The sequence below is a fragment of the Oceanobacter antarcticus genome, assembly GCF_044962685.1.
Taxonomy (GTDB): Bacteria; Pseudomonadota; Gammaproteobacteria; order Pseudomonadales; family Oceanobacteraceae; genus Oceanobacter; species Oceanobacter antarcticus.
Map to the genome: position 1 here is coordinate 1 of NZ_JBBKTX010000010.1, position 57,671 is coordinate 57,671.

The window sequence follows — 57,671 nt, forward strand, 5'->3', positions numbered from 1 at the left end:
ACGGAGAGTGTTTGCCCAGTTGCCGTTATGCGAAACCGTGGAAGACATCGAAAAACTGCTGCCTGAGAATATGAAAGCGGCCGTTATTTAAATCGGTAGATGGGGTTGTTTGAGCGTTTACCGCTAAATTTTAGATGTACCCTAAAATCAAAAAATATTTATCAATACAACCAAATAGCTTGAGATTACATTATGAGAATTGATATTGAAATATTAAGAATATTATCTGCGTTTGGAATTGTTTGGTTTCACTCCGGGATCTCTGCAGGTAAAGATTTTGCTTATTCAGGGCTGGCTTTTTTTATTATCACTTCCGTTTTTTTTGCAATCAAATCAATCAACAAAAAACTTATAAAGGATCGGTTTTATAGACTTTTAATTCCATATTTTATATGGTTCCTTATATATGGTTTTCTGGAGTATTTTTTCAAAGGGACTTTGTTTTTTGAAGATATAGATTTTTTGCAAATAATTTTGGCTGGATCTTCTATTCATTTGTGGTATTTGCCATTTATTTTTTTTGTTTTACTCTGTCTGGATAATGTTGATTCGAAGATTAAACTTAATCGATTTTTTCCTGTTTCTGTGTCCTTGATCTTTTTGTTTCTGGTCCTGACGTCTTCTTATTGGAGAGGTGTGCTTTTTTCGGTTCCTATTCCTCAATATGCCCAGGCTATTCCCATTGTATTGATAGGGGTTTCTGTTTCCTTATCTTGTGGAGTTTTAAATCAATTGGCGGTTTTTTTATTGATAATTTCTGGCTTGTTTTTTTTGGCATATCATGAATTTTGGAGTTTGTTTGAAAGTTATAGTATTGCATTCGCTTCAGCATGCTTGCTTTGCAGATCTTTTGAGTTTTCCGGATCGCGCTGGATTTTTTCAATATCAAATACAACAATGGGAGTTTACTTGGTTCATCCCTTATTTATATACCTTGTCAAAGCTATTGGGGTGGCAGGCTATATGATCCCAATTGTGGCTTTCTTGATTGCGTTGATTTTTGTTTGGGTTGGAATTAAACTCTCTCCTCCATCAATTTCTCGTTGGCTATTTGGTACGGCTAGTAATGTAAGTAATAACAAATATCAAAAGAAATCAGTCTGATTTAATTGCGAGTGTTGATTTTTCTGAATGAGAATTTTTGATGCACAGTTTCTATTGGAAGCTATGGTAATGGGTTCATCTATTTAATCAGTTCTTGATACACTCCCACACACGACTTCGGATAACAACGGTCACACGGTATGCAGCCAGGATTCTTCGACTTTGATGACTTGAACGACAAACTGGATCAGCACAACGACCCACTCGCCAAAATCAACGAACTCGTCGACTGGGCTGCCTTCAGGCCCGTTCTCAGCAAGATCCGCATGCCTCGTTCATCCAACAAGGGGCGTCCTCGTTCAGACACCTTGCTCATGTTCAAAATGATTTTCCTGCGACACTACTACAGGGTTCATCTATTTAATCAGTTCTTGATACACTCCCACACACGACTTCGGATAACAACGGTCACACGGTATGCAGCCAGGATTCTTCGACTTTGATGACTTGAACGACAAACTGGATCAGCACAACGACCCACTCGCCAAAATCAACGAACTCGTCGACTGGGCTGCCTTCAGGCCCGTTCTCAGCAAGATCCGCATGCCTCGTTCATCCAACAAGGGGCGTCCTCGTTCAGACACCTTGCTCATGTTCAAAATGATTTTCCTGCGACACTACTACAGCCTGTCGCTCAAGCAGGTTGAGTATCAAGTGTTAGACCGCTTGTCATTCCGCCGCTTCCTTGGCTTGTCGCTGGAAGATCCGGTGCCCGATGCCAATACCGTCTGGAAGTATGAAGAGTTACTCGTCCAGAAAAACCTCACTGATGAACTGTTTTACAGCTTGCTCTCGCAAATCGAAGCCCACGGTTATCGGCCTCAAGGCGGTCAAATTGTCGATGCTACCCTGGTTGAAGCACCCAAGCGAAAAACCGAAGAACAGCAGCAGGAAAAAGCCCGCAAAGCACAAGAAAAGTCCGACGGAGATGACGATGACCCGACACCGCCTGCCTCTTCAGAACGCACTCCGGCCCAGCAGCGCCAGGCCAGTCGTGATGCGGCCTGGACGAAGAAGCATGGCAAGAGTTACTTCGGCTATAAAAATCACACCAGCGTCGATAAACAGCACAAACTCATTCGCAGCTACGAAGCGACTGCGGCCAATAAACACGATGGGCACCAGCTCGAAGCCCTGATCGATGGCGACAACAGCAGCGCGGATGTCTGGGCAGATAGCGCTTATCGAAGCGAAGAAAATGAAAGCATGTTGAAAGACCGGGGCTACCGCTCCCACATCCACCGCAAGAAACCCCGAGGTAAAGACATGCCTGAGCGTAGCAAGCAGGCGAATCAAAAACGCTCTCAGGTTCGGGCACGTGTCGAACATGTTTATGCGGACATGAAACGCGACGGCAAAAAGTTCATGGTGCGCTGCATCGGTCAGGCCAGAGCGGAACTGAGAATCGGCTTGATGAACATGGTGTACAACGCTCGCCGCTGGAGTTTTCTATCCCACGTGGGATAGGTGCGTCTGAATGACGCGATTTGGGCTGGAAATAGTCCAAATCTCTACTGAATTGGCCGGAAATGGGCCGGATAGAGCAGCATTAGGATATTCCGAAGACATTGATGTGAATAATGTGCTGCAACGGTGGCTTTACGCGACTAAATAGATCTCCCCTAATAGCGAATAAGATAGCTTCTGTAGTAATTTTTTGGTGATTATAAAAATTTCTGCTGAAAGTATTCAGTATTTTGTTTTTGCTCGTAATTTTTTCTAATTAGCTTGGCTGGATTACCTGCTGCAATTGAATTGGACGCTATGTCCTTGGTTACAACAGATCCTGCACCAATAATGCAGGCGTCTCCAATGGTAACTCCGGGTAATATGGATGCGTTTGTACCAATCCAGACGCCTTTGCCAATGGTAACGGGTTTGATTGATACCCCGCCATCGGTTGACTCAATAACGCCTGCTGCTGTGCCAGAGTGAATGCGATTTTCTCCGGAAATAAATACGTTTTGACCGGTTCTGCTGTTGTCGCCAATGCTGACAGGGCCAATAATAACAGATCCTATGCCAATACCTACATTGCTACCGATTTCAAGGTTCCCATGCCAGCTATTGAGTACAACTCTGCTTTCAATAAATGCCTCGTCACCAATTGAGCATATAAATTTTTCATTTTTGTCGGGTTTTTTAATATCCAATCGAGTACTCAGGGATACCGAGCTTTTGTGTCCTCGTTGAATGTAAAATAGTCTGGCAGAGAGTTGAGTTTTGAATCTGAATATTTCTTTCAGTAAATCGCGCAGTGTCAATTTAAGATTGTGCATATCTGTCTCAGTTGCTTAGACAGAGAACTGAATAGCCAGCCCTCTATCGTTAATATTTTGGATTCTAACCTGCAATACGAGCCAGTTTGTATTGTCCGGACAATACGTTTTGCCACCAGTCTGTTTGGGTCAAGTACCATTGAACGGTCTTGCGGATTCCGCTTTCAAACGATTCTTCCGGTACCCAGCCCAATTCCTGCTTGATTTTGCTGGCGTCAATGGCATAACGCATATCGTGGCCAGGGCGGTCTTTTACAAAGGTAATCAGGTCGCGGTAGTGTTCAACGCCATCTGGCTTGCTGGGTGCCAGTTCTTCCAGCAGCGTACAAATCGTTTCAACAACACTGAGGTTGGTTTTTTCGTTGTGGCCACCAATATTGTAGGTTTCACCCACTTCACCTTCAGTGACGACCTTGTAAAGAGCCCGGGCGTGGTCTTCCACATACAGCCAGTCACGAATCTGGTTGCCCTGTCCATATACTGGCAATGTCTTGCCATGCAGAGCGTTGAGTATAACGTGTGGAATCAGTTTTTCCGGGAAATGATACGGGCCATAGTTATTGGAGCAATTGGTAACAATTACCGGTAAACCGTAGGTGCGGCCCCAGGCGCGTACCAAGTGGTCGGATGCGGCCTTACTGGCGGAGTAGGGGGAGCTGGGGGCATACGGCGTGGTTTCTGTAAATAAATCATTCGTACCTTCGAGGTCGCCGTAGACTTCATCGGTTGAAATATGGTGGAAGCGGAAGTTGTTTTTGCCGCTGTCATCCAGCCTGGCCCAGTAGCCTCGTGCGGCTTCGAGAAGGTTGAATGTACCAACTACGTTGGTTTGAATAAATTCTCCAGGGCCTTCAATGGATCGGTCTACATGGCTTTCTGCTGCCAGGTGCATAACGGCATCTGGCTTATGCTGGTTAAATACGGCAATCACGGCATCCTTGTTACACAGATCGACCTGTTCAAAGGCATAACGCTCCGATTGGTCTACATCTTTCAGTGATTCCGGGTTGCCTGCATAGGTCAGGCAGTCCAGATTGACAACTTCGTTGTGGGTGTTCTGAATAATGTGCCTGACCACTGCGCTGCCTATAAAACCCGCGCCTCCGGTTACCAGTAGCTTCATTCTGATCCTTGCTCCATAGCCATATTGTCTGAATGGCTTGTTACAGACTGTAAGTGTAATAGCGCCTATTATTGCCTCAGGCTGTAGGCAAATTCTACCCCAAGACCATGAACTTAAGGATTTAAGTACAAGAGATTTGCAATTGCTCAACACTGTTGCGGCGTGGCGACTTCTGCAGCGCATGCCATCCCTTGAATTTCTAACATTGAATTGTACCCCCTCTATTCGCGATCAAGGGCGGAGGGGGTGAGTGGCAGGAGTGGTTAATAAATCTATTCTTCCCAACCCTTGCAGAATATTTCTGTCAGGACGGTTGTTGTTGGCTGCCGCTCTGTAATGCTGTCGCTGTTCTGGAGTCAGCCAGGTTTTGTTGAGCATCAGTTGGTAGGTGAAATTGAAGAAACCAGGCTGGGTCTTTTCTTTCGGATCCGGCAGCGCTTGTTGCCCAGCGACCAGGGGGGCGTAGTAATCCAGGGCGGTCATAATGCTGCCTCCCTGTTCCCCATGATGATTCCACAGGGCCGGGTATTTGGCGCGTTCTGCGATGTCTGTGGCCATAACCAGTGCCCATAAACTGAAGTTGCCGTAAAAAAAACCTTTGTGTTGTGGGGTGCGTACGGGGTCGTCATAAATTTGTCCATCACGGCTGATAACGTTTTCAAGTTGGGTTTTCAGGCTCGACGGGTTCTTGTACAGACCTGAATACCCGTCGTCATAGGCTGTTCCTTCGTATACATAGTCCATTAGTGGTTTGTCATTCAACGCCAGTGCCGCAGCGGCAAGACCCGCTAGAGACCAGGATATGTGGTTGTCGTTGCGATAGCGTTCATAAGCTTTGGAGGTTGGGTGGGCATCGGCCCAGCGCGTCCAAGCATGCAGACCGGCATTCACTGCGGGCACCAGTTGCTTTTGTAGCCAGTCGTGAATCACGGTTATGTCTTCGGCGTGGCTGTTAGCCTGGTCGCTTTGTTTCAGGGTCAGGTACACCTGACTGAAGTTGATCAGTCCGTAAGCTTGCCAGATGCTGTCGAGCATCATGTTCCAGGAGTTGTTGCAAAAGCCTTGTTGTATACCGGGGAAGCTACCCAGCTCAGGAGACATACCGAGCTGGTAACCGTTAAAGAGAGTTGATTCTTTAGCCCAGGCTAGGGTGCGGTCAATGGCTTGCTGCAATCGTTGGTGATCTCCAGAGTACAAATAAAAGATGCTGTCATCGCGGGCGTAGGCGGATTCGTTTGTTAGTCGATTGGTCAGATCCTTGAGCGTTCGGTTATGGACCGGAGCCTTGCACCAGCCAAACTCAAATTTTTCACCGGCGGGTAGTTGAAAGGGATCTGGGCTGGTTGAGGTGGATTCTGCCAGGTCTTCCATGGCTTGTGAGGCTGATGAGGTCGGGTCTAAGAGGGTGTTTTTGATGCTTTTATAGGTATTGGCGTCAAGCATGATGCCTTTGGGTGGCGGTGTTTGGCAGGCAGTAATAAGACAGCACATAGCTGAGAGAGTGATGTTAGTCAGAACACGTTTTTTAGCGTAATACCGGTTGGTGGCTGGGAGGTACATGACTGGCTCCGTATTGGACTGTAATAGTGTGGGGTGTTGGTGAGCACCCCCTGGTATTTTGGACTGTGGTTGATGTGATTAGCTATGGTGTCTGTTTACTTGGGTGAGGGCAAACCGACCTGTCAGGTTTTTGACCGCCAGATTTTCCTGACAGTTGACGCACTGGCATACGAAAGCTTGGTTTTGTTGTTATGCATGTTAGTATCTATGCTCGCCTCGGAAACGATTTCTTGCCATGAACCGGATTCCGGCAATGGTTTCCTGCTTGCACTCAAGGAGATGCTCAATGGCAACAGTGATTGTGCCTGCCCATAATGAAGCAAATGTTATTCAGCGTTGTCTCGATAGTCTGGTTAATCAGCCAGATCTGGATCGTATTATTGTCGCCTGTAATGGCTGTACGGATAACACGGTTCAGATTGTTCAACAATGTTATCCGCAGGTGGTGTGCCTCGATCTGTCAATACCATCCAAGGTTCATGCCCTGAATGAAGCTGAGAAACACGTTGCTTCTTGGCCTGTTTTTTATATAGATGCTGATGTTGCTTTGTCAGATGATGCTGTAACACAGGTTTCTGCCGGTATGCGTGATCGGCAATTATTACTGGCGGCACCGCAGCCGGTAATTGATGTCAGCCACTCTCCTTGGCTTGTTCGTCAGTTTTATAAAACTTGGCTCAGGTTACCTTATATTCGTGAAGGGGTGGTTGCTACTTGTAGTTTTGTTATCAGTGAAGAGGGACGCAAGCGTTTTGATAAGTTCCCGGATGTGATTTCGGATGATGGCTTTGTGCGTTCGCATTTTTATGCTCATGAGCTTGGTAATATTGAAGCAGCCAGTGTTTTTGTTTCTGCCCCCCGCACGTTAAAGTCCCTGATTAAAATTAAATCACGTGCCCGTTTGGGGAATATGGAGCTAAAGGCCCGCCAACTTGGTTTTGATAAACCTGAACCGCAATATGCCAGTATTTTACCTTCGTTACTTTTTAGTCGGCATTGCATTTCAACCAGCATTTATATTTTTTTGGTTTTTTGGTTTCGTTTGCGTGCTCGGCAGCAGTTCCAGAACCTGGACAGCTATCAATGGGAAGTTGATCACTCTTCTCGTCAGTAGGTATGTTTTTCATTATATAAAATAGAGGATTCTATGTTGAATTATAAAGGAATTATATTGGCAGGCGGCTCTGGCTCTCGGTTGCATCCTATCACTCGTGGTGTATCCAAACAGCTGCTGCCAATTTATGACAAGCCGATGATCTATTATCCGATTTCGGTGTTGATGTTGGCAGGAATTCGCGAAATTCTGATTATTTCAACGCCTGAGGATATGCCATCTTTTCAACGTTTGCTGGGGGATGGTAGCCAGTTTGGTGTTGAACTTGCTTATGCGGTGCAACCGTCGCCAGATGGCCTCGCTCAAGCGTTTCTTATTGGAGAAGAGTTTTTGGCAGGCAGCCCTGCTGCTCTGGTATTGGGGGATAATATTTTCTATGGTCAGCACTTCAGTGAAAACCTTCTCAATGCAGTCAAACGCCAGGAGGGTGCGACTGTCTTTGGTTATCACGTAAGTGATCCTGAGCGGTTTGGCGTTGTAGAATTTGACAGTAGTGGCAAGGCTCTTTCGATTGAAGAAAAACCCACCAAGCCCAAGTCCAGTTATGCCGTTACCGGTTTGTATTTCTACGATAACAATATTGTCGATGTTGCTAAAGCCGTGAAGCCTTCTCCTCGTGGTGAGCTTGAGATTACCGATATAAATAACATGTATCTGGAAGCCGGCAAGCTGAATGTTGAAGTCTTGGGTCGAGGCTTTGCTTGGCTGGATACCGGAACTCATGACTCGTTGATTGACGCTGGTATGTTCGTTAATACCATTGAACAGCGTCAGGGGTTAAAAATAGCCTGCCTGGAGGAGATTGCTTTCCATAATGGTTGGATTACAGACGAGCAGCTTGAGTCTGAAGCGAATGCGCTGAAGAAGACTGGCTATGGTCAGTATCTGTTCAAAATTTTGCAGGAGGCACGCGTCTGATGAATGTCATTAAAACGTCAATTGATGGCGTTGTTATTATTGAACCTAAGGTTTTTGGGGATGAACGAGGCTTCTTTTTGGAGACATTCCAGGCAGACCGTTACCGGGATATGGCTGGTATTAACGAAACCTTTGTACAGGACAACCACTCTCGGTCCCGGAAAGGCGTGCTGCGGGGGCTTCACTTTCAGAAATCGAAACCACAAGGCAAGTTGGTACGGGTTATTCGTGGTTCCGTGTTTGATGTTGCGGTTGATATTCGTCATGGTTCTCCTACTTTTGGTCAGTGGGAGGGCTTTATATTAAGTGAAGAAAACAAGCGTCAGTTTTGGGTTCCACCAGGACTTGCCCACGGTTTTCTGGTGCTTTCAGAAGTTGCCGACTTTGAATACAAATGTACTGACTATTATGATCCTTCCGATGAAGGTAGCCTCATCTGGAACGATCCGGAGGTTGCAATCGAATGGCCTTTGAACGACTTGGGTGATGTGGAAGTCCAGCTTTCAGGTAAGGATGCTATTGCAGCTACGCTTGCGCAGTTAGCAGAGGCAAGGAGTGTTTGATGCGTTGGTTGATTACTGGAGCTAACGGTCAATTGGGGCGGAGTATGGCTCGTTTGTTGACCAGTTACGGTGAAGAATTTCGTGCCTTGTCATCCTCAGAGCTGGATATCTCGGATGAAGCGGCGGTCAATAATATTCTCAACTCGATAATGCCCGAAATCGTTGTTAATGCAGCTGCCTATACCGCAGTTGACAAAGCAGAGTCCGAGCATGATTTGGCCTACAAGGTTAATGAAACGGGCCCTTCTTTGTTGGCTTTATGGTGCGCAGGCAATGCTGCTCGTTTTGTGCATGTGTCTACCGACTACGTGTTTTCCGGCGAGGGCCGTATCGCATGGAAAGAGGATGATGATGTTAACCCTCAGTCTGTCTATGGTGCATCCAAGCTAGCGGGTGAGGGAGCGGTGCTTCAGGTGTGTCCCGAAGCCATAATTCTCAGAACTGCCTGGGTCTTCAGTGAGTACGGGAATAACTTTGTTAAAACCATGCTCAGGCTGGCCCAGCAAAGAGATCAATTATCGGTCGTGGCAGACCAGATAGGCTGTCCTACTTATGCGGGTGATATAGCACAGGCAATTTACTCGCTTATGCAACAAAGCGAGAGAGAGGGGGGTGAGGTGACAGGCATATATCATTTTGCCGGTGATGTGGCGGTGTCATGGTGGGCATTTGCCAGAGAAATTCACCAGCAGGCCCTGAAAGCCGGGCTGATTGGCAAATGTCCGGCTTTGGTGGCTATTCCTTCTTCCGAGTATCCTACCCCAGCTACTCGGCCGGTATTCTCCGTATTGGATTGCTCACGGATTGTAGCTACGGGAATCGCTCCTTCGGATTGGAAAGCTGCTTTGGAAACAGTGATTTTCAGTATTCAATCTGAAGGCCTGTAGCAGTAATGACTACTTGGCCCTGTTGATGCGACAAGTTGATTTGGTGAAGTTGATTATGGTTCACCAATACAGTACGGAGTGCATTGTCGTGCTTGTTGTTTTAGTTGAATCGGCACTTTAATGAAAATGATTCAGTTTTATATCAGCCCTCAAGCGTTGCTTCATAGGTCTGATCAGTGAGTTTTTTTCAGCGTGATGATGTTGATTGCCACGGTAATTGGTACTTCGAACCAGATAAAGGATATACAGCATGATACCTGTCATCATGGCCGGTGGTTCCGGCACTCGTTTGTGGCCACTGTCACGAACCGCCTACCCCAAACAGTTTTTAAAATTAAACGGACAGCTGACCATGCTGCAGCAAACCGCCGCTCGTCTGGATGGTTTGTCGAATCAAGACCCTGTGGTTATTTGTAATGAAGCACACCGCTTTTTGGTGGCAGAGCAAATGCTGCTGGGGGGTAAGAAAACGTCGATTATACTTGAGCCAGTAGGGCGTAATACCGCACCAGCGATTGCACTGGCTGCATTGCAGGTCATGAAAGATCTACCGGAAGGTGAAGCTGCACCTGCACCTGTGCTACTGATTCTGGCTGCCGATCATGTTATTCAAAATGTCAGTGCATTCCAGGCAGCGGCCAAACAGCTGTTACCGGCGGTGAAAGCAGGCAAGTTTGGTACATTGGGTATTGTGCCAACCGAAGCTGCAACGGGCTACGGCTATATTCAAGCAGGGTCAGACGCTGAAAATGACTGTCAGGTTGTGCAGACATTTGTTGAAAAACCGGATGCGGCAACCGCGCAGCAGTATCTGGATGCAGGAAACTATTTCTGGAACAGTGGCATGTTTATGGTGCGGGCTGATCGTTATCTGGAAGAATTGGAACGGTTCCGCCCGGATATTCATGCTGCTTGTGTTAAAGCGATGGCTGCAACTGTGGCCGATATGGACTTTGTTCGGGTCGATGCCGAAGCCTTTGCACAATGCCCGGATGAATCGATCGATTACGCCATTATGGAACCGCTGTCTGCTTTGGATGCTGGAGAGGCTCAGGTCGTGGTTGCGCCACTAGATGCTGGCTGGAGTGATGTTGGCAGCTGGTCTGCACTCTGGGATATTGCCGAAAAATGCGAGAACGGTAATGCCACACTGGGTGGTGGTGACGTTATTCTGGAAGATACCAGTAACAGCTTTGTGTATAGCGATACTCGCTTGGTAACAACGTTGGGCCTTGGTGGTATTGTGATTGTGGATACACCGGATGCCTTGCTGGTTGCCAGTAAAGACAAGGTGCAAGAAGTTAAGAAAATTGTTGCTCAAATCAAGCAGCAGGGACGCTCGGAGTACGAGCAACACCGGGAGGTATACCGTCCGTGGGGTAAGTACGATTCGGTAGACAGTGGTGATCGTTACCAGGTCAAATGCATCACAGTCAAACCGGGAGCTAAATTGTCAGTACAGATGCATCATCATCGTGCCGAACACTGGATCGTGGTGTCTGGCACTGCCAAGGTGACCAATGGTGAAGAGACTTACCTGGTGACGGAAAATGAATCGACCTACATTCCTATCGGTCAGGTGCATGCATTGGAAAACCCCGGTGTAATTGAACTTGAAATGATCGAAGTGCAGTCGGGTTCGTATCTTGGTGAAGACGATATTGTACGTTTCAAGGATTTGTACGGTCGGGCTTGATGAGTACAAGGCCAGGGCTAGCTGAATTAAGTTTGTAATGGAATAACCACGTGCCAGTGCTGGTTTAATATCACGACAATAAAGGGATGGATAATCTTCTATGGCGTTAACCTCCAAAGATATTTTGGCTAACAGTGGCATTCAGTTTGGCACCAGTGGCGCTCGTGGCTTGGTCGAGCAGTTTACCGATCAAGCGTGCGCTGCATTCACGCTGGCTTTTCTAAGTGTAATGAAGGAGGAATTCAGCATAGAACGCGTAGCGCTTGGCATTGATCGCCGTCCCAGTAGTCCGTCGATGGCTGCCGCTTGTGCCGCAGCCGCCGCAGATCTTGGCGTAACGGTGGATTATTACGGTGTGTTACCGACTCCGGCGGTGGCATTGCAGGCGATGCAGGATGGTATTCCAGCTATTGTGATTACCGGTAGTCATATTCCTTTTGATCGTAACGGCATCAAGTTTTATCGCCCGGATGGTGAAATCAGCAAAGCTGACGAACAGGCTATTCTGCAGGCGGAAGTAGAGGTTAAATCGGTTCAGTCAGTGTTACCTGACGAATCTGCGAGAGCGCGGCAATTGTATATGGAGCGGTATACGCAACTGTTTGCGCCAGACTTGTTGCAGGGCAAGCGTATCGGCCTGTACGAGCACTCGGCGGCTGGGCGTGAATTAAACGCTGAGGTACTGAAAAAATTAGGTGCTGAGGTGATTTCTTTGGGCCGCACAGATACCTTTGTGCCGATCGACACCGAGGCGGTATCGGAAGAAGATCAGCAGCAAGCGCTTGCCTGGTCGTCTGAGTATGAGTTGGACGCGATTTTTTCAACCGATGGTGATGGCGACAGACCCTTGGTTGCAGATGAACATGGCCAGTGGTTGCGCGGTGATATACTTGGGCTTTTATGTGCCCGTGCACTTGATATTCAGGCTTTGGCGGTGCCAGTGAGTTGTAATACCGCAATTGAAAAAAGTGACTTGTTCGCCGAGGTAAAACGCACCCGAATAGGGTCTCCTTATGTGATTGAGGGTATGGCGGTTCTGGCGGAACGTTTTGAACGGGTGGCCGGTTTTGAGGCGAATGGTGGGTTTTTATTACAGAGTGCTGTGTCAATGGGGGCTGCTATAATTACTCCGTTGCCAACTCGAGACGCTCTGTTGCCTGCACTGATGTTGTTGGCTGGTAGTGCCTTGCAGGGTAAGCCAATCAGTGCGTTGTTAGCTGAATTGCCGGAACGAATTACCGCCAGTGATCGTATCAAGGATGTACCGACCGACAAGAGCAAGGCATTGATTGTCAGTTGGGCTGAGAATCTCAACGCGATGCTTGAGTCGTTGCACTTGCCAAGTGAAGCTGTATCTGCAGACACAACTGATGGACTGCGGGTAACCTTGTCTTCTGGTGATATTGTGCACCTTCGGCCTTCCGGGAATGCGCCGGAATTACGCTGTTATGCCGAGGCTGGGAATTATCTGCAGGCTAAAGCACTGGTGAGTCATTGTCTGGAGCGCGTCAATAAGGTTATTAATACGTAAGTTGTGTTCGCGCTGCTGACGATGACAGGTTTGATTTTTTTATTTATTGTTTACGGATTAATGTTATGAAAATTGCTATTGCAGGCACGGGTTATGTCGGGTTGTCCAATGCCATGTTGTTGGCTCAGTACAATGAAGTTGTCGCGCTGGATGTGATTCCAGCAAAGGTGGAGATGCTGAACAACAAGCAGTCTCCCATTGTCGATGTGGAGATCGAGCACTATTTGGCAGAAAAGCCGCTGAATTTTCGGGCGACGCTCGATAAGCAAGACGCCTACGCTGATGCCTCTTATGTCGTTATTGCGACGCCGACCGATTACGATACTGCCACCAATTATTTCAATACGTCGACGGTGGAAAGTGTCGTTCGTGATGTGATGGCTATCAATCCTGATGCGGTGATGGTTATTAAATCCACGGTGCCAGTAGGTTTTACCGAGCGGTTGAAGCAAGACCTGAACTGTGCCAATGTGATTTTTTCTCCGGAGTTTTTGCGTGAAGGGAAGGCACTCCACGATAACCTTTATCCCTCCCGGATCATTATTGGCGAACGTTCCGAGCGCGCGCAAGTGTTTGCCCGTCTGCTGTCTGATGCGGCGATTAAACAGGATATTGATATTCTGTTTACCGATTCGACCGAAGCGGAAGCGGTGAAGTTGTTCTCCAATACTTACCTGGCGATGCGCGTTGCGTACTTTAACGAACTGGATAGCTACGCAGAGACGCACGGCCTGAACACCCGTCAGATTATCGAAGGGGTGGGGCTTGACCCTCGTATTGGTACTCACTACAACAATCCGTCGTTTGGCTATGGCGGTTATTGTTTACCGAAAGATACCAAGCAGTTGCTGGCAAACTTTCAGGAAGTACCAAGTACTTTGGTTCGCGCCATTGTTGATGCCAACAGAACCCGTAAGGATCATATTGCGGATTCGATTTTGCGACGCACTCCCAGGGTGGTGGGGATTTATCGCCTGGTGATGAAGTCTGACTCTGACAATTTCAGGGCGTCGGCGATTCAGGGTATTATGAAGCGTATCAAGGCCAAGGGCGTTGAGGTTGTGGTATACGAACCTGTGCTTAAAGAAGACAGCTTTTTTAATTCTCGGGTGGTTCAGGATCTGGATGCGTTTAAACAAGAGTGCGACGTGATTGTTGCGAACCGCATGTCGCCTGACCTTGTTGATGTCGAGGCCAAGGTCTACACGCGGGATTTATTTGGTGGTGATGCCTGATTGATCGATCAGGATTTGCAAGTGAGTACGCAATACCATTACTTAATTGGTAGACGAGGATTGGTAGGAAACCTGTAGAAGGGCGTTTGCGTCCAGTGTCCGGTGGATGTCATTGATCATCCATCCGTTTCAAGCACGGGCAAGCCCGCTCCTGCATGAGAGAATTGAATTCAGTTTCGAAAGCAGTCATTTTTAAAAATAGCTAACGGAGTTAGCCGGCGTTATCTCAAGGAGGAGCTATGTACAACGACACCTATAACGACACCTATAACTGCAACATTGTTCATCACGGAGCCGTTACGGGAGTAACGGGTTCCTGTCATCGTCTAACGGTCGATAGTGGTGAGTCCCTTCTGGTTGATTGTGGTTTGTTCCAGGGGGCAGAGGCGACTTCGTCGGATGGGCCAGATACGGAGCTGGATCGCACCCGTATCGATTTTGACGTGAGTCATGTGCGAGCGCTACTGGTCACACATTGCCATATTGATCACGTTGGCCGTATTCCCTATCTGTTGGCTGCCGGATTTAACGGGCCGATTTATGCCACAGTGGCAACTTGTGAATTATTGCCAATGGTTATTGAAGATGCACTCAAGGTGGGAGTTACCCGCAATCGCTCGATTATCGCTCAGATAATAAAAACCCTGAAAGCGTTACTGGTGCCACTACCCTACGATCAATGGTTTGATGTGTCCGGTTTCGAATTCTCCTCTGCGCCGGTGAGGGCACGTTTTCGGGTGGCTGGCCATATTCTGGGTTCTGCCTACATAGAACTGGATATTGGTAACGGACGTCGAGTGCGTGACCGTAAGCGGGTGATTTTTTCAGGAGACTTGGGGGCACCGTATTCGCCTTTATTGCCCGCACCCAAGCCGCCGTATCGTGCCGACACTCTTGTGATTGAAAGCACCTATGGTGACCGTCTTCACGATAGTCGCCGGGTTCGGCAAAAACGCTTGCAGTCGCTACTCGAGCGCTGTTTGCGTGATGGCGGGACTATTTTGATTCCGGCGTTTTCGATTGGGCGCACGCAAGAGTTGTTGTACGAGCTGGAAGATATTTTTTATCGGCTTGGCAAGTCTTCGCCGCAACAGTCGCCATTATCCGAATATATCGATGTGGTGGTCGATTCGCCGCTTGCGGCTGAGTTTACCCGCCAATACCGTCGTCTGAGTGAGCTGTGGGATGCCGAGGCTCGTGGAAGGCTGGAGCGGGGCCGTCATCCGTTGTCGTTCGAGCAATTGCTGACCATCAACTCCCACGAAGAACATCTGCAAACGGTTGGTTATTTACGACGTACGGGCAGGCCGGCCATTGTGATCGCTGCCAGTGGCATGTGCGCTGGTGGCCGTATGGTTAACTACCTGAAAGCCTTATTGCCAGATGCGAGAACGGATGTGTTGTTTGTTGGCTATCAGGCCCGTGGTACACCAGGTCGCGATATTCAGCGCTGGGGGCCAGAAGGCGGGTATGTGGTGCTGGATGGTGAACGTGTAACGATTCAGGCCAATATTCACACGCTGTCTGGATACAGTGCCCATGCTGATCAAAAAGATTTAATAAATTTTGCCACCCGGATGCGCCATCCCCCAGGAGATATTCGGATTGTGCATGGCGATGCGGATGCCAAACAGGCGCTAAAAGCCAGACTGCAAGCAGTGTTACCAACTGCAAGAGTAGAAATATCGACTTGACACACACGGGATGATAAATCGGTCGTTATGATAGATGTGGTCTGTAGATAACAAAAAAATACTCATTAGTGACAAAGTTGACTGCTTTGAAAGTCTGCGTGTTATTTTTTTAAAATGATAGACAGTTCGCAGTGTAGGCTGGATAATTTTGCTGGTCTTACGGTGATTGGACATAGGCCACAAACTTCTTTTTTATACCTGCTCGTAGCCACGAATGTACTAATTGCAGGTGGCTACAAAAGACCAGTTCTGATAGATTTGCGCAAGTTGGGTTACGTGATGTTACAGAGAAAAATGAAATGATTACTCAGGGAATGATTCGATCTCATCAAAATACCTACGGTGCCTTGTTTCGCTTGTTGGATATCGTGCTAATTCTGGGGTTGTTGCCATTGTGTTTGTGGGCCTACAGTCAGCCAATGTCGTTTATTTATTTTTCTGCTGGCTTGTTGTCGTCTATTTCCTACCTGTTGGTTGCTGAGTCATTTGGTGTCTATCGCTCGTGGCGCGGTGCGTCGGCTCTGCATATTCTCTCTGTAGCAGGCTCTGCCTGGGTGTTGGTGTGTGTTGGGCTGACTGCGTTGGCTTTTTTTGCCAAGGTAACATCGGATTTCTCCAGAGTAGTTACTGGGGGCTGGATGCTGTCGGTGGCGGTGTCGATGATGTTATGGCGTTTTGGCTTTGGCCGTTTACTGGGCTATTTGCGTGCCAAGGGGATCAATACTCGACGGGCCGCAATTGTTGGGGTAAACGAATGCGCTTTGGCAATGCGGCACCAGCTGGAGTCGACCCCGGAGCTGGGCTATGTATTTGGCGGGTTTTTTGATGATCGCAATGATAATAGGGTGCTGGAAGAATATCCAGATATGGTTCTGGAAGGGCAAATTGCCGAGTTAATAAGTCGAACACGTAATGGCGAATTTGAGGTTATTTTCTTGGCGTTACCGCTAAAAGCCCAAAAACGAATTGATGAGATTTTGCAGTATTGCGGCGACACGACGGCATCGGTACATTTGATTCCAGATTTTTTCACGTTCAATCTTATGCACGCCCGGCTCAGTGAAGTGGGTAATATGCAAACCATTAGCGTTTACGATACACCGATATTTGGCTTTAATGATGTGCTTAAACGTCTGTTTGACGTTGTCTTCTCGGTGGGTGTGTTAAGTGTGATTGCCTTGCCTATGCTGGTGATTGCTGCGGCGATAAAATTTACTTCCCCTGGTCCGGTTATCTTCAAGCAGTATCGTTATGGGCTGGATGGACGAAAAATTCAGGTGTGGAAATTCAGAAGCATGAGTGTGATGGAAAATTCCGCCAAGGTTGTTCAGGCGCGCAAGGGCGACGCCCGGATTACCCCAGTAGGAGCGTTTATCCGCAAAACCTCTCTGGATGAACTACCCCAGTTTATTAATGTGTTGCAGGGGCGTATGTCTGTGGTTGGCCCCAGACCGCACGCGGTTGCACACAATGAGGAATACCGCAAACTGATCCCTTACTACATGTTGCGGCACAAGGTCAAACCAGGGATTACCGGCTGGGCCCAGATTAATGGTTACCGAGGTGAGACGGATACCCTGGATAAAATGTCTGGCCGGGTGGATTATGACTTGGAATATATTCGTAATTGGTCGTTGTGGATGGACGTTAAAATTGTATTTTTAACCTTTTTCAAAGGTTTTACTGGAAGTCACGTTCACTAATATTTGTCTGAGAGGAGTGATCCTGGTTTGAACAAGTCTGGTTCGATGAAGTGCTAGGCAGGGATAGTGGCATGATTGTAGAGATAATCAGCTATCTTGATGGTCTTGGGGGAGTCTCACTGTGAATATAGTGGAATAGCATGATGCCGATCCAGACTTTGGTCTATTGGGTTATTTTAAAAATTTACGAATGATTATTACTTGTGAATTTGGCTGCTTACAATTCATGTTTTATTCATATCCTGTGTGTAGTCTTCTTGGGTATGCGGGGAATTTTAAAGGCTAGACCGAGAGAATGGTATTTTTGTCGGGATTGGGCATGCTTCTTCCCTGGTTGATTCTGTTATTGTAGCGCGGCTCCAGACCGAAAGAGTATGTTAGCTTCAGCTTGCCGATGCTAGGTCTGGAATATTCTTGGATCTTTGCGGTTGGCTGGATTGTCCGTCGCTTTGTAGGTGTCGTAAGTGGCTTCACAGGTATTGAAGGGCGACTTTGCTTCCTGCAGGAGGATGACTTGGTGAAAATTTCGCCGCAATGATGCATTTTTGAGGCAATTAGAAAGTTGCCGTACTGTTAATTTCTGTAAGTAACAGTCATAATTGCTCGGATTTTGGACGCCAGAGACTCTGGCAGACGTAAAACTTTTACCAGCCAGTTATTGAGAGGATCGATATGAAAGCTTGGCAGCTACCTTTATTTGCAATGGCGTCCGTGAGTACGGCCGCGTATGCAGTTCAGCCGGATGGAATCATGCTTGGAAGTGGAGTGACTTTGCTGCCTAGTATCAAGGCTGAAGTCGAGAATAACAGTAATATTTATTTACAGGATTCAAACAGTGAAGTGAGTTCCGTCATTACTCGTTTGGCACCTTCCATTGCGCTAGAAGTCGATCTTGGTGCAACGTTGTTGGGTTTTGCTGCCGATTTTGAAAATGGCACGTATGATCACGATTCCAACGATAATTACCTCGATCAGACCTATTCTGCCAGTGGTGAATTTGAGTTAGGGGCAAAAAATTCAGCGTCCTTGGATGCGTCTTTGAATAAAGGCCATGATGATCGTGGTACTGGTGCTTTGGAAGGACCACAGGCGACCAGCATTGCTGATCCCAGTGAGTATGATGAAACGACTTTCGGCGGTAGCTACACTTATGGAGCTGATAGTTCGATGTTGCAGTTGACCGGTTTTGGGACTGTATACGACAAGTCATATACAAATAATAAATCGTCTACCGCCGATCTTGAACATGACAAAACCACGCTTGGCGCGCGTTTGTCCTATAAAATTAGTGGGATGACCCGTGCAGAAATTGAAGTTTCTCAAGCTGAGACCAGTTTTGTAACTGATACTGCAGCACTGGAGCGTGATGGTTCAGAAACTCGCTTGATGGCTGGTGTGTCGTGGGATATCACAGGTAAAACCACGGGTTCCTTATTGGTGGGTAACTCTGCTCGCAGCTTTGATCAGTCGGATCTGGATACCCAAACCAAGTTTGCATGGGAAATTGGTGCTTCGTGGTCTCCTCGCGAATATTCCACATTGAACTTCTCCTCTAATCAAAGTGCAGAAGAAACCACTGGCAGTGGTAACTTCATTGATCGGGTCGTCACTACTTTGTCTTGGGATCATGAGTTTTCCAGTTATTGGAGTGCTGATGCGAGCTTTAGCCGTACCTCTGATACTTATGTAAATGCTGGAGTCTCGGCTTTTTCGGATCGGAAAGACACATTGAATGATATGTCTGTTGGTGCAGTTTACTCTCCAAACAAGATGGTTGATATCGAAGCTGGTTTGACAAAGTCTGCTCGAACTAGCAATGTTGATGGCTTGGATTATAGCCAAACTATAATGGTAGCCAGTGTTTTGGTTGCTTTCTAAAGATGTTGCTTTAGTATGGCGATCTTCTTGTTGGGTCCAGTCAAAAGGCTGGGCTTTTTTTATAGGTTTAAGGAATGCGAATGAGGGGCTTGCTTACAATCTTGTTGGCATTAATTATGCCGTCGCTGGCTATGGCTGATAATGTAGACTATACCTTGGGGTCTGGTGACCTGGTTCATATAGTTGTTTTTGGAGAGCCTGATCTTAGTGATGATTTTCTTGTAGGGCCGTCCGGTAATATCGGTTTTCCGCTTCTTGGTGATGTGTCTGCTGCCGGGTCTACCCCCTCGCAGCTTCAACAGGAAATTTCAACTCTTCTGCGTAATGGCTATCTTATAGATCCTCGCGTGTCTATTTCTATCAAGGAATACCGCCTGATTTATATTAATGGTGAGGTTGAATCTCCTGGAGACTATTCTTTCACTCCAGGGTTAACGATTGAAAAAGCCATTGCTATCGCGGGTGGTTTTACTGATCGGGCGTCCAGACAAAAGATTTTTGTAACTCATGATGTCACCAGTGCCAGTAAAGATAGTAGTAAACTTCTGAGTGGCAAGGGCCGGGAAAAGTTGAGCCTATCTGATTTTGTCAGACCTGGTGATGTAATTACTGTTGAACAGAGTTTCTTCTGAGTAGGGATAGTTATGGTATCAAGTCAATCGTCTGAAACTGCCGAGATTTCTATCGATATTATGCGGTATGTGAAGCTAGTTCTGGCTTATTCCGGCCGGATTATTGCTTTTGGGGTAGTAGTGTCATTGCTGACCTATTTGGTGCTTTCTACAATCAAGCCGCAGTACGAAGCAACGTCAACACTGTTGATCGAGCAATCTCAGATCTTGTCTATTGAAGAAGTATATTCAGGATTTGGACGTTCATCTGACTATTTATTGACCCAATTTGAAATTCTGAAAAGCCGTGATTTGTCTCGAAGGGTGACTGAAAAGCTTGGCCTGGTTGATTCGACAGAATTTAATCCGTTCAAATCATCCGGTGAGAAGAGTTTCTCCTTCAGAGAGTATTTATCAGGCGAGAGCGCGCCAGTTCCAACCGCAGCTGATGAATTTGAGGAGACAGTAAACCGGGTCTGGGAGGCTATTCAGGTTCGGCCTGTTCTTCGTACTCAGTTAGTCAATATTACTGTAACAAGTATTAATCCGAGCTTGGCTGCCAATGTTGCAAACGCAGTCGGTGAGGCTTATATCGAAATCCAGCTTGAAACGAAATCTGGTGTGAACAAGGACGCTTCGGCGTGGTTGAGTAAGCGTCTTGTGGGGATGAAAGCTACCTTGGAAAGCTCGGAAGGAAAGCTGCAGGCGTTTCGTGAAGAGAATAATTTGATCGAACTGCCTGATAGTAGTCTTGGCTCGCTTGTTAGTCAGGAAATTCAGTCGATTTCGACTGAATTGTCAGAGGCGAGAAGTCGTCGCTTGGATCTTGAAACTACATCTAAACAGATCAAAGCGATGGGCACCGCCTCCTTGGACCGAGTGTCAACTATTCCTGCATTCTTACAGAACGGTTCAACGAACTCTCTGTTTGAAAAAGTGGTTTCCGCTGACTTGCGAGTCAATGAGCTCAGTAAGCGTTATGGCGTTAAACACCCTAAAATGATTTCTGCACAGTCTGAGTTGAATTCTTCATTAACGGCACTGGATGACCATTTCTCACGCTTGTCTAAAGGCTTGGAATCAGAGTATCAAGCTGCACTTAATAAAGAAAAAGCGCTCGACGCATTGCTTGTCCAAAAAAAGGATGAAATTCGTCGTATCAATCGGGCTGAATTTCAGTTGAACGAATACAAAAGGGAAGTTTCAGCTAATCAGCAGATCTACGATACATTTTTTAGCCGTATTCGAGAAACAACGGAAACCAGTGACTTGGGGGCCGCTACAGTACGATTGACGGATCCAGCCCTGACGCCAAAATATCCGGTCAAACCCAAAAAAGGAATGATCACCGTTGCGGCATTTATTATCTCGTCTGGGTTAATGGCTGCGGTGATCATCTTGCTGGAAGTTTTGAATTCAACTATCAAGAATGCTTCAGATGTTACGCGTAAGCTGGGTGCTTCTGTTTTGGGTATTGTTCCCTTATATAAAAGTGCTGCGAGTAGCGACCCTGATGATAAATTACTTGTGCGTGCATTTTCGGATGAGGCTGCCCCGGGCTTTGCTGAATCGATACGCTCATTGAGAACAAATATTACACTCGCAGGACTGGAGCATCCGGTTAAAACTATTTTGGTGACTTCAACGGTTCCCGGAGAAGGAAAGACGACGACATCGGCCAATTTGGCAGAAGCTTACGGGCAGGTAGAAAAAACACTTCTTATTGATGCTGACATGCGTAAACCTAGTCTGGCAAGAAAGGTAGCTCTTCCTTTTAATAGTAAGGGATTGTCTAACGCAGTAGCATATCCAGATCAGCTGGATGAGTGTATTCACCATATACCGGAGTTGGGAGTAGATATAATGCCTTCTGGTCCTCTACCCCCTAATCCACTTGAATTGTTGGGTTCGCCAAACTTTGAATCGATTCTTCATGTCTTGAGTGATCGCTACGACAGAATTATTATTGACTCTGCGCCTACCAAGTTGGTGAGTGATGGAGTCTTGTTATCAACTCTGGTTGATGCTGTAATATATGTTGTAAATGCAGATTCAACCAGAGATGGTGTTATTAAGGGTAGTTTACAGCGCCTGAGCGCGTGCAATGCTCGTGTTCTCGGTATCGTTTTGAATCAGCTGGACTTTGAAAAGGAAATCAAATATGGCGGCGTGGATTCAGAGTATTATGCTGATTATTCTCAAGGTTATGGCTATCTTTCATCAAAAAATAGCTAGTCTTGTATAACACTGGCATGAAAATTAATAGCATAAAAACAAAAGGACTTATTCGTGTTCTCTTGTTTGCTAATATTTTACTTTGTGGTGTTTTTTCAATAGCTGGTGCAGTGCCTTCTCTGCTTGTGCACGGCTTGGTGACACGTGGTGATATTGTCTTCCTATCCTTTTTGAATACTTTTAATCCAGATATTGCTGTTGAGCTTGCAAAATCTCAAAGGGAGGGCTTGAATCGCGAGTATGTGGATGAGCAACTGTTGGTTGAGTCATCATCTCTTCGACCTTACTGGCCATATTATCAGTTGGAATTGCTGTATGTTCAGATTCTTAATCACGATGATGTGGATTTAATTCGTTTAACCTTTGACAAGGTGATTTCGTTGGGTGCGCATGAGCGTGGAATTGATGTCGGTATTATTCCTATGTCATTTATGGTTTGGACTAGTTTGAGAGAGGATCAGATCGGTTGGGTCATGTCAAGAATGAATACTGCCAGACAAAGCACCACTACAAATTTGATCAAAGTGTCAGAGGATTATGGTCTGAAATGGTACCTGTGTAGCAAACTTCAGTGGATCCAAGTTGCCAGGGCTTGCAGGGGTGATTAGTTAAGCCTTGCTCGGCGGTTAAATATATCAGGGTGATTCAGTCTTCACCCTGATATATTTGTGATAATCTAGAAATTTTCTGTTGACGTAAACAAGCCAACGCGAAGATCCTTGGCGGTGTAAATTTCACGACCATCAACTTCCATACTGGCGTCGGCAATGCCCATGACCAGTTTCTGTTCCATCACGCGTTTGATGCTAATGCGATAAGTTACTTTTTTAGCGGTCGGCAAGACTTGTCCGCGAAATTTGACTTCTCCGCTACCCAGTGCTCGGCCTCGGCCTGGGTTGCCGCGCCAGCCGAGGTAGAAGCCTACCAATTGCCACATGGCGTCGAGTCCGAGACAGCCTGGCATCACCGGGTCGCTTTCAAAGTGGCAATCAAAAAACCACAGTGATGGATCTATATCCAGTTCGGCAACAATTTCACCTTTACCATAGTTTCCGCCTTCGTTGCTGATGTTGGTGACGCGATCCATCATCAGCATATTGGGCAATGGCAAACGGGCGTTCCCTTCACCAAAAAGTTGACCGTGACCGCAAGATAAAAGGGCTTCGCGATCGTAAGAATGTTGGCGAGTCATGCACGCTTCCTCGTTGTTATGGCATGTTCTTCAAAGTGCCGGGTAAGATGACACAGCGGTTTGTTTAACGCTAATGAAGGTTACTTGAAATAAAGGAAATAATAGCAATCGGCTGTTTTGGGTTATGAATTCGGCAGATTTCTATTGTTTTCGGGTTATTTGCGTTTTGTGTCTTGTTGGTGCATCGGCTTGTTGGTGTTCACGGTATGAAAATGAAAATTCCAACTCGGTATTAACTGCTTGTCCGTGTAGTGGTTTTGGGTAGTCAGCATTTTTCTACCAGCAGGCTGCCAATGGAATAGCCCGCTCCGAATGAGCAGATCAGGCCCTTGTCGCCCGCTTCAAAATCATTCTGGTGGCGATGGAACGCAATGATGGAGCCGGAAGAGGCGGTGTTGGCAAATTCGTCCAGTACGACAGGGGCTTCGTTATTTTCCGGCAGCCGTCCAAGCAGTTTTTTTACGGCGAACAGGTTCATATTGATGTTGGCCTGATGCAGCCACATGCGCTTCAAATCGCTGGCGCTTAGCTGGTTCTGGCTCAGCTGGCGTTCTATAAAGTCGGTGACCAGCGGCAGCAATTCCTTGAATACCTTGCGTCCTTCTTGTTTGAAGTAGGGGCGGCTGTCGGGCAGGGCGTCCTGACAATGGTCGGTATAATTGCCGTCGCAACGGATATTATCGGAAAAACGGGTGAGCTGTTGGGTGTCCAGAATTCGGAAGCCGGATTGTTTGTCATTGTGGTGTTCCGGTTCCAGTACCGCTGCTGTGGCGACATCGCCAAAAATAAAATGGCTATCCCGCGAGGTCAGGTCGACCTGAGGGGTTACAAATTCTGGATTAACGAGCAGGGCGCGTTTGGCGGTTCCGGCTTTGAGGGCGTTGTAAGCACTGATCAATCCAAAGGTGGCGGATGAGCAGGCGATCCCCATATCGTAGGCATAGCCAGAACAGCCCAGCTTGTGCTGGATTTCAACTGCAATCGATGGGTAGGCACGTTGATGATTGGTGCAGGCGACGATCAGCAGGTCAATGTCGGCTGGTTGCAGGTTGGCCGCTGCCAGCGCGGCACGTGCTGCGGCCAGTCCCATGGTGACGGCTTCGGGTTCTTCGCCTTCCCTGGTTGGGTCAAAAGTCGGGCGCATGCGCTTGATGTCCAGCATGCCTTGTTTGTGCATGGTGTAGCGGTGTTTGATACCAGAGGCTTTTTCAATGAATTCGGCGCTTGAGAGTGGTGCGGCGCTGGTTTCTCCGGCGGCAATGGCGCTGGCGTTATCGCTGTTGTGTTGTTCTGCCCAGGTATTGTAGGCCGCTACCAGCTCTTCGTTGCTGATGCTTTCGCTGGGGGTATACAGGCCGGTGCCTGTTATCAGGATGTCTGTCATTCTTGGCTACCTTGTTTTTGCCTATTATCGACAGATTGCTGTCATATTCCAAATATTCATGGATGTTTTTCCCTGAGCTGTTTTTGTTCCTTGAAATCAAGGGCGACACATGCGGAAATTGGAGCTTGCCAGTCGGGTGAGGGTTTCTTGTGGTTCGGGATTATTTAATGGTGTTACGCACTCTCTGGCTGGGAGGGATTTGGGTGTGTGCCTGGCTGGTACGGCCGTTGCTGGAGCAACAGGGCTATTTCCCCCATCATGGTTTGGTTGTTATGCACTGGATGGTTGCGGTGGGGGTGGCGGTCGCCGCCTTGATGGTAGTGCTGGCAGCGTTTGGTCGAATCCTTCAGTGGGACTCAAGAGCGGTTCAGTTGTTACTGGTCATGTTGCTGTTATCGCTGCTGTATTTTGGCCTGATGCCTTGGTGGAAGCTGCAGATGATGGTACTGCATGCGCTGTGTGTTCTCGGCGCGGTGTGGGTGATGCTGGCGCCCAGATCCGTGTTGTGAATTCGGGTAAATCTTTATTAATACAGGAAAAAGCAGGCCACGATATCTCGATGCATCGTGGCCAGAGCGGGGTCAGGGCTTGCTATCGCCACGCTGCAGGTTAGACAAGTTGATCTTGGCGCGTGGATTGCGGCGCAACAACAGTGCCGTATTGCCAATCTGCTGTACCAGCATGGCTTTGGTGATTCCGAGCAGCTCGGCAATGACGGCTTTTTTCAGATCTCTGTCGCCCACGGATACCTTGATTTTGATCAGCTCGTGGTCGTCGAGTGCGCGATTAAGTTCTTCGAGCACGCCTTCGCTCAGGCCATTGCTGGCAACGGTAACAACCGGGTTCAGGTTGTGGCCAATAGCGCGATACGCTTTCTTTTGTTCGTTGGTGAGCGGCATTTGTTTGTCCGGCCCTCGGGTGAGAGTGTTAAAATAATCTGCCCTGATGAACAGGGTATGACGCAAGAGTATATCTGACCGGAAGGCAAACCCCTATGGCACGATCCAAATCCAGCGCAGGCTGGTTAAAGGAACATGTGGACGATATGTATGTCCAGAAGGCACAGCAGGATGGTTATCGAACCCGTGCCAGCTACAAATTGATTGAACTGGATGAAAAAGATCAGCTGCTGCGCTCCGGCATGACCGTGATTGATCTGGGGTCGGCTCCTGGAGGCTGGTCGCAGGTGGTGGTGCAGCGGGTTGGGGAGCAGGGTACGGTGATTGCCTCTGATATTTTATCTATGGACACGATAGCAGGGGTTGACTTTATTCAGGGCGATTTTACCGAGGAATCAGTATTTAATGTACTGATGGAACGTATCGGTTCCAATCGGGTAGGCCTTGTAATTTCAGATATGGCCCCCAACATGAGTGGAGTGAGTTCGATTGATCAGCCCGGTGCGATGTATCTGGTTGAGCTAGCGCTGGATATGGCGCGACAAGTGTTAAGTCCTGGTGGCAATTTTGTCGCCAAGGTGTTTCAGGGAGAAGGGTATGATGATTACCTCAAGGATCTTCGTGCATCCTTTGATAAAGTGCTGATTCGCAAGCCCAAGGCGTCCAGGCCCAGGTCTCGAGAGGTCTATATTGTTGCGAAAGGTTTCCGTGGCTAGTGGATGCTTGCTAAGCTAAGACAGAATCAAGGCGTTATACGCCTGTAATAGAGAGGTAGTGCCACCCATGGCAAAGAATTTCGTACTGTGGGCAGTGATTGCTGCGGTCCTGATGATGGTGTTTAACAACTTCCAGAACGTCGGGCGTGGTAATGAACTGTCGTACTCAGAATTTATCACTGCTGTTGAAAGCGGCCAGGTTGAGCGCGTTACGATTGCGGGTCAGAACATTACCGGCACCAGCAGCAATGGTGAGTCGTTTGAAACTGTACTGCCAGCTTATGACGACAAGCTGATGGATACTCTGCTGAATAATCAGGTCAAGGTGGTTGGTGAAAAGCCTGAAAAGCAGGGCTTCTTTACCCAGTTACTGCTGGCGTCGCTGCCTATTTTGATCATTCTGGCGGTATTTATGTTTTTCATGCGTCAGATGCAAGGGGGCGGTTCCGGTCGCGGAGGCCCGATGGCCTTTGGTAAAAGCAAGGCCAAGCTGCTGAGTGAAGACCAGATCAAAACCACCTTTGAAGATGTGGCTGGTTGCGATGAAGCGAAGGAAGACGTTAAAGAGCTGGTTGAATTTCTGCGTGACCCTGGCAAGTACCAGCGACTGGGAGGCAAGATTCCCCGTGGTGTCTTGATGGTGGGGCAGCCCGGTACGGGTAAAACCCTGCTGGCCAAAGCGATTGCCGGTGAAGCCAAGGTGCCGTTTTTCTCCATCTCCGGTTCTGACTTCGTCGAAATGTTTGTTGGCGTGGGTGCATCCCGTGTGCGGGATATGTTTGATCAGGCCAAGAAGCAGGCACCTTGTATTATCTTTATTGATGAAATCGATGCCGTTGGTCGTTCTCGTGGTGTTGGGATTGGCGGCGGTAACGACGAGCGCGAACAGACCCTGAACCAGTTGCTGGTTGAGATGGACGGCTTTGAGGTTAACGACGGCATTATTGTGATTGCTGCTACTAACCGCCCTGATGTACTCGACCCTGCGCTGTTGCGTCCTGGTCGCTTCGATCGCCAGGTGGTGGTCGGTTTGCCGGATATTCGTGGCCGTGAGCAAATCCTCAAGGTGCATATGCGTAAAGTACCTGTTGCAGACAATGTTAATGCTTCTGTGATTGCCCGTGGTACGCCAGGATTTTCCGGCGCAGATCTGGCGAATCTGGTGAATGAAGCAGCGTTGTTTGCGGCACGTGCAAACAGCAATCACGTTACCATGGAAGAGTTCGAGCAAGCCAAGGACAAGATCCTGATGGGTGCCGAACGCAAGACCATGGTGATGTCGGAGAAAGAAAAGACCAACACAGCCTATCATGAGGCAGGTCACGCCATTGTTGGGCGTCTGGTGCCGGAGCATGACCCTGTTTACAAGGTGTCGATTATTCCGCGTGGACGGGCACTAGGCGTCACTATGTTCTTGCCAGAAGAAGATCGTCATTCGATCAGCAAGCGTGGTATCGAAAGCAATATCTGTTCGCTTTATGGCGGACGTATTGCTGAAGAGATGACTCTGGGTCGGGATGGTGTTACGACAGGTGCTTCCAACGACATTGAGCGTGCGACCAAGTATGCCCGCAACTATGTTACCAAGTGGGGGTTGTCCGAGAAACTGGGCGCACAGCTGTACACCGAAGAAGAGCAGCAAGGCTATTTGGGAGCGGCAGGTGGTGGCCAGTTGTCCCATCTTTCAGACGATACCGCGCGAGTGATTGATGCTGAAGTCAAAGGCCTGCTGGATCGTTGTTATCAGCGTGCAGCGACCATTCTGGAAGAAAATCGTGACAAGCTCGAGCTGATGAAAGACGCCTTGATGGAATATGAGACGATCGATGCAGATCAGATCAACGAGATCATGTCTGGACGTAAGCCGAGCCCGCCAAAGTCATGGGATGACCGCAATTCCTCAGGGCCTTCTGCACCTGCCAGCGAAGAAAGTCGCGATATGGCACGGGATCCGGATGATGATGCAGCCGGAGAAACTGCCAGCGATCGTTGACAGTTTCTGTTTGGTTTTTAAAGAGCGGCAGTCGCCGCTCTTTCTGTTTCTGATTGTTTTTGGCTGTTTCTGTTTTTGTACGTTGCCAATACGGGTTCAGAGGTTTCCCTGAGTCAATTTGCCGTGGTCGGAGATGGACGAGCCGGTTTAGTTACACATGTGTGGAAACAGGATGGTTCTCCGCTATCTGAATGGATAAAAACGCAGTGATTCTTCAATGTGGTAAACGCCAGTTGTCCCTTGTTCGCCCGGTGGTGATGGGGATCGTGAATACAACTCCTGATTCTTTTTCTGATGGTGGCTGCTACAACAGTCTGGAGGCTGCTTTGCGCCAGGCTGCGCGTCTGGTTGCTGACGGTGCTGAAATAATCGACATTGGTGGTGAATCTACCCGGCCTGGTGCCGATCCTGTGTCGACATCGGCAGAGCTGGATCGGGTGGTGCCTGTTGTTGCGGCCATTGCCCGAGAGCTCGATGTGGTTATTTCTGTTGATACCAGTACGGCTGAGGTGATGGCTGAGTCTGCCGTGGCAGGCGCGCATTTGATTAACGACGTTCGTGCGCTGGGGCGGCATGGTGCCATCGAAGCAGCGGCGGCGTCTGGCTTGCCGGTATGCCTGATGCATATGCAAGGGCAGCCGGATTCCATGCAGCAAGCCCCGCATTACGACTCTGTTGTTGACGAGGTCTACGGCTTTCTTGAGCAGCGAATTCAAGCCTGTCTGGCGGCCGGAATCGATAGCAGCCAGCTGTTGGTTGATCCCGGTTTCGGCTTTGGTAAAAGCTGCGAACACAACTTTGAATTGATGCGACGACTACAAGAGTTTGCCCGACTGGGTCTGCCAATCTTGGCGGGCTTGTCCCGTAAGCGCATGATTGCTGAAGTAACCGGTGTAATACAGCCGAATCAGCGGGTGACGGGCAGTGTTGCGGGCGCGGTGATTTGTGCTATGAATGGTGCCCGGATTCTGCGGGTGCATGACGTTAAGGAAACGGTTGAAGCGATGAAAGTAGTGTCGGCGACGTTGGGAGTGCTGCATGGCTAGGCAGTATTTTGGTACCGATGGTATTCGTGGTCGGGTAGGTGAAGCCCCGATTACGCCGGACTTTGTTATGCGGCTTGGCTGGGCGGCGGGCAAGGTGTTCTCCCAACAGGGTAAAAGCAAAATCCTGATTGGCAAAGACACCCGTATCTCGGGTTATATGTTTGAATCGGCGCTTGAAGCCGGGTTGTCTGCAGCCGGGGTTGATATTGCCTTGTTGGGACCAATCCCCACGCCGGGTATCGCTTATTTGACCCGGACGTTTCGTGCCCAGGCCGGGATTGTCATCAGCGCTTCTCACAACCCTTATTACGATAATGGTATCAAATTCTTCTCCGGGCTGGGACAGAAGTTGCCTGACGCGACGGAGGAGGCCATTGAACACTATTTGCAGCAGCCCATGGTTTGTGTTGATTCACAGCAGTTGGGCAAGGCGGTACGGATCAATGATGCGGCCGGACGTTATACCGAGTTCTGTAAGGGAACCGCCAGTTCGTTGAATTTGCGTGGCCTGAAAATTGTGCTGGATTGCGCTCATGGTGCAACCTATGCGATAGCGCCGGCGGTATTTTCTGAGCTGGGAGCTGAGATTGTTGTGCTGGCCAATCAGCCAGACGGATTTAACATTAATCGTGATGTGGGTTCGACCGAACCAGAATTGTTACGCCGCCGGGTATTGGAAGAAAGTGCAGACCTGGGCATTGCCTTTGATGGTGATGGTGACCGGGTGGTGATGGTGGATCATCGCGGTGAACTGGTTGATGGCGATCAGCTGTTGTATATCATGGCTGTCCATGCACAGCAGAGCGGTCGCTTGCGGGGTGGAGTGGTCGGAACGCTGATGAGTAATATGGGCTTGGAGTTGGGCCTGCGCGAGCTGGATATCCCCTTTTTGCGAGCCAGGGTGGGTGATCGCTATGTGATGCAAAAACTGGATGAGCAAGGCTGGCGTCTGGGGGGAGAGTCGTCTGGTCATTTGCTGGCACTGGATGTGCAGACTACTGGCGATGGTATTGTGGCTGCGTTGCAGGTGCTGACGGCCTTGATGGAAACCGGTACATCGTTACACGACTGGCACACGCGCATGTGCAAGATGCCGCAGGTCATGATTAATGTACAGCGCAGTAAACAGATAGATATCAATACTTCGGTCACTATTCGAAAAGCCGTTGCGGATATTGAATCGACTCTGTCTGGGCGCGGTCGAGTGTTATTACGACCGTCTGGTACTGAGCCGGTGGTGCGGGTGATGATCGAAGCAGAAACAGACATGCTGGCCAAAACGTTGGCACAGCAACTGGCTGCTGTTGTTGAATCTGAACTGAATAGTTAAAGCGGACTGAATGGTTGAACGGACTGCTTGTTGGGTGGCCGGAGTGAACGGGTGAATGTGCGCTTCGGCTTGTTTCGCGGACGCTTCTTGGATAGTATCTGCGCTCTTTGAATTTGGGAGTAGCCCGTGCGTCGCTTGATGATTGCCGGTAACTGGAAAATGAACGCTGCGAGCGACACAACGGCTGCATGGCTTGATGCCGTTGTCGCAGTGAATGCACCGGAGCGCGATCTGGTGGTGTGTCCGCCGTTTCCGTATCTGGGTCAGGTGGTTGCAGGGCTTGAACAAAGTCAGCTCCAGGTGGGTGCGCAGAATTGTGCCAGCGAAGATGGCGGTGCTTATACCGGTGAGGTGTCTGTCGCCATGCTCGCTGACGTAGGCTGCCAGTACGTTATTGTTGGCCACTCCGAGCGTCGTGCACTGTATGCTGAAAGCAACGAGCTGGTACTGGCGAAAACGCGCCGTGTACTGACGGCTGGTCTGAAAGCGATTGTCTGTGTTGGTGAAACACTGTCCGAACGCCAGGCGGGTCATGCTGAACAGGTTGTTGGCCAGCAGTTGTCGCTGCTGCTTTCGGAGCTGAACACCACGGAATGGCAAGCGGTGATTATTGCCTATGAACCAGTCTGGGCTATCGGTACTGGCGAAACGGCAACGCCGGAGCAAGCTCAGGCGGTGCATCACTTTATTCGCAGTCAGCTGGCGGCTCGTGATGTTGGCTTGGCCGAAGCGACTCAAATTCTCTACGGCGGCAGCGTAAAAGCAGATAATGCCCGAGAATTGTTTTCTCAACCTGATATCGATGGCGGTCTGGTGGGCGGTGCTTCACTGGATGCTGACCAATTTCTGAAAATCTGCACGGCTTAGGAAAGTATGGAATCTATCATTCTCGTTGTTCATATCCTGTTGGCACTTGGTATCGTTGGTTTTGTGATGTTGCAGCAAGGCAAAGGCGCTGATGCTGGTGCTTCGTTTGGTGCTGGCGCGTCGCAAACGGTTTTTGGCAGCAGCGGCTCAGGCAATTTTCTCAGTCATACGACGGCCTACCTGGCGGCGGCTTTTTTTGTTACCAGTCTAGGATTGGGTATTTATGCCAAGCAAAAGGCTGATAGTGTGGCAAATATTGGTATTCCTGCTCAGGAAGTGATTGAAAAGCTTGAGAAAGATACCCCACTTGTGGAAGAATACGCGCCTGCTTTGGATGCACCTGAATTAGATGCATCTTCGACCGATGAGCCTGTGGTTGAACAAACCAACCAGTAGGCTCATTTGGCCAAGTCTTGATGCGGATGTGGTGGAATTGGTAGACACGCCATCTTGAGGGGGTGGTGAGCAATGCTCGTGCGAGTTCGAGTCTCGCTATCCGCACCAACCCAGCTTTAGTGAAAAAGCGATGCTGTTCGCTTTTTTGGTCTGAACGCCCTATAATGCGTCGGCCTTAAGCTGTCCCCAAGCCCCTCATGTCAGGGGCTTTTTAGTAGCTGTCGTCACCGTCAGATGCTGTCTGGTGACGAATGCCGGAAGATTGGTATCGTTCGGCGTAAAGATTTGGCAGATCTGTTGTCTGGTAGTCAGGCAGCAATATCGGGCTGGGCACTAGGTGCCCAGTTTTTGTTTCTGAGAGGTGAAAAATATTGGCACGTGACGCCCGCTTGCTGGAAATGTTGGCTCCCGTTGTTGAATCAATGGGCTTTGTCTTCTGGGGTCTTGAGCTTGTTGCTCAGGGACGCCATGCGTTGTTGCGGGTGTATATTGACCATGCAGACGGGATTACTGTCGACAATTGCGCGGACGTCAGTCGTCAGATTGGCAGTGTGCTGGATGTAGAAGACCCGATTTCCCAGGATTACACTCTGGAAGTGTCTTCCCCCGGCATGGATCGTCCCCTGTTTACCATGGATCAATACACGCAGTCGGTTGGTGAAATGATCGAATTACGTCTGCGTATGCCTTTTGATGGACGCCGCAAATTCAAAGGACGTCTTCAGGGCATGGAGGAGCAGGATCTTGTTTTGCTGGTCGATGACCACGAATACCTGCTGCCTGTCGAGCTGATTGAAAAAGCTCATATTGTTCCCAATTTTGATAACTAAGGTTGCATAGCGAGGCTGGAAGATGAGTAAAGAAATTCTCCTGGTCGCGGAAGCGGTTTCCAACGAAAAAGGCGTATCGCGAGACGTTATTTTTGAGGCCATCGAATCGGCATTGGCCGCCGCCGCGAAGAAACGCTACGAAGATGAAGAAGCGACAATTCGGGTTGATATTGATCGCAAGACGGGTGACTACGATACTTATCGTAGCTGGCTGGTCGTGAGCAACGATGTGGTGCCAGGCCTGGGGGACGAGTTGACCTTGCAGGAAGCGCATGACATCGACATCAACCTCCAGCCCGGTGACACCTACGAAGTTCAGGTTGATAATCCGGATTTTGGTCGTATTGCAGCTCAGGCTGCCAAACAGATTATTGTTCAGAAAGTACGTGAAGCTGAACGCGCCCAGATTGTTGAGCAATATCAGCACCGGGTGGGCGAAATTGTTAACGGCACCGTTAAAAAAGTGACCCGCGACAACGTTATTGTTGATCTTGGCAATAACGCTGAAGGCTTGCTGCCGAAAGACCAGCTGATTGGCCGGGAAATCATGCGCATGGGGGATAGGGTACGCGCTATTCTGCATGCCGTTCGCCCTGAAAATCGTGGCCCCCAGCTGATGCTGAGTCGTACCATTTCAGAAATGCTGATCGAACTGTTCCGCATCGAAGTACCTGAAATTGCAGAAGAAGTGATCGAAATCAAGGGAGCTTCTCGTGATCCCGGTTCGCGCGCCAAAATTGCAGTAAAAACCAACGACAAGCGAATTGATCCAGTCGGGGCCTGTGTTGGCATGCGCGGAGCGCGTGTGCAGGCGGTGACCAACGAACTGGGTGGCAGTGAGCGTATTGATATCGTGCTCTGGGATGATAATCCGGCGCAGCTGGTCATCAACGCTATGGCTCCTGCCGACGTTGCCTCCATCGTTATGGATGAAGAAACCAATACAATGGACGTGGCGGTAGAAAACGACAACCTGGCCCAAGCGATCGGTCGTGGCGGACAGAATGTCCGCCTGGCATCGGAGCTGACGGGCTGGACAATCAATGTCATGACGATCGAAGATGCTGCCGCCAAGCAGAATCAGGAAGCGTCGGCTTACATTGATAACTTCATTAACGCACTCGACATCGATGAAGACTTTGCGGTGTTGCTGGTTGAAGAAGGCTTTACCACGCTGGAAGAGATTGCCTACATCCCGATTGACGAGATGCTGGAAATCGAAGAGCTGGATGAAGATATGGTAAATGAACTCCGTACTCGCGCCAAAGACGTGCTGCTGACCCGGGCAATTGCCTCGGAAGAGAAGCTCGAACAGTCGCAGCCAGCAGCAGACCTGCTGGAAATGGAGGGCATGGAAAAACACCTGGCACTGGTATTGGCCAGTAAAGGTATCTGTACGATGGAAGATCTTGCCGAGCAATCCATTGACGACCTGATGGACATTGAGGATATGACCGAGGAGAAAGCGGCGGACCTCATCATGACCGCACGCAAGCCCTGGTTTGAGGGCAATGATTAATCTACTCACTCGGCATAGGAGAAACGTATGGCAGAAGTAACAGTTAAAGAACTCGCCGACGTGGTGGGGACCAGCGTAGACCGCTTGTTGTCCCAAATGAAAGAAGCGGGCCTGCCACAGACCGCAGCAGAACAACGGGTGTCGGACGATGAAAAAGCAGGCTTGTTGGCCTTTTTGAAAAAAAGCCATGGCGATGCAACGGATTTGGCACCCCAGAAAATCACTCTGAAGCGCAAGGTGACAACCACCTTGAAAACCGGTCAGGGTGGCAAGAAAGCCGTTTCTATTGAAGTGCGCAAAAAACGGACTTACGTCAAACGCGATGACATGGATAAGGACATTGAAGCGGCACGCCAGGCAGAAACTGAACGTCTGGCTGCAGAAGCCAAAGCAGCAGAAGATGCTGCCCGAGTTGCAGAACGACGTGTGATTGAAGAGCGTACTGCTCGCGCAGCGCGTGATGCTGCAGAAGCAGAGTCTCGTGCCCAAGCCGAAGCTGCCAGCAAGCCAATTACAGAAACCGCGCGAGTCAGTATTGCACCGCGTGCGGATTCGAAGGCCGGTATTGCCAAGGCCGCCGCTGAAAAAGCCGCAAAAGAAGCCGCCGCCGCGAAAGCCGCTGCGGCCGCCAAGGCAGCGAGTATTGCTCGTGCCAAGCCAGCAGTGGCCAAGACAGAACCAGCACCTGCCCAGCAGCCCAAGCGCGATGACCGTGCCCCTCGTCCGGGTAAGCCGGTAGCGACTGCGAAAGCCAAAGCGAAGCCGTTGACGGCAGAAGAAGATGCAGCCCAGAAACGCGCTGAAGCGGAAGCGGCTCAGCAACGTCAGGAAGAGCATCGCAAGAAAAGCAAGGTGGTTGATAAAAAACGCTCGGATACCCGCGAAGACAGCCGTTATATGGATGCCGATGGTGGCCAGAATGCCGGACGTCGTCGCAGCAAGCCAAAAGGCAAGGGCAGCCGTAGCCGTCAACAGCAGCAAAACAACAATGAACACGCCTTTACACGTCCAACCGCTCCGGTTATTCGTGAAGTTGAATTGCCAGAAGCCATTACGGTGGGGGAACTGGCATCCCGGATGAGTGTAAAAGCCGGTGAAGTGATCAAAATTCTGATGGGTATGGGCGTGATGGCGACCATCAACCAGACTCTGGATCAGGACACCGCGACCCTGCTGGTCGAAGATATGGGTCACAAGGTGACCAAGCTGATCTCTGATAACCAGCTGGAAGAAGACGTGACTGACTCCGTATCCTACGAGGGTGAAGCAAAACCTCGTGCGCCAGTGGTTACTGTTATGGGTCACGTTGACCATGGTAAAACCTCGTTGCTCGACTATATTCGTCGCACACGGGTTGTTGCTGGTGAAGCCGGTGGTATTACCCAGCATATCGGTGCCTATCACGTCGAAACGGATCACGGCATGGTGTCGTTCCTGGATACACCGGGACACGCCGCCTTCACGGCGATGCGTGCCCGAGGTGCGCAGTCAACCGACGTGGTGATTCTGGTTGTCGCCGCCGATGATGGTGTTATGCCGCAAACAGAAGAAGCGGTACAGCACGCTCGTGCCGCTGGTGTTCCTCTGGTGGTTGCGATTAACAAAATGGACAAGGAAGGGGCGGACGTCGATCGCGTCAAGAACGAATTGTCGGCTCGCGGTGTTTTGCCAGAAGATTGGGGCGGTGATGTGCCGTTTATTCCTGTTTCTGCGCATACCGGCCTGGGTGTCGATGAGTTGCTCGAAGCGGTACTGTTACAGGCTGAAGTTCTTGAACTGAAAGCACACTTTGAGGGCCCTGGACGCGGTGTCATCGTCGAATCCCGTCTCGACAAGGGACGTGGTCCGGTAGCTACCATGCTGGTACAGAACGGTACGCTGAAGAAAGGCGATATCGTACTGGCAGGCACCTGTTATGGTCGTGCTCGTGCCTTGTTGGACGAAAACGGCAAACCGGTTGATGCCGCTGGCCCATCGATTCCGGTTGAAATTCTGGGTCTGAATGGCACACCAGATGCTGGTGACAGCTTCATGGTGGTTGAGAACGAGAAAAAAGCCCGTGAAGTGGCTGAATATCGTGAAAACAAGGCCAAGGAGCAGGTTCATCAACATCAGCAGGCAGCCAAGCTGGATGCCTTGTTCAGTGGCATGGGCGAAGGTGCCCAGGCCGTGCTCAACATTGTGCTGAAGACCGATGTTCGCGGTTCGCTGGAAGCCATTGTGTCTTCCTTGCAGAAGCTGGCAACGGACGAAGTGAAGGTGAACGTTGTATCGTCCGGTGTTGGCGGTATTACCGAAACGGACGTGACCCTGGCGGTGGCTTCCAGCGCGGTTGTCTTCGGCTTTAACGTTCGTGCTGATAACGCCGCACGGCGTATCGTTGAAAACAGCGGACTGGACATGCGTTATTACAGCGTGATCTACGATCTGCTCGACGACGTGAAACAGGCGATGGCTGGCTTGCTGGCTCCCGAACTGCGTGAAGAAATCGTTGGTATTGCGGAAGTGCGTGATGTGTTCAACTCGCCAAAATTCGGCCAGATTGCTGGTTGTATGGTGATCGAAGGCACGGTTCACAGAAACAAGAAGATCCGCGTGCTGCGTGAAAACGTAGTGATTTACGAAGGTGACCTGGAATCGTTGCGTCGTTACAAGGACGACGTGGCTGATGTTCGCCAGGGCATGGAGTGTGGTATCGGCGTGAAGAACTATCAGGATGTTCGCCCAGGCGATCAGATTGAAGTATTTGACGTGCGTGAGGTTGCCCGTACTCTGTGATCCACAAGACGCGTTGTGCGTCTCGGGTCTGAACCCTGACCAAAGCCCGGCCTTGCCGGGCTTTGGTGTCTGTAGCCTGCGCACCAGTCGCAGCAAGAGAGAGAAATCATGCCAAAAGATTACAGTCGAACCTCCCGTTTGTCGGAACAGATTCAGCGCGAACTGGCCTTGAAAATCCAGTTTGAAATGAAAGACCCGCGCCTGGGTATGGTGACTCTGAATCACGTCAAGGTGGCAAAGGATCTTGGTTACGCCGATATCTATTTCACTGTGATGGGTGCCCGTGGAGAAACCGATCAGGAAATTCAGGCGCAAACCGTAGCTATTCTTAACGATGCAGCCGGTTATTTACGCTCGGAGCTGGCTCGAATCCTGACGACGCGTATAACGCCGATGTTGCGTTTCCATTACGACGAAAGCATGGATCGTGGCCACCATCTGACGGGGCTGATTCGGCAGGCTCGCGACAAGGATAAGGCGAACCAGGCGTCGGACGAGCAGGAAGACGTATAGCGCAAGTTGTCCTGGCTGGGTAGGATGGCCGCAAGTGAGTGATCCTGATTCGACATTCATCGGCATTCATTGATATGAAAAGTCCTGCGGTGGCCGACACATAGTACTAGCCTCGAAGAGGCACCTTCAGTACAATTATGGGCCGCTGATTCGGGGTTTGTCAGTTTTTCGGAATTGGCAGTATCTGCGACGGGCGTGTTCGACCGCCAGGGTTATTCAACCCGAAGCTGTCCCGGATGCCAGAATAATCTGCTGAAACGGCTGTTAGATTTGATCGCGGTGCCTGACTTTCTCGTGGTTAGTCAGGTCTGCAAACAACATCCTACTGTTAATGTGCACGGTAGCGATGTCTTTACTAACGTCAGGTTTTCCTGATGCACATTATGTTGGAGTTATATATGGCATTGTCTGCTGAGAAAAAAGCTGAGATCGTTACAGCGTATCAAACTGCCGAAGGCGATACCGGTTCTCCGGAAGTCCAGGTTGCTTTGCTGACCCACAACATTCTGGGTCTGCAGGGTCACTTCAAGGAGCATGGTAAAGATCACCACTCCCGTCGCGGTCTGATTCGTATGGTTAACCAGCGTCGCAAGTTGCTGGACTATCTGAAGCGTAAAGATGCTAACCGTTACCTGGATCTGATCCAGCGTCTGGGTCTGCGTCGCTAATCTCGCTTGCAGCAAAAGCCCTCCGGGGCTTTTGTTGTATCTGTAGCTCGCTTGTGCGGCTGTCTATACTCCCTCTAAATTCTGCTATCACTGTGGTGCCAGCCCCGCAAGAACGCGGTGGTGCTTCTAACCATTTGTCGTTGGTTCCCGCCGGGGAACCCGATATTCCAACCCTGTCAGCAGGGCTGGAAAGCTGGCTCGTTGTTCAACGGCCAATGCTTAGAAGCACCGGCGGTGATGCAGCTTCGTTTGATTTACAGGAATAATGAATACATGAGCAACAAACCTGTCGCTAATACCAAAACATTCCAGCTCGGTAACGACACCATCACCCTTGAAACTGGCCGAATCGCCCGTCAAGCAGATGGTGCGGTACTGGTTACCATGGGCAAGACCCAGGTGCTGGCTACTGTTGTCGCTGCCAAAAAAACCAAGCCGGGTCAGGATTTTTTCCCGCTGTCGGTTCATTACCAGGAAAAAATGTATGCCGCAGGCCGTATTCCTGGCGGTTACCTGAAGCGCGAAGGCCGCCCTTCGGAAAAAGAAACCCTGACTTCCCGTCTGATTGACCGTCCAATCCGTCCGCTGTTTGCCGATGGTTTTATGAACGAAGTTCAGGTCATCGTCACGGTCATGTCTTCTGAAAAAGACGTTGATCCAGATATGTGCGGCATGATCGCGACGTCTGCGGCATTGGCTGTATCGGGTGTACCATTTAATGGTCCTATCGGTGGTGCCCGTGTTGCTTTTGTTGAAGACCAGGGCTACATCCTCAATCCGAGCCAGACCCAGCTACAGGATTCACTGCTGGACATGATTGTCGCCGGTACCAAAGACGCCGTGTTGATGGTGGAATCCGAAGCCGACGAACTGACCGAAGATGAAATGCTGGGTGCGGTACTGTTTGCCCACAAAGGTTTCCAGCCGGTGATCACTGCGATCAGCGAGTGGGTTGAAGAGCTGGCAGTCAGCAAGTGGGATTGGGCTGCTGAAGCCAAGAACGTTGCTTTGTACGAAGCGGTAAAAGCGGAAACAGCGACTGCGATTGGCGAGGCCTATACCACGTCTGACAAGATGGAGCGTTACGGCAAGCTGGACGCTATCAAGGCCAGTGCTGTTGCGAAACTGGCTGCAGCAGAAGGCGAAGAAGGCTTCTCCGCTGACGACATCGCCGACATGATGGGCGAGCTGAAGTACGAAGTGGTACGTAAACGTATTATCGATGGTGAGCCTCGTATTGACGGTCGTGATAACGATACCGTTCGCCCGCTGACTATCGAGACCGGTGTATTAAACACCACTCACGGTTCTGCCTTGTTCACCCGTGGTGAAACCCAGGCGGTTGTTGTGACCACTTTGGGTTCTGCCCGTGATGCACAGATGATCGACTTCCTGCACGGCACCAAGGACGATCCGTTTTTGTTCCATTACAACTTTCCTCCGTATTCTGTAGGTGAAGCAGGCCGTCTGGGCACACCAGGTCGTCGCGAAATTGGTCATGGTCGTCTTGCCCGTCGTGGTATCCAGGCGATGATGCCTGCAGCAGACGAATTCCCTTACACCATTCGTATTGTGTCTGAAATCACCGAATCCAACGGTTCTTCTTCCATGGCGTCTGTGTGTGGTGCATCGCTGGCACTGATGGACGCGGGTGTACCGATCAAGGCACCGGTTGCCGGTATTGCCATGGGTCTGATCAAGGAAGGCGAACAGTTTGCCGTCCTGACTGACATTCTGGGTGACGAAGATCACCTGGGTGATATGGACTTCAAGGTAGCCGGTACTGACGAAGGTATCACTGCCTTGCAGATGGATATCAAGATCGAAGGCATCACCGAGCAGATCATGGAGATTGCTCTGGAGAAAGCCAAGGCGGCACGTCTGAATATTCTGGGTCAGATGAATGCCGTGATCGCTGAGCCGCGTGCGACGTTGGCAGAAAATGCGCCGACCATGAGCACCATGAAGATCCCTTCCGACAAAATTCGTGAAGTGATTGGCAAGGGTGGTGCGACCATCCGTGACATTACCGAGAAATCTGGTGCCTCTATCGACATCAATGATGACGGTGAAATCAAGATCTTCGCAGCGGGTAAAGAAGCTTCTGATCTGGCTCGCAGCATGATCGAAGCCATCACTGCCGATATCGAAGTGGGCACTACCTACACAGGTAAGGTCAGCAAAATCGTCGACTTTGGTGCTTTCATCACCGTTCTGCCAGGCAAAGACGGTCTGTTGCACATCTCTCAGATCAGTGAAGAGCGTGTTGAAAACGTCACCGACTACCTGAAAGAAGGTCAGATGGTGAACGTGCACGTCATGGACGTTGATCCAAAAGGTCGCGTCAAGCTGACCATGAAGGGTGTTGAGCAGCCAGCCTGATTGCTGCTGTTGTAAAACTCCCGGTTCAGCCTGGACATCCGTCTGACTGAACCCTGAAACCGCCTTCGGGCGGTTTTTTTATGTCTGCGGTATCCCGATTATTGATACAACGGCCGTTGATTCATGGCAATACGCCAGATCGTCGCTGCTCCTAGACTAGTGTAAGCATCTGATACTTGTTGCCCCCTGAAACGACAGCGTTAAAAATCGATTCACATCAAATACGTATTGATCTCTTTAAAACGGCATTTTTTGTCGGTTTTTACCTCGTTTTTTCTGTGTCTGCGACAGGTGGATATGCCCCTAACGGTTACCAATGACTGGTCTGGAGAGCGTGATGGCGCATGAGCGAGTGGTACACAGAGAGGCGGGTGGCAATGTGAATGTCAGCCCGGATGTCGACCGGCTATGCCGTGCACTGGTTCGAGTGGGATGCTCAATCCCAACGCAGCGTGTGGCTGAGGCCCTGTTGATGACCGAACGGCTGTCGAATAGCCTGGATGCCCGTGTTCCCGGTTTGCAGCGGCAAGCGGAGTTTTTGGCTACGCCCGGTTCGTCGGCTCAGTGGCAGGTATTGATGCGGCTGGTGGCTGCGGGCATGTTGTTAAATCATCTGACCGGTATGCGCCGTGACTGGTTATCGGCACTGCCTGGAATGGGTGCTGCTCTGGAAATCTGGCAGTTACTCACCGGTGCTGCCAATCGTTCCCGACAACAGCGCTATCCGTTAACGGCGGCTGGTTGGGCACGATTTGCTCAGGAATTTGCCGGTGATAGCGAACAACAGATTTTGCCCGGCCCCTGGATCTCACCCGAGTTGGTCGGTGCCAGGGCTCCTCTGGATACGCTGGTCACACAAGCCATTCATCAACCACTGCCGGGGGAAGTGGCAGTGTTGGTATTGGCAGGGGATGCCAGCGAGCAGCTGGAACGCCTGACGCGCACACTATCCTGGTGGTCCCGGAAGGATTGCGGTGTGTTGATTCCGGTGTGGGTGGGTGAGACCAAAAAAGTGCCTGCAACTGGAACGAACGCCAGTCAGGTGCTGTGTTCGCTGGCTGATAACCGACCTGTCACTATTGCCTGTGCGTTATTGGAAGCAGAAGCTGAATGGCATCAATCAATGGGTGAGTTGAAATGTTTACCGCTGATCACGTTGGCTTGTCAGCCAGCCACGGCTGCGGCACATGAGCTCACAACCGTTACCGATTGGCCAGTGGCAACCGCAGTATTACGCCAACCACGGCGGCCGCTGCGGCCGTTTATGGTAACGGTCAATCGCCCGGATCCTCATTGGCAGAGTGGCGACCATGAGGTGCTACCGTTGCTGGATCGTTATTTTGCCGATATTTGTGAAATCAATCCGGCATTACGGCCACGGCTGGCAAGCCATGTTGGTGCGACCAACGAGGTATTACCGATCAGCCACGAGCGGTTGGGCACGCGTGCCGATGGAACCGCCGGTGCGTTGCTGCACCACCATGAGGGCGAATTACTGGCTAACGCCTGTCTGGGCAACCAGATGGGCATCAATCTGCTGGTAACTGATGAATCCGCTGGCCTGGCGATGTTGGAACCACTGCTGCAAACCGTTGCCTTCGCCCGGCGGCAAAAACTGGATGATGAACCAGCGCCTTGGGCCGGATTACCTTTAGTCAGTCGCCATGATGCTGCAGCGCCGGAGATGACCGAAGCCTTGCTGTCGCAAAGTGCTGATCAGGTACGGGTTTTGTTAATACCGGATGGCAACACCGCCTTGGCGGCGTTGAAAGCCTGTTATGGTGAGTCGGGTGTGGTGATGCAACTGGTGATACCGGATGGCAGGGTCGATTCACTGTTGACGCCGACCATGGCGGAGCAACTGGTGGCTCATGGTGCTAGTTGTCTGCGGGGGCATTGCGCGGCAGAAATCCAGCTGGTGGCCTGTGGTTATCTGTCGTTGCAACAGGCGTTCAGGATCAGTGAGCGGCTGCAACAATTTCAGCGCCCGCATTCACTGGTTTATGTACTGGAGCCTGGGCGGTTTCGTTATGCCCGTGATTCTACCGAGGCTGGTTGCCAGATAGATAGCCAGATCATCGACGGTTTGTTCCCGGAGCGGGTGCGTCAACGGCTGGTCTTGTGCGATATGCGCCCGGAGGTGTTTATCGGTCATTTTCGCCGTCTGCACCTCGAACACAGCCAGGTGTTGGGGTTCCGTAATCATCCGGTAGCCAGAACGGGAAGAATGCCTCAGGCCAATGGCTGCAGCTGGTTACACGGTTTGGTTGAGTTGGCGTTATCACTTGGCTTGCCTGAAGATAGCTGGATGTCTGCGGCAGAATGGCTGTCGTTACAACCCCGCAGACATCAACCCTGACCTCCGCCAGGTCGTCTTACATGTGCCCAGTGGCTTCGTAGCGCTGGTGCCAGCTCAATGCTTCACCGAGTAAGTGCGGAGTGTGCATCCCGCGCCCGCTGGCGCAGGCCCGTTCAAAGTAGTCCATCAATGCCGGGCGGAATGCCGGGTCGGCACACTTCTGGATAATCTGGTGCGCCCGCTGTTTGGGTGACAGACCACGCAGGTCTGCCAGACCATGTTCCGTGACCAGAATCTTGACGTCGTGTTCAGTGTGATCGACGTGGGAAACCATCGGGACAATGGCGGATATCGCGCCATTTTTGGCGGTGGACGGCGTTACAAAAATCGACAGGTAGCCGTTACGGGCGAAGTCGCCAGATCCTCCGATGCCGTTCATCATGCGGCTGCCCATAATATGGGTCGAATTGACGTTGCCGTAGATATCGGCTTCGATCAGACCATTCATGGCGATCACTCCCAAGCGTCGAATCAGTTCCGGGTGGTTACTGATATCTTGCTGCCGCAAGATAATACGCTGGCGGTAGAAATCGATGTTGGTATTCAACTCTGCCATTGCCGTAGGGCTGAGCGAAAAGGCGGTCGACGAGGCGGCTGTCAGTGTGCCGGATTTCAGCATCGCCAACATGCCATCCTGAATCACTTCGGTAAATGCGCTCAGTTGCTTGAAGGGGCCAGCGTCGAGGCCTTCCAATACGGCGTTGGGAATATTGCCAACCCCGGATTGTATGGGCAGCAGCTCTTTGGGCATGCGGCCAATGGCAATTTCCTGCTGAAAAAACTGCAGAATATGACTGGCGATACGGCGAGAAATATCATCCGGTGGATTAAAAGGCGAGTTACGGTCGGGGGCACTGGTTTCGACAATTGCAATGATCTTGTCTGCCGGACAATGGAGGTAGTGTTCGCCGATACGGTCGGTGGGCTGGCTGATCATAATCGGTTTGCGATATGGCGGCAGGGCGGTGCCGTAATAAATATCGTGCATGCCTTCGAGACCGGCACTCTGGGCGCTGTTGACTTCCAGAATCACCTGATCTGCCTGTTCTATCCAGGTCTTGTTGTTGCCAACGGCTGATGACGGAATCAGGCGGCCATCTTCAAGAACGCCACTGACTTCTATCACGGCAATGTTCATTTTGCCGAGAAAGCCGGACCAGGCGTACTGGGACACTTCGGACAGGTGAATATCGATGTAGTCCATACTGCCGTTATTGATTTTCTCACGGCAAATAGGGTCCGACTGAAAAGGCAAGCGCATATTGATGCCGTTGACAGCGGCGAGCTTGCCGTCCAGTTCCGGGGCGGTAGAGGCGCCGGTCCAGACGTTGATACGAAACTCTTCACCAGCGTTGTTCAGTTGTTCAATACGTTCGGCCAGGGCGGCAGGAATGGCTTTCGGGTATCCCGCGCCGGTAAAGCCGCTCATGCCGACGGTGCTGCCAGCGGGTATCAGGGCGGCGGCGTCCGCAGCAGACATCAGTCGATTGCGGAGTGCCGTGCAGAGCATGCGTGAATCTGTAGCCATGGTGAAATCCCGGTTGTATAAAGGTGTAAAACTAAATGGCGTATTTTGTGTCTTTTTTGTGCCAATACGCGCCAAATGATATGGCCAAATGAGCAGTCTGTACGCTTCGGTGGTATCGACTTAAGTCTAAAGAAACGGTCTGTTGGTGAATTTGACCTAATTGCCAGGCTTGGGAAGCAGCAGTGCAATCATGAAAAAGCAGGATTTAAAATTCAAAGGAGGGTGTTCAAGACTGGGTGTTCAAGGCTGGGTCTAAAAGGCAAGTACGCAGAGGACGTGGATAACCTAGTTCAGCAAACAGCACCAGCAAGAACGGAAGACGCTGACCTGACGGATGTCAGATCAGCGTGAAGGCAGGACAGGTGGCTTTACTGTTGTTTCAGCGACTGATTCACGACCGCCAAGATGGCATTCATACTGGCGCTCAGAGTATCTTCATCTGCTGCTGCTCCGGTATAACGCTGGCCATTGATATTGGCCTGAATAAACGCCACGGCACCGGCATCTGAACCTTCGCCTGCTGATTGTTCATCAAATTGCACGATCTGTACGGCCACGCCCAGGGCACGGTGAATAGCATCGGTAAAGGCACTGATGGCACCGTTGCCGTGACCATGCAAACTGACCAGGTTGCTGCCATCGTTGAGGCAAGCCTGCACGGCGCTCTGGTGACCGCTGCCTTCAAGGGTATAGCTGTCGAGCTGCAACTGGCCATGGCTGGTCATAAAGGTATGGCGGAACAAGCGCACAATATCGTCGGTTTGCAATTCGCTGGCGCTGCGTTCGGCGAGCGCCTGAACCGGCTGTGCCAGTTCAATTTGTACCCAGCGCGGCAAGGTAATGCCCATGGCCTGCTCCAGCAAATAACTGGCCCCCCCTTTGCCGGACTGGCTGTTGACTCGAATCACCGACTGGTAACTACGGCCAATATCTTCCGGATTGATAGGCAGGTAAGCGATATCCCATGGTTCATTTTCTGTCTGTGCAGCAAGGCATTTCCGAATGGCGTCCTGGTGGCTGCCGGAAAAGGCGGTATATACCAGCTCACCCAGCCAGGGGTGGCGCGGATGGGTTTTGATATTGGTGCAGGCCTCGACCGTGCTGATAATGTCGTCGGCCATGCTGATATCCAGCTGTGGATCAATACCCTGGCTATAGAGGTTCATCGCCATGGTGACGATATCCATATTGCCGGTGCGTTCGCCATTACCGAGCAAGGTACCTTCGATACGGTCTGCACCTGCCAGAATCGCCATTTCCGCAGCGGCCACTGCACAGCCCCGGTCGTTATGGGTGTGAATGCTGACCAACACGCTATCACGCTGGTTGACGTGATCACAAAACCATTCGATCTGGTCGGCAAAGACGTTGGGCATGGCCGATTCGACGGTAGCCGGAAGGTTAAGAATGATCTTCTTCTCCGGCGTCGGCTGCCACACCTCAATCACGGCGTTGCAGACTTCAACCGCGAACTCGACTTCGGTGCTGGAGAAGCTTTCCGGAGAATACTGAAAGGTCCAGTCGGTCGCCGGATAATCCCGTGCGACCTGTTGCACCTTGGCTGCACCTTGGCGGGCGATATCGACAATACCGGCTTTATCAAGATTAAAGACTTTCTTGCGCTGTACCGGCGAGGTCGAGTTGTACACATGCACCACCGCACGACGGGCACCATCCAGTGCTTCGTAAGTACGTTCGATCAGATCATTACGGGCCTGCACCAACACCTGAATGGTGACGTCATCGGGGATGCGGTTTTCTTCGATCAACCAACGTACAAAGTCAAAATCTGGCTGCGAGGCCGCTGGGAAACCGACTTCGATTTCTTTGAAGCCCATGTTGACCAGCAGGTGCCACATGGCCTGCTTCTGACTCACGTTCATGGGTTCGATCAGTGCCTGGTTGCCATCACGCAGATCCACAGAACACCACAGCGGAGCTGTCCGGATTTCCGCATTTGGCCAGCGGCGATCCGTTTTCCGGATGACCGGAAAGCGAGGGTATTTTTCCGGATTAAAGTCCGGGTTGCTGTATTGATGGTGGCTCATGATGGCTCCGTGCTGGGACTCAGCGTGCTGTAATGAAACTGGATACAGTGTAGAGCGAAGCGCGAGCATAAAGATTGTTAATTTCTGCTATTCAGCAGGTTTTTGTTTTTTATTATTGCGGTATTTGTTAATTTTTTAGTGATAAATTGCTGGTTTGTTTTTTAACGTAGTAATAGGTGCCTTTTATGAGTACATCTTCTCGCGCCGCCATTGTGCCTTTGGATCGGACAGACAAACACATTCTGGCGCTGTTACAACAGCAGGGTGACTTGTCGAATCTGGAATTGGCCGACAAGGTCGGGTTATCGCCATCGCCCTGTTCGCGTCGCGTCAAGGCATTGCAGGACAGCGGCGTTATTGAGGGTTACCGTGCCCATGTCAGTGCCAGAAAGCTGGGTCTGGACTTGCTGGCGCTGATACACATCAGTATGGATAAACACACACCAGAGCGCTTTGCCGCCTTTGAATCGGCGGTTGATGCCTGCCCGGAAGTGCTGGAATGTTATCTGATTACGGGTCAGTCGGCTGATTACGTACTCAAGGTGATCGTCAGTGATATGGAAGCCTTCCAACAACTGTTGCTCGGTACGCTTACCCGTATAGAAGGAGTGAGCGGTGTGCATTCCAGCTTTGTGATGCGCAAGGTGATCGACCGCAGTGCCTTGCCGTTAGATTAGGAAGCGCCTGCTGATATGGGGGTTTGTACTGTTTGGTACCCGTTTGTAGCAGCTCTGCCGGAGGCGGCTATACTCAGGTAGAACCCCTCGGGATCAGGCAAGGGCAACTGTGATTTCTCAATCTCCCTCGGCAGAGAGTAAGCTGACACTCTACATTCTGATGTGCAGCCTTGTATTTGGGGTGCTGTTCAGCGCAGCGCAAATACGTATAGACCATCAGGTAGAAAAAGAGCGCTTCAATACCAATCTCGATGCCTTGCTGGGTTACCAGAGTGGCCAGCTGGCATTGGCATTACAGCAGTACCACAGCACGGCCATTCAATTGATTTTTGAGGGCTTGATGCTGAATCGCTCCATCGTGTCGGTTTACGTTGAAGATGACTTGTCCGGGTATAACCAGCGGCGTGGTTTGTCTGCCGAGGAGCTGGTCAGCGGCCCAATACATACTTATCTGGTTGAAAAAACGGTGGGTCTGTTTGGCAATAATCTCGCTGAGCAGCGTCTTGAAAGAGTGGGTACTCTGACTGTCTGGATCGATGAGCGTGCCATTCACGCCGGGTTTCGAGAGCGGGCTGCCATTACCGTAGCCATGGAAGTGGCGCGTAACGTATTGCTGGCGCTGGTATTGGTGGTGATCTTGCGGCTTCGTCTGACTCGCCCACTCCGTGAACTAACGGATCTGATCAAGGACCTTGACCCCGACAATGCTCTGAAAGCACCGCTGGCAAGCAAGGCCAATCTGCGAGAGCTGCAAGAGTTGGTACACAAGATCAACAGCCTGTTTGCATCCGTCGATGTTGAAATGCAGCGCCGTCGGCAAGCAGAAAGACGAGCCCGCGAACTGAACGACAAACTGGAAGACAAGGTTCGTGCTCGCACTCAGGAATTGAAGAATAGTAATAGTCAGTTGCAGCAAAGCTTTGATGAGCTGCAGCGTACGCAACGGCTGCTGTTGCAGGCGCAAAGAATGGCGTCACTCGGTCATTTGGCCGCTGGCATCGCCCACGAAATCAACAATCCGATCGCAGTGGTTTACAGCAATATTGCCTCTCTTAGTGAATATCTGACCGAGCTGATAGAGCTGGCAGACCTGTATCAATCGGTAGAGCACTCTATTTCCGATTCGGCGATCCGTCAGTCTCTGGAGGCGATGAGACGCACGGTTGATCTCGGCTTTGTTCGTGACGATGCCCCGGATCTGGTGAAAGCCTCCCAGTCCAGTCTGGAGCGAGTCCGTAATATCGTGGCGGAATTGAGAACCTTTGCGAGTCAGGAAGGGCAAACCAGGCAGCGCGCCGACCTGGCTGAATTGATGCACCAAGCCATCGACGAACTGGATCTTCAACATGATGAGCACATTCTCCTGGATGTCATGATGAGTGGTATTCCCAAGGTGGATTGCGTGGCCAGCCAAATCCGGCTGGCGTTTCGTCATATTCTGGATAATGCCCGTGATGCGATCGATGGGTCTGGCAGAATCGAAGTGGCTGCCGAGCAGGTGGATGACAAGGTACGCGTATATATCAAAGATTCAGGGGTGGGAATGAACGCCGATGATTTGAGTTGTTCCGTCAATCCGTTTTTTACCCGTAAAGAAATCGGCAAGGGCACCGGGCTGGGTCTCACTGTGGTTTACAACGTCATGTCCAATCATAGCGGCGTACTGGATATAGAAAGCGAGCCAGGAATGGGAACACTGGTCACCTTTACCTTGCCTGTGACGGCTTTGCCTGGTGCTACTTTGTCAGTGACGAGTTGATTTGCCGAAAGCGCACGAATGATTTAGCGTTGCGGCAGCAACAACGGGAAATAACATGGCCAAACAACAAAGCAGTGGTGGACTGGTGTATTCCACCGAATTCGGGCGTACCTGCCCGGACTGTCGGGAACCTATTGAGCAGTGTTGCTGCGGTGAACCGGAGCAACCTCAGAGCGATGGCATTGTGAGAGTGGCACGTGAGACCAAAGGACGTGGCGGTAAGGTGGTTACCCTGGTGACCGGTGTTCCGCTGGTCGGTGCCGAACTCAAGACGCTTGCCAAAGAGTTGAAAAAAAAATGTGGCGTAGGTGGAGTACTCAAGGATGGCGTGATTGAAATTCAGGGAGAGCAGCGGGATTTGCTAGTCTCCGAGCTGAGCAAACGGGGTTTTACGGTGAAAAAATCCGGTGGCTAACGGTGGAATTGCATCACAGTTTCAGTGACAGAGTAATGACGATTTGATTAATTTGTGATCAGACATGACGCTCTTCAAGCTGTGATCAATTGCTTCTTTTCCTTATCTCGAAAAGAGATAATCTGATTACTTCAAATAAACGCCGGAGCATATTGGGCGATGGAAGAAGTAATCCTGTTTCTGGAACGCGGTGGCGAGGTGGTGTACCCCATTATGGGGGTGATCTTTTTGCTCTGGGCCTATCTGATCGAACGTATTTTGTATGTATTTGCTGTGCATCCGAGACGTCGTTCGGCAGCGTTGCAGGAATGGCAAGCACGTAACAACAAGCATAGCTGGGCATCGCAACAAATCCATCAGGAGCTGATTGCCAATCTGACGATGGGACTGGACTCGGGATTCAGCACCATTCGGATGTTTATTGCCATCTGTCCGCTTTTGGGTTTGTTAGGCACCGTGACTGGCATGATTGAAGTGTTTGATGTGATGGTACAAATGGGAGCGGGTAGCCCCAAGCCCATGGCAGCAGGTATCTCCAAAGCTATTCTGTCGACCGTTGCCGGGATGGTGGGGGCGATCAGTGGTTTATTGGCACAAACCGTATTAAAACGGGTTTTTGAAAGCGAAAAGCGTCATTTCAAAACGGCACTGGCTTTCGATTGAGTGGCGGTTATCATGCCGCCCATTTTAGTGGGTGGATAGATATAGATGTTGCCACAGCAGATAATTACCAGGGATGAACAAGCCATGGCGCTGGCGCTGGCGCTGGCGCAAGAAGCGGCTGATGACGGCGAAGTACCTGTTGGGGCTGTCGTGGTGCTGGATGGCAAAGTGATAGGCCGTGGACGTAACCGCCAGATTACCGATCTGGATCCAAGTGCCCATGCCGAAATGCTGGCCGTACGTGAAGCGGCCGCCGCCATCGGTAATTACCGCCTCAGTGGTGCTTGTCTTTATGTCACGCTGGAACCGTGCACCATGTGTTATGGCTTGTTGGTTCACAGTCGTATTGAGCGTCTGGTGTATGGGGCGTTTGAACCCAAAGCCGGTGCTGTTCACAGTGCGATGCAGTTACCCACCCATCCTGTTTTTAATCATACTTTCCAGATTGAGAGCGGTGTACTGGCCGAAGCCTGTGGCCAGATGTTGTCAGCTTTTTTTGCTGAACGCCGAGCCGCCCGTAAACGGCTGCGAGCATTGACCCGGCTATCGACTGCAGCAGACGATGGGGTCGATACTGATTCTGCCCAAGCAGGAAGCAATAAACCTTGTCAGTCTTTGGAAATACCCGGGCGGGATCACGAAACATAAGCACGTCAAACCAGGATCAGTAAAACCAGAGTCAGTAAAACTAAAAACGCCTCGCAAGTGCGAGGCGTCAAACGGTCGTTGAAAAGTGTTTTTACACTGCCTTCAGCAACTACTGGTGACCTTTTCCAGTGATATCAGGAGTTGGCAGCGGCTTGGTTCAGCATGGCATAGAGCTCGTCTTTCAGAACAACGCGGCGCACTTTCAATTGCTCAAGGCGCTCATCCGATGCCGCTTCTTTTTGTTCTTCAATATGGCGCACTTCCTTGTCCAGCTCATCGTATTCATCGAACAGCTTGGCAAAATGACGGTCAGTCATTTTCAAATCACGAATCTGCTCGCTCAGTTCAGGAAAATCATGGTGCAGGTCATGGGCTTCGATGGACATGTATCTCTCCTTGGTAAGTACGTTCAGAATAACGTACCCAATGGGGGTTAGGCTTGATGCAGGTCAGACTCAGGTAGCGCAGACTGGTTCGGTTTGTTTAGCCAGAACAGTGATTCAATAGATGCCCCATTAGATGTTAACTACTAGCGAATGAGATCTTCAAAACCAGTCAGTATATTTAGGGGCTGGATTAATTACTTTGGTATTGCCAACTGCTATCAGCTTTGCGTGGATCTAGATCATTGGATCAGGCGTAGCATTCGAATGGCTTACTGGCGACAGTGGCGAAAACCACGCACTCAAGTAAGAAGCCTGATGAGATTGGGTGTTCATGTACAGGCGGCCGAGCCAGTGGATTTTGTATCTCTCGGGGTTGGTCAGTTATCCGCACTGTCGTGGGCCAGACCGTCTGCTTGCAGCCGATTATGGGCCAGTTTTTTTGATCAGGGTTTCATTCATCCGGGACGCCATCACATACAGCCCGATCAGCCCGGTAGCAGCAATCAGTTGTGAGCAAAGTAATAGACTACCGGCTGTTAGAAGAGCACTGATTGCCAGTGGTGCTGCAGCCTGGCCAGAATCGGAAACCAGTTTCCAGACCCCCATAAAGCGGGCGCGTCCGGTGGCTGGTGCAAAGTCAGAACCCAATACCATCACCAGGCCAGCACTGACGCCGTTGGCAAAGCCGATGAGTAGGGCGCTGAGTAGCAGGCTCAGGTAGCTGTCTGCCCAGCCGAGGGCGGCCAGTCCGCATGCAAACAGCAACAGGCTGGGTGCGGCGGCGGCCTTGCGTCCCCAGCGATCCATAATAATGCCCGCTGGAATAAACATCAGGCTGTCCATCAGGGCGGCAGCGGCGACCACCAGGCCGATCTCGGCGACTGAAAGCCCGATGGCATTACCCGCCAGTGGCAATAATACCACTCGGCCAGCACGCATGAATTGCAGCGAAATCATCGCCAATCCGGCACTGAGAAACGCCTGACGGTGATCTGTCAGCACCTGAATAATGGCAATAAAGCTGTGGGGTGTGCGATCGGCTTCTGGCTCACCACGGTCGGCCGACAAAAACACAATCAGTAACGACAGCAGGCATAACAGTACCAACACCAAAAAAGTTGCCTGGTAGCCAAACTTGACCGCCGCAAGGCCGCCCAGTGCCGGGCCTAACAGGGAGCCAACGCGCATGGCTCCAGCCATCAGTGAGATGGCCCGGCCCCGTTGGTGAACCGGGGCGCGGGTGGTGACGTACGATTGTCTGCCGATCAGTGAAAATGACATGCCCATCCCGGCGATCACACCGCCCAGTCCCAGCAATAATGGCACATCGGTCAGCGTCATCAGGCCGTAGCCGACAACGTAGGCGGCAGCGCCGAGCATCAGGCAAATCTTGTCGCCCCAGCGTCCAGCGACGATACCGGCGGGAATATCCCCTGCCAGCTGGCCAATTCCTCGGGTTGCCAGCATCAGGGCAGCGATGGAGGGGCTGTACCCGAGTTCGAGTACGTACAGCGGCAGCAGTACCAGGATGGCGGTTTGAGCAGTGGCGGTTAATAACCCTGGTAGGTAAACAGGCCAGACAAGGCTGGTGAGTAATAGTCGTAATGATGGAGACGATGTGGACACGGAGGGATCTCGTTGCAGGTCGACTGAGAGTCTAACGGTGCATTACTCAAGGGGACATCTATTTAATCCTGCACAACTCTGCGCGAGTGTTGCCAGGGATCAGGGCAAGGCGGCGAATGCTGCGCAATGACGAGTCCTTTTCAAGTTCGCCAACACCGCTCTGGACGGCGGCAACCCGTGCCCTCTGGGGGCTGCCGGATGATTCCGACTCGGTGTCGTCGGTTGTAGACGTGACCCGTCAGGCCTGCAAACCGGCTTCGTGATTCGACAGCAGCCGAAGGCCCAGAGCGGGCACCGGATTAAATAGATGGCCCCTCAAGTATAAACCGTTCATCCGGCAATGGCCTGTTGTCAGGCCCGTAGGCTGTGCTCTCACGGTCGGTGCCTGGCAACACTGGTATTGGCATCGAAGCTGCAAACAAAGCTTTATGGTGCCGTCAGAGTCGATAATTTGACGTTTTTCTGGCGCGCAGGAATTTATCAGCGTCAGAAATGAGGTGAGATTATGGCAGGTCTGGGGCGTCTGAGTGACATTATGCGGAGCCTGAATCAGGCAGGAATGGTCGGCCAGCGGATTCGTGAGTCCGGTTTTGTGCTGGAAAAAACCGAGATGAAAACCAGTTTGGCTGAACTGGCAGGAGCGGTGTCGGAAGCCAAGATGGAATTGGGTATCTTGCAAGCGCATCTACAAGATAAGGATGCGGAACTTAAGGCCATGGGGGAGTTGTTACATACCAAGGCCCAGTTGCGCCGTCGTGGCGATGGCTATTACAAAAGTCGTGATGGCAAGGTGTATGGTCAGCCGTTCTGTTCTTATTGTTGGGAGGGGGATCAGAAGCTGTTTCATTTGCATAACCGCATTCTGAAAAAAGATGTGCGTATTTGCCCGCACTGTAAAAATGAATACCAGTCTCAACGGACGCCGTATCTGGAGGCTGATGGTTTATTGCTGTAAGCCTGTCGGTGTCTGGTTCAGGCTTGATAAAGGATGGAGATGGAAGGAGGGCTGAACTACCATACAGACGCCATCCACTCCTACCGGTAACTCATGTGATTGCTACTCTCTCTGTTTTTGCTGTCCGATCGCGCCGAATATTGCCAGTGTTTACACTGGTTCTGGCTTTGCTGGACAGCTCCCTGCTATTGGCGGCAACAGACGTTAGCCCGTCTGACAGTGCCCCGGCATCCAGTTCGGAAGTTGCTCCTCAAGGTATTTCACAAGGTGATGCTGAAACGGGTCAAGGTGAGGCGGAAACCAGGGTGCCTGAAACGGCTGCCGCACTGTGGCAGGATGACAAGCCAGAGCAGGAAGAGACTCCGTTGCTGGAAGATGAACCGTTGCAGACCGAAACCGTCGATATCAAAATGATTTCACCGGAGGAATTCAAACCTGCCATCCGTCAGTATTATCCGCAGATGATACGCAAGCGTCAGGTCGAAGCGCTGGCGGCCAACAGCCCGCACGTGCTGTTACCGCATCGGCCTAATTATGTGATGCCATTCAGTTACCAAAGCAGCCCGAACAACCGGGATGTGGAACAACTGGTGGATCATTATTCTGGCGGTGAAGAATCGTACGATGGTGGTTTCAGTCATGTAGAAGCGATTATGCAGTTCAGTATCAAATACGAATTGCTACAAGGGCTGTTGACCAAGTTTGATCGGCTTGAAATTGCCTATACCAACCGTTCCTACTGGCAGGCCTACAATTCAAAAATATCCAAACCCTTCCGGGAAACCAATCACGAGCCGGAGATTATCTACTCGTGGCAACCCGGTATTTCCTGGCTGGATCATGCCGGTATTGGCCTGAATCACCAGTCCAATGGTCAGACCAGTTCACTGTCACGCAGTTGGAACCGGGTCATCGTTGAGGGGGCGTCGGTCTTTTCTCACGGCATTTGGTTTGGCAGGGTCTGGTGGCGTATTCCCGAAGGCAAAAAGGCCGATCCGTATGATCCTTCTGACAACGACAATCCGGATATTGAAGATTATCTTGGCTATGGAGAACTGAGTTACATGCGGGTCTATGGCAAAAAGTCACTGGCGGTGATGCTGCGTAATAACCTGGATGTAGATAATAACCGTGGTGCCATAGAAATCGGTCTGACTTTTCCACTCACGCACACGCTCAAGGGCTTTGTGCAATATTTTAACGGCTATGGCGACAGCCTGATTGATTACAATCGGTGGCAAGAACGCTTTGGTATCGGGATCAAGTTGACAGACTGGTTATAATCGCCGTTTTTATCGCTGCGAGTACAACATGATTCGATTGGGGCTGATCGTCAATCCACTGGCAGGTATTGGTGGGGCTGTGGGCCTGAAGGGCAGTGATGGCGCAGCCACTGTATCCCGCGCATTGGCGCTGGGGGCTGAAAAAAAAGCCGGACTACGCACCTTGCAAGCGCTGAAGTTGCTGGTTCCACTCCAGGAACAGTGTGAATTTGTCACCTGTCCCGGAGAGATGGGGGCCATCTGGCTGGAACAAGCCGGGCTATCTTGCACAGTGCTTGATCTTACCCTGGTTGCCGCCAATCAAACCTGTCGTGAGGATACCCTCGAAGCAGCCCGTTTGATGTTGAAGGAAGCGCTGGATGTGCTGCTGTTTGCTGGCGGCGACGGCACGGCCAGAGACATCTGCAGCGTGGTTGACAACACGCTGCCGGTGCTGGGCATTCCGGCCGGGGTCAAGATTCATTCAGGGGTATATGGCATCACTCCGGTGGCCAGCGCAGAAGTGATTTGCCAGCTGGTGAAGGGCGGGCTAGTGGACATGCGGGAGTCTGAAGTGCGAGACCTGGACGAAGACGCCTTCCGTCGTGGTGTTGTTCGAGCCAGGCACTATGGCGACATGCGCGTGCCTGCGGTGGGTCACTTTATTCAGGCCGTCAAACAGGGCGGTGCCGAAGTAGAAGAACTGGTGCTGGCCGACATCGCCGCGACGTTGCAACAGGAAATGGAAGACGGTTGCCTCTATCTGATGGGCTCTGGCAAAACCACTCAGGCCATTATGGCCGCTATGGGCCTGGAAGGGACGCTGCTCGGTGTGGATGCGATTCTCGATGGCCAACTGGTTGGTTGCGACCTCAATGAGCAGGGCATTCTGGCCCTGCTGGATAACTACCCGATTCGCCAGGCGGTACTGAGCGTGATGGGCGGGCAGGGTCATATTATCGGTCGCGGTAACCAGCAGTTTAGCGTCACTGTGCTGACTCGTATTGGTCGCGACAACATCAACCTGGTCTCCACCAAAACCAAAATCACCGCGCTGGCGGGCCGCCCCTTGGTGATCGATAGCGGCGATAGTCGGTTTGATACTGATTGGGCTGGCACCATGGAAATTCTGACTGGTTACCAGGACCGTATTTTGTATCCGGTGGGGTGATCATAGAGTAAAGAGACACAGGTGCCATTCTGTTTCTTGGGTTGGGAACCTCTGTACCTTGATGTCGTCCCATCTGTTTTTAACGCTCCTGAGGGAATCAATGGATGGCTACTCCCGCACGCATCAATATCAATCGCTACAGGTATCAGCGATCAGACGTCTGCCATCACGTGCGTGTATCAATCCAGTGGTTTTGTCTTAGTAGTTGTTTGCTGTTTGCTGCGATGGTTGAAGCGGAGAATGCGCAAGCGGGTCGAGTGGAGGCCATCCGTATCTTGCAGCAAGCCAGTTTTGGCCCAGGGCCGGTCAGTATTGCCGAGGTAATGTCCGCAGGGGTGGAGCACTGGGTGGATGAGCAATTGGCGATGCCGCAAAAGTACAGCCAGCTACAGCGCACTATTCAATTGGCGCTGATGGAAGACCCTGCACGCAATTGGTTCGAAACATCTATGTTTAATTCTCAGGCGGTGTACCGGGTTCGGGATTTCCAGCAATCGGCCTGGTGGGAGCAAGCGTTGACTGCTCCTGATCAGTTGCGTCAGCGGGTAGCTTTTGCATTGAGCCAGCTGTTGGTGGTGTCGGTGAGTGAGCCACCCTTACATCTGAGAACAGAAGGCTTGGCGGCATACAACGATTTGTTGCTCAAGTACGCGTTTGGTAATTATCGTGAGTTGCTGTCAGCAGTGACGTATTCTCCAGCAATGGGTATTTACCTTTCGCATCAGGGTAATCGCAAAGCGAACCCGAAAACTGAAACTTCACCAGATGAAAATTATGCGCGCGAGCTGATGCAACTGTTTTCAATTGGGTTGTACCGGTTGAATCCGGACGGTTCGATCCAGCCAGACGGCCAAGGTAACCCAGTACCTTCTTATACCCAAACTGATGTAATGGAATTGGCCAGAGTTTTAACAGGTTGGGATCTGGTCGGTAATCTTAAATACGGTGATAAAAACCAGCGTCGCATTCAGGTTATTGAGCCGTTGGAATTTACCAAGGAATTTCACGATTTTGGCAGCAAGGTGTTATTGGGAAAACCGATCGAGGCCAAACTCTCTGGTAAGGCGGATATCGAGCGAGCACTGGATATTCTGTTTGCTCATCCGAATGTGGGGCCTTTTGTCAGTAAACACATGATCCAGCGGCTGGTATCCTCCAATCCGTCGGCCGCCTATATTGGTCGCGTCAGTGCCGTCTTTAATGACAATGGCAAGGGTGTGAGGGGAGATATGAAGGCGCTGGTACGGACAATTTTGCTTGACCCAGAAGCGCGTAATCCGGCCGCAGGTGCAGAAAAACTGAAAGAACCAGTACTGGCGTTGGCGGGGTTGTTAAGAATGCTCAAGGTTCAGCCTGCAGAACCATGGAAATCTGCCCATGGCGGCCAGATGCTCGATGTTATCTGGTTTAGAGATCTGAATATTGGCCAGAACGCTTACCGCTCTCCCTCCGTATTCAATTTTTATTCCGCCGACTATCAGCCTTCTACTGCGGGCTTTGCGGAGCAACAGTGGGTTGCGCCGGAAGCCG

The 57,671-nt window shown here is 50.6% G+C and carries 51 protein-coding genes and 1 tRNA gene (1 of these 52 running past the window's edge); 42 read left to right on the plus strand and 10 right to left on the minus strand.

Going from position 1 to position 57,671, the window contains the following annotated elements; translation table 11 throughout:
• Positions 1–192 precede the first annotated feature (192 nt).
• From WG929_RS09320 to WG929_RS09325, 3 genes are all read left to right on the plus strand, one after another.
• Positions 193–1,104, plus strand: a complete 912-nt coding sequence (locus WG929_RS09320) for an acyltransferase family protein (protein WP_416205810.1) — start codon at positions 193–195, stop codon at positions 1,102–1,104.
• Positions 1,105–1,244: 140 nt separating this feature from the next.
• Positions 1,245–1,547 (plus strand): transposase, encoded by a 303-nt coding sequence (locus tag WG929_RS21405; protein WP_494517109.1) that lies wholly within the window; start codon positions 1,245–1,247, stop codon positions 1,545–1,547.
• On the plus strand, positions 1,522–2,571 hold the full coding sequence (locus WG929_RS09325) for an IS5 family transposase (protein ID WP_416205811.1): 1,050 nt from the start codon (positions 1,522–1,524) through the stop codon (positions 2,569–2,571). Before WG929_RS21405 ends, WG929_RS09325 begins: the two co-directional genes overlap by 26 nt.
• Before the next feature lie 197 nt (positions 2,572–2,768).
• Here the strand turns inward: WG929_RS09325 and WG929_RS09330 are convergent, their stop codons facing one another.
• From WG929_RS09330 to WG929_RS09340, 3 genes are all read right to left on the minus strand, one after another.
• Positions 2,769–3,383, minus strand: coding sequence for an acyltransferase (locus tag WG929_RS09330; protein ID WP_416205812.1), 615 nt, complete (start codon positions 3,381–3,383; stop codon positions 2,769–2,771).
• Positions 3,384–3,447: 64 nt separating this feature from the next.
• Positions 3,448–4,506 carry a dTDP-glucose 4,6-dehydratase gene (rfbB, locus tag WG929_RS09335; RefSeq protein ID WP_416205813.1) on the minus strand — a complete coding sequence of 353 codons (1,059 nt, stop codon included), beginning with the start codon at positions 4,504–4,506 and terminating at the stop codon, positions 3,448–3,450.
• Between the two features lie 231 nt (positions 4,507–4,737).
• Positions 4,738–6,066 carry an alginate lyase family protein gene (locus WG929_RS09340; RefSeq protein WP_416205814.1) on the minus strand — a complete coding sequence of 443 codons (1,329 nt, stop codon included), beginning with the start codon at positions 6,064–6,066 and terminating at the stop codon, positions 4,738–4,740.
• A 286-nt stretch (positions 6,067–6,352) separates the two neighbouring features.
• Between WG929_RS09340 and WG929_RS09345 the strand changes: the two genes are divergently transcribed.
• The 13 genes from WG929_RS09345 (at position 6,353) to WG929_RS09405 (ending at position 22,739) form a co-directional block, all read left to right on the plus strand.
• Positions 6,353–7,180, plus strand: coding sequence for a glycosyltransferase family 2 protein (locus tag WG929_RS09345; protein ID WP_416205815.1), 828 nt, complete (start codon positions 6,353–6,355; stop codon positions 7,178–7,180).
• Positions 7,181–7,213: 33 nt separating this feature from the next.
• Positions 7,214–8,098 carry a glucose-1-phosphate thymidylyltransferase RfbA gene (gene rfbA, locus WG929_RS09350; protein ID WP_416205816.1) on the plus strand — a complete coding sequence of 295 codons (885 nt, stop codon included), beginning with the start codon at positions 7,214–7,216 and terminating at the stop codon, positions 8,096–8,098.
• Entirely contained in the window at positions 8,098–8,661 is a 564-nt protein-coding gene (rfbC, locus tag WG929_RS09355; RefSeq protein ID WP_416205817.1) for a dTDP-4-dehydrorhamnose 3,5-epimerase, read from the plus strand. The genes rfbA and rfbC overlap by 1 nt, the downstream gene beginning before the upstream one ends.
• Positions 8,661–9,548, plus strand: coding sequence for a dTDP-4-dehydrorhamnose reductase (gene rfbD, locus WG929_RS09360; protein WP_416205818.1), 888 nt, complete (start codon positions 8,661–8,663; stop codon positions 9,546–9,548). Before rfbC ends, rfbD begins: the two co-directional genes overlap by 1 nt.
• A gap of 250 nt (positions 9,549–9,798) precedes the next feature.
• The gene (locus WG929_RS09365; RefSeq protein WP_416205819.1) at positions 9,799–11,244 is read left to right on the plus strand and encodes a mannose-1-phosphate guanylyltransferase/mannose-6-phosphate isomerase; all 1,446 of its coding nucleotides are present in this window, start codon (positions 9,799–9,801) and stop codon (positions 11,242–11,244) included.
• Positions 11,245–11,344: 100 nt separating this feature from the next.
• The gene (locus WG929_RS09370; RefSeq protein WP_416205820.1) at positions 11,345–12,775 is read left to right on the plus strand and encodes a phosphomannomutase; all 1,431 of its coding nucleotides are present in this window, start codon (positions 11,345–11,347) and stop codon (positions 12,773–12,775) included.
• A 65-nt stretch (positions 12,776–12,840) separates the two neighbouring features.
• Positions 12,841–14,010, plus strand: coding sequence for a nucleotide sugar dehydrogenase (locus WG929_RS09375; RefSeq protein ID WP_416205821.1), 1,170 nt, complete (start codon positions 12,841–12,843; stop codon positions 14,008–14,010).
• Between the two features lie 239 nt (positions 14,011–14,249).
• Positions 14,250–15,704: an MBL fold metallo-hydrolase RNA specificity domain-containing protein gene (locus WG929_RS09380; RefSeq protein ID WP_416205822.1), complete on the plus strand. Its 1,455-nt coding sequence runs from the start codon at positions 14,250–14,252 to the stop codon at positions 15,702–15,704.
• Between the two features lie 314 nt (positions 15,705–16,018).
• Positions 16,019–17,407, plus strand: coding sequence for an undecaprenyl-phosphate glucose phosphotransferase (locus WG929_RS09385; RefSeq protein ID WP_416205823.1), 1,389 nt, complete (start codon positions 16,019–16,021; stop codon positions 17,405–17,407).
• Positions 17,408–18,079: 672 nt separating this feature from the next.
• On the plus strand, positions 18,080–19,285 hold the full coding sequence (locus tag WG929_RS09390; protein WP_416205824.1) for an outer membrane beta-barrel protein: 1,206 nt from the start codon (positions 18,080–18,082) through the stop codon (positions 19,283–19,285).
• Between the two features lie 80 nt (positions 19,286–19,365).
• Complete coding sequence (locus tag WG929_RS09395; RefSeq protein WP_416205825.1) at positions 19,366–19,917, plus strand: polysaccharide biosynthesis/export family protein; 552 nt, start codon at positions 19,366–19,368, stop codon at positions 19,915–19,917.
• Between the two features lie 12 nt (positions 19,918–19,929).
• Positions 19,930–22,131, plus strand: a complete 2,202-nt coding sequence (locus WG929_RS09400; protein ID WP_416205826.1) for a GumC family protein — start codon at positions 19,930–19,932, stop codon at positions 22,129–22,131.
• A 17-nt stretch (positions 22,132–22,148) separates the two neighbouring features.
• On the plus strand, positions 22,149–22,739 hold the full coding sequence (locus WG929_RS09405) for a hypothetical protein (protein WP_416205827.1): 591 nt from the start codon (positions 22,149–22,151) through the stop codon (positions 22,737–22,739).
• 68 nt (positions 22,740–22,807) lie between these two features.
• Here WG929_RS09405 and fabA read toward each other — a convergent pair whose 3' ends face one another.
• Both fabA and WG929_RS09415 read right to left on the minus strand, forming a co-directional pair.
• On the minus strand, positions 22,808–23,323 hold the full coding sequence (fabA, locus tag WG929_RS09410) for a 3-hydroxyacyl-[acyl-carrier-protein] dehydratase FabA (protein WP_416205828.1): 516 nt from the start codon (positions 23,321–23,323) through the stop codon (positions 22,808–22,810).
• Between the two features lie 265 nt (positions 23,324–23,588).
• The gene (locus tag WG929_RS09415) at positions 23,589–24,707 is read right to left on the minus strand and encodes a beta-ketoacyl-ACP synthase III (protein ID WP_369855115.1); all 1,119 of its coding nucleotides are present in this window, start codon (positions 24,705–24,707) and stop codon (positions 23,589–23,591) included.
• Between the two features lie 167 nt (positions 24,708–24,874).
• Between WG929_RS09415 and WG929_RS09420 the strand changes: the two genes are divergently transcribed.
• Positions 24,875–25,216: a hypothetical protein gene (locus tag WG929_RS09420; RefSeq protein WP_416205829.1), complete on the plus strand. Its 342-nt coding sequence runs from the start codon at positions 24,875–24,877 to the stop codon at positions 25,214–25,216.
• Positions 25,217–25,288: 72 nt separating this feature from the next.
• Here the strand turns inward: WG929_RS09420 and WG929_RS09425 are convergent, their stop codons facing one another.
• Positions 25,289–25,606 carry a YhbY family RNA-binding protein gene (locus WG929_RS09425; RefSeq protein ID WP_369855113.1) on the minus strand — a complete coding sequence of 106 codons (318 nt, stop codon included), beginning with the start codon at positions 25,604–25,606 and terminating at the stop codon, positions 25,289–25,291.
• A gap of 95 nt (positions 25,607–25,701) precedes the next feature.
• On the opposite strand from WG929_RS09425, the gene rlmE reads away from it, so the two are divergent.
• The 14 genes from rlmE to WG929_RS09495 all read left to right on the plus strand — a co-directional run bounded on the left by rlmE (position 25,702) and on the right by WG929_RS09495 (position 43,003).
• Entirely contained in the window at positions 25,702–26,322 is a 621-nt protein-coding gene (gene rlmE, locus WG929_RS09430; protein ID WP_369855112.1) for a 23S rRNA (uridine(2552)-2'-O)-methyltransferase RlmE, read from the plus strand.
• A gap of 67 nt (positions 26,323–26,389) precedes the next feature.
• A complete protein-coding gene (gene ftsH / locus WG929_RS09435) occupies positions 26,390–28,315 on the plus strand; it encodes an ATP-dependent zinc metalloprotease FtsH (RefSeq protein WP_369855111.1) in 1,926 nt (641 codons plus the stop codon).
• Positions 28,316–28,506: 191 nt separating this feature from the next.
• A complete protein-coding gene (gene folP, locus WG929_RS09440) occupies positions 28,507–29,361 on the plus strand; it encodes a dihydropteroate synthase (protein WP_416205830.1) in 855 nt (284 codons plus the stop codon).
• Complete coding sequence (gene glmM, locus WG929_RS09445; protein ID WP_416205831.1) at positions 29,354–30,691, plus strand: phosphoglucosamine mutase; 1,338 nt, start codon at positions 29,354–29,356, stop codon at positions 30,689–30,691. The genes folP and glmM overlap by 8 nt, the downstream gene beginning before the upstream one ends.
• A gap of 126 nt (positions 30,692–30,817) precedes the next feature.
• On the plus strand, positions 30,818–31,558 hold the full coding sequence (gene tpiA / locus WG929_RS09450; protein ID WP_416205832.1) for a triose-phosphate isomerase: 741 nt from the start codon (positions 30,818–30,820) through the stop codon (positions 31,556–31,558).
• Between the two features lie 6 nt (positions 31,559–31,564).
• Complete coding sequence (gene secG / locus WG929_RS09455) at positions 31,565–31,954, plus strand: preprotein translocase subunit SecG (protein ID WP_416205833.1); 390 nt, start codon at positions 31,565–31,567, stop codon at positions 31,952–31,954.
• Positions 31,955–31,976: 22 nt separating this feature from the next.
• Positions 31,977–32,062: transfer RNA gene (locus WG929_RS09460), tRNA-Leu, on the plus strand.
• A 260-nt stretch (positions 32,063–32,322) separates the two neighbouring features.
• On the plus strand, positions 32,323–32,784 hold the full coding sequence (gene rimP / locus WG929_RS09465; protein ID WP_416205931.1) for a ribosome maturation factor RimP: 462 nt from the start codon (positions 32,323–32,325) through the stop codon (positions 32,782–32,784).
• Positions 32,785–32,806: 22 nt separating this feature from the next.
• Entirely contained in the window at positions 32,807–34,303 is a 1,497-nt protein-coding gene (gene nusA / locus WG929_RS09470) for a transcription termination factor NusA (RefSeq protein WP_416205834.1), read from the plus strand.
• Between the two features lie 27 nt (positions 34,304–34,330).
• A complete protein-coding gene (gene infB, locus WG929_RS09475; protein ID WP_416205835.1) occupies positions 34,331–37,081 on the plus strand; it encodes a translation initiation factor IF-2 in 2,751 nt (916 codons plus the stop codon).
• Between the two features lie 108 nt (positions 37,082–37,189).
• A complete protein-coding gene (rbfA, locus tag WG929_RS09480) occupies positions 37,190–37,594 on the plus strand; it encodes a 30S ribosome-binding factor RbfA (protein WP_369855105.1) in 405 nt (134 codons plus the stop codon).
• A gap of 398 nt (positions 37,595–37,992) precedes the next feature.
• Positions 37,993–38,262 carry a 30S ribosomal protein S15 gene (rpsO, locus tag WG929_RS09485; protein WP_369855104.1) on the plus strand — a complete coding sequence of 90 codons (270 nt, stop codon included), beginning with the start codon at positions 37,993–37,995 and terminating at the stop codon, positions 38,260–38,262.
• Between the two features lie 273 nt (positions 38,263–38,535).
• Positions 38,536–40,644 carry a polyribonucleotide nucleotidyltransferase gene (gene pnp / locus WG929_RS09490; RefSeq protein ID WP_416205836.1) on the plus strand — a complete coding sequence of 703 codons (2,109 nt, stop codon included), beginning with the start codon at positions 38,536–38,538 and terminating at the stop codon, positions 40,642–40,644.
• 316 nt (positions 40,645–40,960) lie between these two features.
• Positions 40,961–43,003, plus strand: a complete 2,043-nt coding sequence (locus tag WG929_RS09495; RefSeq protein WP_416205837.1) for a hypothetical protein — start codon at positions 40,961–40,963, stop codon at positions 43,001–43,003.
• A 16-nt stretch (positions 43,004–43,019) separates the two neighbouring features.
• Here WG929_RS09495 and scpC read toward each other — a convergent pair whose 3' ends face one another.
• Together scpC and WG929_RS09505 are read right to left on the minus strand one after the other, a co-directional pair.
• Positions 43,020–44,531: a succinyl-CoA:acetate CoA-transferase ScpC gene (scpC, locus tag WG929_RS09500; protein WP_416205838.1), complete on the minus strand. Its 1,512-nt coding sequence runs from the start codon at positions 44,529–44,531 to the stop codon at positions 43,020–43,022.
• Positions 44,532–44,899: 368 nt separating this feature from the next.
• On the minus strand, positions 44,900–46,579 hold the full coding sequence (locus WG929_RS09505) for a 2-isopropylmalate synthase (protein ID WP_416205839.1): 1,680 nt from the start codon (positions 46,577–46,579) through the stop codon (positions 44,900–44,902).
• Between the two features lie 185 nt (positions 46,580–46,764).
• Here WG929_RS09505 and WG929_RS09510 point away from each other — a divergent pair, with 185 nt between their 5' ends.
• The 5 genes from WG929_RS09510 to tadA all read left to right on the plus strand — a co-directional run bounded on the left by WG929_RS09510 (position 46,765) and on the right by tadA (position 50,741).
• Positions 46,765–47,256 carry an Lrp/AsnC family transcriptional regulator gene (locus WG929_RS09510; RefSeq protein ID WP_416205840.1) on the plus strand — a complete coding sequence of 164 codons (492 nt, stop codon included), beginning with the start codon at positions 46,765–46,767 and terminating at the stop codon, positions 47,254–47,256.
• A 109-nt stretch (positions 47,257–47,365) separates the two neighbouring features.
• On the plus strand, positions 47,366–49,015 hold the full coding sequence (locus WG929_RS09515; protein WP_416205841.1) for a sensor histidine kinase: 1,650 nt from the start codon (positions 47,366–47,368) through the stop codon (positions 49,013–49,015).
• Between the two features lie 55 nt (positions 49,016–49,070).
• Positions 49,071–49,430: a translation initiation factor Sui1 gene (locus WG929_RS09520; RefSeq protein WP_369855097.1), complete on the plus strand. Its 360-nt coding sequence runs from the start codon at positions 49,071–49,073 to the stop codon at positions 49,428–49,430.
• 159 nt (positions 49,431–49,589) lie between these two features.
• Positions 49,590–50,093, plus strand: coding sequence for a MotA/TolQ/ExbB proton channel family protein (locus tag WG929_RS09525; protein ID WP_416205842.1), 504 nt, complete (start codon positions 49,590–49,592; stop codon positions 50,091–50,093).
• Between the two features lie 45 nt (positions 50,094–50,138).
• On the plus strand, positions 50,139–50,741 hold the full coding sequence (tadA, locus tag WG929_RS09530) for a tRNA adenosine(34) deaminase TadA (RefSeq protein WP_435873315.1): 603 nt from the start codon (positions 50,139–50,141) through the stop codon (positions 50,739–50,741).
• Positions 50,742–50,875: 134 nt separating this feature from the next.
• On the opposite strand, the gene WG929_RS09535 is transcribed toward tadA, so the two are convergent.
• A complete protein-coding gene (locus WG929_RS09535; RefSeq protein WP_369855095.1) occupies positions 50,876–51,127 on the minus strand; it encodes an HP1242/YdcH family protein in 252 nt (83 codons plus the stop codon).
• 150 nt (positions 51,128–51,277) lie between these two features.
• Between WG929_RS09535 and WG929_RS09540 the strand changes: the two genes are divergently transcribed.
• Positions 51,278–51,640, plus strand: a complete 363-nt coding sequence (locus WG929_RS09540; protein ID WP_416205843.1) for a group II intron maturase-specific domain-containing protein — start codon at positions 51,278–51,280, stop codon at positions 51,638–51,640.
• On the opposite strand, the gene WG929_RS09545 is transcribed toward WG929_RS09540, so the two are convergent.
• Positions 51,551–52,753 (minus strand): MFS transporter, encoded by a 1,203-nt coding sequence (locus tag WG929_RS09545; protein WP_416205844.1) that lies wholly within the window; start codon positions 52,751–52,753, stop codon positions 51,551–51,553. The genes WG929_RS09540 and WG929_RS09545 overlap by 90 nt on opposite strands.
• A gap of 116 nt (positions 52,754–52,869) precedes the next feature.
• Here WG929_RS09545 and WG929_RS09550 point away from each other — a divergent pair, with 116 nt between their 5' ends.
• From WG929_RS09550 to WG929_RS09570, 5 genes are all read left to right on the plus strand, one after another.
• Positions 52,870–53,016 (plus strand): hypothetical protein, encoded by a 147-nt coding sequence (locus WG929_RS09550; protein ID WP_416205845.1) that lies wholly within the window; start codon positions 52,870–52,872, stop codon positions 53,014–53,016.
• 242 nt (positions 53,017–53,258) lie between these two features.
• Complete coding sequence (locus tag WG929_RS09555) at positions 53,259–53,708, plus strand: hypothetical protein (RefSeq protein WP_416205846.1); 450 nt, start codon at positions 53,259–53,261, stop codon at positions 53,706–53,708.
• 146 nt (positions 53,709–53,854) lie between these two features.
• Positions 53,855–54,991 (plus strand): phospholipase A, encoded by a 1,137-nt coding sequence (locus tag WG929_RS09560; RefSeq protein ID WP_416205847.1) that lies wholly within the window; start codon positions 53,855–53,857, stop codon positions 54,989–54,991.
• A 28-nt stretch (positions 54,992–55,019) separates the two neighbouring features.
• The gene (locus WG929_RS09565; RefSeq protein ID WP_416205848.1) at positions 55,020–56,141 is read left to right on the plus strand and encodes an ATP-NAD kinase family protein; all 1,122 of its coding nucleotides are present in this window, start codon (positions 55,020–55,022) and stop codon (positions 56,139–56,141) included.
• A gap of 104 nt (positions 56,142–56,245) precedes the next feature.
• Positions 56,246–57,671 carry the 5' portion of a DUF1800 domain-containing protein gene (locus WG929_RS09570; RefSeq protein WP_416205849.1) on the plus strand. Its footprint extends 446 nt past the window's final position, so 1,426 of the gene's 1,872 nt are visible here — the first part of the coding sequence; it begins with the start codon at positions 56,246–56,248; its stop codon lies beyond the right edge, outside the window.

Coding starts and splice junctions, on each gene's coding strand:
- WG929_RS09320 (WP_416205810.1), top strand. CDS start 193: ATGAGAATTGATATTGAAATATTAAGAATATTATCTGCGTTTGGAATT.
- WG929_RS21405 (WP_494517109.1), top strand. CDS start 1,245: ATGCAGCCAGGATTCTTCGACTTTGATGACTTGAACGACAAACTGGAT.
- WG929_RS09325 (WP_416205811.1), top strand. CDS start 1,522: ATGCAGCCAGGATTCTTCGACTTTGATGACTTGAACGACAAACTGGAT.
- WG929_RS09330 (WP_416205812.1), bottom strand. CDS start 3,383: ATGCACAATCTTAAATTGACACTGCGCGATTTACTGAAAGAAATATTC.
- rfbB (WP_416205813.1), bottom strand. CDS start 4,506: ATGAAGCTACTGGTAACCGGAGGCGCGGGTTTTATAGGCAGCGCAGTG.
- WG929_RS09340 (WP_416205814.1), bottom strand. CDS start 6,066: ATGTACCTCCCAGCCACCAACCGGTATTACGCTAAAAAACGTGTTCTG.
- WG929_RS09345 (WP_416205815.1), top strand. CDS start 6,353: ATGGCAACAGTGATTGTGCCTGCCCATAATGAAGCAAATGTTATTCAG.
- rfbA (WP_416205816.1), top strand. CDS start 7,214: ATGTTGAATTATAAAGGAATTATATTGGCAGGCGGCTCTGGCTCTCGG.
- rfbC (WP_416205817.1), top strand. CDS start 8,098: ATGAATGTCATTAAAACGTCAATTGATGGCGTTGTTATTATTGAACCT.
- rfbD (WP_416205818.1), top strand. CDS start 8,661: ATGCGTTGGTTGATTACTGGAGCTAACGGTCAATTGGGGCGGAGTATG.
- WG929_RS09365 (WP_416205819.1), top strand. CDS start 9,799: ATGATACCTGTCATCATGGCCGGTGGTTCCGGCACTCGTTTGTGGCCA.
- WG929_RS09370 (WP_416205820.1), top strand. CDS start 11,345: ATGGCGTTAACCTCCAAAGATATTTTGGCTAACAGTGGCATTCAGTTT.
- WG929_RS09375 (WP_416205821.1), top strand. CDS start 12,841: ATGAAAATTGCTATTGCAGGCACGGGTTATGTCGGGTTGTCCAATGCC.
- WG929_RS09380 (WP_416205822.1), top strand. CDS start 14,250: ATGTACAACGACACCTATAACGACACCTATAACTGCAACATTGTTCAT.
- WG929_RS09385 (WP_416205823.1), top strand. CDS start 16,019: ATGATTCGATCTCATCAAAATACCTACGGTGCCTTGTTTCGCTTGTTG.
- WG929_RS09390 (WP_416205824.1), top strand. CDS start 18,080: ATGAAAGCTTGGCAGCTACCTTTATTTGCAATGGCGTCCGTGAGTACG.
- WG929_RS09395 (WP_416205825.1), top strand. CDS start 19,366: ATGAGGGGCTTGCTTACAATCTTGTTGGCATTAATTATGCCGTCGCTG.
- WG929_RS09400 (WP_416205826.1), top strand. CDS start 19,930: ATGGTATCAAGTCAATCGTCTGAAACTGCCGAGATTTCTATCGATATT.
- WG929_RS09405 (WP_416205827.1), top strand. CDS start 22,149: ATGAAAATTAATAGCATAAAAACAAAAGGACTTATTCGTGTTCTCTTG.
- fabA (WP_416205828.1), bottom strand. CDS start 23,323: ATGACTCGCCAACATTCTTACGATCGCGAAGCCCTTTTATCTTGCGGT.
- WG929_RS09415 (WP_369855115.1), bottom strand. CDS start 24,707: ATGACAGACATCCTGATAACAGGCACCGGCCTGTATACCCCCAGCGAA.
- WG929_RS09420 (WP_416205829.1), top strand. CDS start 24,875: ATGGTGTTACGCACTCTCTGGCTGGGAGGGATTTGGGTGTGTGCCTGG.
- WG929_RS09425 (WP_369855113.1), bottom strand. CDS start 25,606: ATGCCGCTCACCAACGAACAAAAGAAAGCGTATCGCGCTATTGGCCAC.
- rlmE (WP_369855112.1), top strand. CDS start 25,702: ATGGCACGATCCAAATCCAGCGCAGGCTGGTTAAAGGAACATGTGGAC.
- ftsH (WP_369855111.1), top strand. CDS start 26,390: ATGGCAAAGAATTTCGTACTGTGGGCAGTGATTGCTGCGGTCCTGATG.
- folP (WP_416205830.1), top strand. CDS start 28,507: ATGGATAAAAACGCAGTGATTCTTCAATGTGGTAAACGCCAGTTGTCC.
- glmM (WP_416205831.1), top strand. CDS start 29,354: ATGGCTAGGCAGTATTTTGGTACCGATGGTATTCGTGGTCGGGTAGGT.
- secG (WP_416205833.1), top strand. CDS start 31,565: ATGGAATCTATCATTCTCGTTGTTCATATCCTGTTGGCACTTGGTATC.
- nusA (WP_416205834.1), top strand. CDS start 32,807: ATGAGTAAAGAAATTCTCCTGGTCGCGGAAGCGGTTTCCAACGAAAAA.
- infB (WP_416205835.1), top strand. CDS start 34,331: ATGGCAGAAGTAACAGTTAAAGAACTCGCCGACGTGGTGGGGACCAGC.
- rbfA (WP_369855105.1), top strand. CDS start 37,190: ATGCCAAAAGATTACAGTCGAACCTCCCGTTTGTCGGAACAGATTCAG.
- rpsO (WP_369855104.1), top strand. CDS start 37,993: ATGGCATTGTCTGCTGAGAAAAAAGCTGAGATCGTTACAGCGTATCAA.
- pnp (WP_416205836.1), top strand. CDS start 38,536: ATGAGCAACAAACCTGTCGCTAATACCAAAACATTCCAGCTCGGTAAC.
- WG929_RS09495 (WP_416205837.1), top strand. CDS start 40,961: ATGACTGGTCTGGAGAGCGTGATGGCGCATGAGCGAGTGGTACACAGA.
- scpC (WP_416205838.1), bottom strand. CDS start 44,531: ATGGCTACAGATTCACGCATGCTCTGCACGGCACTCCGCAATCGACTG.
- WG929_RS09505 (WP_416205839.1), bottom strand. CDS start 46,579: ATGAGCCACCATCAATACAGCAACCCGGACTTTAATCCGGAAAAATAC.
- WG929_RS09510 (WP_416205840.1), top strand. CDS start 46,765: ATGAGTACATCTTCTCGCGCCGCCATTGTGCCTTTGGATCGGACAGAC.
- WG929_RS09520 (WP_369855097.1), top strand. CDS start 49,071: ATGGCCAAACAACAAAGCAGTGGTGGACTGGTGTATTCCACCGAATTC.
- WG929_RS09525 (WP_416205842.1), top strand. CDS start 49,590: ATGGAAGAAGTAATCCTGTTTCTGGAACGCGGTGGCGAGGTGGTGTAC.
- tadA (WP_435873315.1), top strand. CDS start 50,139: ATGTTGCCACAGCAGATAATTACCAGGGATGAACAAGCCATGGCGCTG.
- WG929_RS09535 (WP_369855095.1), bottom strand. CDS start 51,127: ATGTCCATCGAAGCCCATGACCTGCACCATGATTTTCCTGAACTGAGC.
- WG929_RS09540 (WP_416205843.1), top strand. CDS start 51,278: ATGAGATCTTCAAAACCAGTCAGTATATTTAGGGGCTGGATTAATTAC.
- WG929_RS09550 (WP_416205845.1), top strand. CDS start 52,870: ATGCTGCGCAATGACGAGTCCTTTTCAAGTTCGCCAACACCGCTCTGG.
- WG929_RS09555 (WP_416205846.1), top strand. CDS start 53,259: ATGGCAGGTCTGGGGCGTCTGAGTGACATTATGCGGAGCCTGAATCAG.
- WG929_RS09565 (WP_416205848.1), top strand. CDS start 55,020: ATGATTCGATTGGGGCTGATCGTCAATCCACTGGCAGGTATTGGTGGG.